Raw genomic sequence first — 57671 nt, 5'->3', positions numbered from 1 at the left:
ATATAAAGTAGTCTTAAACGATTATCATGGTTCAAGACCGTATAGTAACTTTAAAAATCATAAAGTAAAATATTATAAAGGATACAAAGGCAAACCACAAAAATCTATAGGTTCAAACCGTAATAACAACCAAAAAGCATATAAAAGCAATGGTAATAAAGGTAACGGACATAGTAATGGAAATGGCAACGGTAATAACGGAAAAGGAAATAATGGCCATGGAAATGGAAAACATTAATACGTATTGATCTAAATTTAAAGAGAGTCCAAAATTGGGCTCTTTTTTTTTGCAATAAACCCTTATAAAAATCATTTTTATAAGGGTTTCATACCTTCTAACTTTTACCCAATTTTTATACTCCTAATCTTTAAAACATAAAAAACAATAGAATTAAAAATACTTTTTAAAATAAAATAACATCCTGTTTACTAAGCGTATATAAAAAATTCTTCTTGATAATTTATAAAATTTTGTAAAAAATTATTCTTATTATTCTTATATTTACACTAACAATATTGTTAAACCAAAAAACCATAAACAAGATGAAAAAAATCACCTTTTATTTAATGATGATGGTATTATCATTAACTGTTCTTCCATCCACAATTATTATTGCTGCTGAAAAAAATCCAACTACAGCATCAAACAATCCTAAAGAAATACCTGCAGAAGTTAAAGTTTTACTTTCTCGTTTAGATGAAATAAAAACGATGGACAAATCTTCCATGAAATCTTCAGAGAAAAAAGCGCTTCGTAAAGAAGTTCGTGCTATTAAATCTGAGCTAGCATCAACTGGAAACGGTGTTTACTTATCTGTTGGCGCAATAATTATTGTTATTCTTTTATTGATCCTTTTGGTATAATTTAATTTAAATAATATAAAAAAGAGAAGCCCTAAAAGCTTCTCTTTTTTGTTGGAGCAAGGAAAGTAAATAGATATTTAAATGTTAATTATTTTATATTGGCACAGTTGTTGGATTTACAAAAAAAGTATTACCCTAAACAGTAAACATAAAATTATAAATCTATTAAATATTTAAACAATGAGAACATTAAAATTAATCGCCGTAGGAATTATCCTTTTTGCTTCTAGTGCAATACACGCACAAGTTTCAGTAAGTTTAAATATAGGTTCAGCTCCATCTTGGGGTCCTGTAGGATATGCAGAAGCAGAATACTATTATTTGCCAGATGTTGAAGCTTATTACGATGTAAGAGCAACACAATTTATTTATTTTGGTGGAGGAAGATGGGTACGATCTAGATATTTACCCCGACAATACAGAAATTATGATTTGTACAGCGGATACAAAGTAGTATTGAATGATTATCATGGTTCAAGACCTTATAATAACTTTAATCATCATAAAGTAAAATATTACAGAGGATACCATGGTAGAGAACAAAGATCTATAGGTCACAATAATAACCGCAGACAATATGACCATAGACAATACGATAACCGTAGACAATATGATAACCGTAGAGTAGTTGATAATCGTAGAGACGATGATAATCGCAGACAAAATGATAATCATAGAGACAATAGAGACCGTGATCATGGAAATAATGGAAACGGACGCGGAAATGGAAATGGTCATGGAAGAGACTAATACCTGTAATTAAATATCACAAAGAATAGAAATAGAGAGAGCCAAAATTGGTTCTCTCTTTTTTTATTAAATCAAATTTTTATTTTAAAGAAAACCCAAAACATTTCAGAAAAAATTATTTAATTCCTACATTTGAAGCTATTGCAAATTAAATTTAAAAAAATGCAAAAAAAACACCTACAAACTATTGCCGTATTTCTTTTTTGTTTTCAAATAACAATTGCGCAACAACATCAAAAACCAAATGCAGTTGAAATTTACAATCAAATCCAAAAACTTAATTTTTTAGGTTCTGTACTTTATATAGCTGCTCACCCGGATGATGAAAATACCCGTTTGATTTCTTATTTATCAAATGAGACTAAAGCAAGAACTGGCTATTTATCTTTGACCCGAGGCGACGGAGGCCAAAATTTAATTGGTCCTCAATTACGGGAATTACTGGGTGTGATTCGTACTCAAGAACTCATAGAAGCTAGAAAAATTGATGGTGGAGAACAATTTTTTTCCCGTGCCAATGATTTTGGATATTCCAAAAACCCAACTGAAACATTAGAGATTTGGGACAAACAAAAAGTGCTTTCCGATATTGTCTGGGCAATCAGAAAATTTCAGCCTGATGTAATTATCAATCGTTTTGACCATCGTTCAGCAGGAACAACACACGGTCATCATACGGCATCAGCAATGCTGAGTGTAGAAAGTTTTGATTTAGCCAATAACCCCGCTATTTTTCCTGAACAATTAAAATCAGTTCAGCCTTGGCAAACGAAACGCCAGTTTTTTAATACGTCATGGTGGTTTTATGGTAGCAAAGAAAAATTTGATGCCGCCGATAAATCAAATTTATCAGAGATGCAAATTGGTACTTATTTTCCATCTATAGGAAAATCAAACCAAGAAATTGCAGCTTTAAGCCGCAGTCGCCACCAATCTCAAGGTTTTGGTAGTACCGGAAGTCGCGGTGAGGAAACAGAATATTTAGAATTTATAAATGGTGAAGCCTTAAAAAACAAATCGTCTCTGTTTGAAGGGATCGATACAAGTTGGAACCGAGTAAAAGGAGGAAAACCTATTGGAGAATTAGTAGCAACAATTGCTTCTGAATTTGACCATACCAATCCATCGGCTAGTATTCCCAATTTGGTTAAAGCCTATACCATGATGCAAGCATTGGATGAAAAACATTGGGTAACATTAAAATCTACAGCCATTAAAGAAATTATTGCGGCATGTTCCGGATTGTATCTGGAAGCAGTTGCCCAAAACCAAGAAGCAACTCCAGGCAGTATAGTTAAACTAAAGCTCGAAGCCATCAACAGAAGTGCCATTCCGATGCAATTAATAAGCATAACCACGTTGCCGGAACAAAAAAACACTCCGCAAAACCTGCCATTAAACAATAATATTCTAAAAAATAGTACTCTCGATGTACAATTACCGACAACCATAGACTACACTCAACCGTATTGGTTAAAAGAAAAAGGAACGATAGGCATGTATGCGGTTGAAGAACAAAAAAATATTGGTATTCCTGATATTATTCGTGTTGCAAAAGTGATTTTTAATATCCAGATCAATGGAGTTGAAATCCCTTTTGAACGAACCGCTATCTATAAATATAATGATGACGTAAAAGGCGAAATGTATAATTATTTAGATATTGTTCCTGAGATAACAACAGGTATTCTTGATAAAGTCTCGCTTTTTAAGGATAATAAAAATAAAACTGTAGCCGTAAAAATAAAAGCTGGAAAAGATGCAGTGAAAGGGAATATACAACTGGAATTACCCAATAATTGGGTGGTTTCACCAAAATTGATTCCATTTAATTTAGAAAAAAAGGGAATAGAACAAATCGTTTATTTTGAGGTAACTCCTCCAAATCAACCCGATGAAGCTGTAGCCAAAAGCGTTGCCATCATTGACAATATTCGATATGATAAAGACCAAATCATCATCGATTACAATCATATTACAAAACAACAGGTATTAAAACCGGCCGAAGCAAAATTTATCAAGCTGAATTTAAAAACCAACGAGGAAAAAATTGGCTACATTATGGGAGCTGGAGATGAAGTTCCTGAAAGCTTGACACAAATGGGTTATAAAGTAACACTTTTGAAAGCAGAAGAAATAACACCCGAAAAACTAGCTAGTCTTGATGTGGTTATTACTGGGGTAAGAGCTTATAATACCGTACACGCATTAGCCAATAAACAAAGTATTTTATTGGAATTTGTAAAAGAAGGAAAAACAATGCTGGTACAATACAATACTCCCGATGACATTGTTCCGGTAAATATTGCTCCCTTTTCTCTCAAAATTTCACGTGACAGAGTTACAGAAGAAAATGCTGAAGTTCGATTTTTAGCGCCTGATCATCCCATTATGAATTCACCAAATAAAATCACATCAAAAGATTTTGAAGGATGGAAACAGGAACAAGGATTGTATTACCCTAAAGAATTTGATAAAGCCTTCACACCTATTCTATCATCAAATGATAAAGGGGAAACACCAAAAGATGGCGCCTTATTAGTCGCTCCATACGGAAAAGGGTATTATATTTATACCGGTTTAAGTTTTTTTAGAGAATTACCTGAAGGCGTTCCTGGTGCTTTTAGATTATTATCAAATATGATTTCGCTAAAATCAGCCGTAACCATTCCTGCCGAAAAAATTAAGCCTTAAAAAATCAAAAAAATGGAATCAAAAAAAACAAAAACCTGGAAGAAAAACTATACTTGGGTCCTTGTAGCCAATGCCATTTATATTTTGATTTTTTATCTAATAATGGAATTATACTCTTAAATTATGCAACTATTCGATTGGATTATACTTATAGTCACTCTACTATTTATTGTCATTTATGGAGCCTGGAAAACCAGAGGAAGTAAAAATGTTGAAGATTTTATTCTTGGTGGTAATGAAACACCATGGTATGTAGTTGGGCTATCGGTCATGGCTACACAAGCCAGTGCCATTACTTTTCTTTCTACTCCTGGTCAAGCCTATCATGACGGAATGGGGTTCGTACAATTCTACTTTGGATTACCCATTGCCATGGTAGTTATTTGTGTAACTTTTATCCCTTTGTACCACAAATACAAAGTGTATACCGCTTATGAATACCTCGAAAAAAGGTTTGACTTACAGACACGTTCGCTTGCCGCTATACTTTTCCTGTTTCAAAGAGGTTTAGGAACTGGTCTTACCATTTATGCTCCAGCTATTATTTTGTCGGCAATATTGGGTTGGAACCTTACTATTATGAATATTATAATAGGTGTTTTGGTAATTATTTATACATTTTCCGGCGGAACAAAAGCAGTAAATGTGACTCAAAAACAGCAAATGTTTGTAATCATGTCTGGAATGTTAATCACGTTTTTCCTCATATTACATTATTTGCCAAATGATATGACTTTTACTAATGCTTTGCACATTGCTGGGGCAAATGATAAAATGAGTATTGTTAGTTTTTCAACTGATCCAGAAGAAAAATACACTTTTTGGAGTGGCATCACGGGAGGGTTTTTCCTGGCATTGGCTTATTTTGGTACTGATCAATCGCAAGTAGGACGCTATTTATCTGGAAAATCTGTTCGGGAAAGCCAAATGGGATTAATTATGAACGGTCTTTTAAAAGTTCCCATGCAATTTTTTATTTTGCTGACCGGAGTTATGGTTTTTGTTTTTTTCCAATTCAATCCAGTTCCTTTAAATTTTAATCCCAACAATAAAATAGCCATTGAGAAATCACAATTCAAAGATGAATATCATGTTTTAGAAAAAAAACTAGGCGCTTTATCCGAAGATAAAAAAGTGATTAATCTATTATATATCGAGCAGCTCAATCAGGATTATGATAATCCAATTCTTCGAAAAGAATTAATTGCATTATCCAACAAAGAAAAAGATTTGAGAGATCGTGCTAAAGAAATTATCCTAAAAGCCGACAGTAACAGTGAAACCAATGATAAAGATTATGTTTTTTTCCATTTTATCCTGAATTATTTACCAAAAGGACTTATTGGTTTATTACTTGCTGTAATTATTTCTGCAGCCATGTCTTCAACGGCATCTGGACTTAATGCTTTGGCATCAACAACTGCGATTGATATTTACAAACGTAATCTGAAAGACGAAAAATCAGAAAAGCATTATCTCAATGCTACAAAGTTTTTCACGCTGGTTTGGGGAATTATCGCCATTCTTTTTGCTTGTATTGGTACGCTTTTCGAAAATTTAATACAATTGGTAAACATTATAGGATCTATTTTCTATGGAACTGTTTTGGGTATTTTCTTGGTTGGTTTTTATATCAAACAAGTTCATGGCAAAGCCATTTTTAGCAGCGCAATAATAAGCCAATTAACCATTTTCATAATCTATTATTTCGCCATTTATGTCTACCCAAGCGGAGAAGAAAAACTGGGTTATTTATGGCTCAATTTTATCGGGGCATTGCTAACGATTCTAATTTCGTTGTTGCTGCAATGGACTATTTTTAGAAAACAAAAGGCTAACTAATTTTAAGAAAAGGCATGCATAAAAAATCCCGTCTCGGTAAAGACGGGATTTTTTTGTGAAAAATAGTTCGAATAATTAATTCTTACTCCACTCTGCTATACTTTCTTTATTCATTTTTACGTAGTCTTGATTTTTAGCCGCCTCTGCTGCTGCAAGCGATAATTTGGCTGTTTCAATAGCGCCTTTTTTATCCCCAAGCTTAGCTTGTATTAATGATTTCAATCTGCTATACCAAAACGGTTTTTCTGTACTCATATCCAAAGCTTTGTTTGTATAAACTAATGCTTTTGCATTATCACCATTCGATTGATATAAAAATTGTGCTGCAGAAAAATAATCTCCGGCAGTTGGACCGGCTAATGCTTTCTCTATGTTAGCAGTTGCTTTTTTCTGTGTAGGTACTTCAAATTTTAAAGCTGCATAAGAATTCTCCCAATAAATTTCTAAAAAAGCAAAATTATTATCTAAACCACTTATTCCTATAGTAAATGTTTCCACATTTTTTGAAAGCGTTTCAGGTTTAACAGTAGCTCTAAGTGCTACATTTTCTTCTTTCCATTCTTCTGGATTACCCCAGTTATCAGTGGTAGAATAAAATATTATTTCCCAACTTTCAATTTTCGGAATTGTATACAAAGCATATTTTCCTTTTTTCAAGGTTTTACCATCAATAACTACATCATCACTAAATGATATTGTTGAGTTTTCATTAGCTCCTGTTCTCCATACTTTTCCAAAAGGAATCAAATTACCAAAAACAGCTCTTCCTCTTGCACTTGGTCTTGAATAATTAATTTCTACATCTGTCAAACCTACTGTTTGCATGATTGTAGATTTCGGACTTGACTGAGGTGTTTTTACTTGTGCCTCAATGGTAAAATTTGCTATAATAATGGCAAATACAATGATTATTTTTTTCATATTATAAGTTTTTATGTTTCCAAATTTACAAATTCAGTTATTCCTAAATGTTAATTATTCCTTAATTTAGAATCAATATTCTTAACCTCATCAAAACCTAATTCATTGAAATGATTGATTACCACATCAGCCTCCGATAAATCTTGCGCCTCAGAATGAATACTGTTATAACCCACGCACAAAATCCCGGCAGCTTTAGCCGCTTTTATTCCATTGGTGCTGTCTTCAATAACGATACAGCTTTCTTTTGGTGCAATTGACAAACTTGCTGCATGCTCAAAAATAGCAGGATGCGGTTTTGATTTAGGAAAATCTTCGCCACTCACCAGATGGGTGAAATATTGATGTAGTTTAAAGCGACGAAAAACACGCTCAATAGTAACTTTTGAAGCTGAGGAAGCTAAAATCAATTGGACTCCATTTTCGTGTAATTCTTTGATTAAATTTTCAACACCCTCTAATAATTCCAAATCTTCTTTGCTATCAAAAGCATCATTAAAAATGGATCTTTTTCTCAAAATTAAATCCTCTACATCTTGTTCAAGATTAAATTTTTCTTTTAATTTCTGAAATATATTTCGAGTGGAATTTCCTGTAAATGAAGTATACAATTCTTCGGTAACAGCAACGTTCATTTCCTCAAATTGTTTGAAATAGGCATAACGGTGTACTGGTTCTGTGTCGACAATTACACCGTCCATGTCGAAAATTACTGTTTGTATCATTTTTTTTTTAAGATTAATTAGACTATTTAGATTAATTAGATTTTTAGAACTGAATACTAAAGTAAGCTCACAATAGCTGTTGGAAACTGATTACTGAACACTATTTTTTAAGTAAATACCGAATTACGGTTTCTGCGGCATACAAACCAAATAATCCTGGCATATAGCTATTCGTTCCGTAAAATGATTTTTTAAAATTAGAACCGTCGGTCATTTTTAAACTTGATTCATCCTGAATTTCAGAAGAAAATACCACTTTCAATTTATCAATTTTCACTTCTTTTAATCGTCTTCTGATTGTTTTTGCAAAGAAACAATTCACGGTATTCGTAATATCCGTCACCTTTACTTTGGAAGCTTCCATTTTACCGCCAGCACCCATACTGCTTATGATTTTCACTCTTTTTCTTTTGGCTGCAATAATCAAATTCAGTTTTGGAGTCACACTGTCAATACAATCCAATACATAATCAAATTCCTCCGAAATAATTTCGAAAGCACGCTCCGGCGAAAGAAACTCCTGCACGCGAGTCAATTTCAATTCTGGATTAATATCCATTAATCGGTCGCCTACAACCGTAACTTTGGGTTGTCCCACGGTAGAATGCAAGGCAGGTAATTGTCGGTTTATATTGGTAATATCAACTACATCACCATCTACAATTGTCATTTTCCCCACTCCTGCTCTCGCCAAAAATTCAGCTGCAAATGAACCTACACCTCCTAGTCCTACGACTAACACATTTGCATTTTGTAATTTATTTAAACCTTCTTTTTTAAATAAAAGTTCGGCTCTTTCTGTCCACTCTGCCATAATAAAAATTTATTCGTTAATTTGGTTATCTGTTTATTTGTTTAAAAATAGTATCAAAATTACTATTCACTTGTTTCTGAATTTCTTCTACCGAAATTCCTTTGTATTTTGCTGCCAAAGCATAAACGGTTGCCAAACTTTCTTCTGCAGTATCCGTTTCCAAGAAAAATCGATCATTCGGCATGCTTTTAAAAACCGTTTCCAACTCTGCATTTAACAATAAATATTTTCCAAACGAAATATAAAATCCGTTTTCCAATAACTGTTTCGCTAACTGTTCACTTTTGGAAAATCCATGAATAAGTATTGGAACAGTAATATTTAATTTTTTTGTGATTTCAATCAATTCCTGAAAAGCGGCAACACAATGAATCACAACTGGTTTCTGATATTTCTGTGCCAAAAGCAACTGCTTTTCGAACACTAACTGTTGCAATTCCATTGGAACTTCTATTCGTTTGTCCAGTCCACATTCGCCCAAAGCAAGACAACTTGGTTCTTGCAATTTACTTTCGATTATCGCAAAATCAGATTCAAGACGCTCCTCAACAATAAACCAGGGATGAATTCCTATGGAATAAAATGGGATTCTAGCATCAAATTCCCATGGATATTGATTGACTAACTCCAACACATCAGGTTGATTCGTAAATTTATGTGTATGTAAATTAAAGAACTTCATTAGTCGTGATTTTTTTTAACTCCTGCCTTTATTTCGATATTCAAATCGTTTTCCAAAGGCACTTTTGGACAAGAATATTTATGATTATAAGCACAATATGGATTGTAAGAGGTATTAAAATCAATTACAATTGTATCATCTTTTGGGATTCTCAAATCGATATATTTTCCACCTATATAACTTTCATTACCCGAAGTCAAATCAGAAAACGGTAAAAACAAATAGTCTTTATAGCCTGGCTTTTTCGAAAGCTCAATGTTTTTGTACACATTCAATTTTAGTTCTTTTCCATCAATCATAAAGAGAACTTCTCCGTATTTTACATACAACGGTTTTCTGTCCGTAGAGGTTTTCATCGCAAATGGTTTTTCTTTTTTTGTTCTTACAAATTTAGCAATCACAAAAAACTGCTCATTGGCAGGATAAAAATCCAACGTTTTGAATACAGCTAAATCCTCGGTTGTCAGAGGACTGGTTTTCACATCTGCGTATTCAGTATTTAAATCCTTTTGAAATTTGGCAACAGCCGAAACATCAAATTTTTCTTGGCCAAAGCCTAAACTAAACTGCACTAAAAAAACTAAAGCGAAGAACATTCTCATTTTTATAATTTTAAGCAAAAATAGTTTAAAAGTTACAATGCTACAAAGACCCATCGCTACAAAGTTTTCTACCTTTGCTAAATTAGAACTTTATATATGATCCAAACCGCTTTCCAACGCTACATTAATAATTTTAAAGGATTCACAAGAGAAGTGTGGATTCTTACTTTGATTACTTTTATCAATCGCGCCGGTACGATGGTTTTGCCTTTTCTATCTAAATATTTGAAAGAAGATTTACATCTTTCCTATGCACAAGTGGGATGGATTATGGTTGCTTTTGGTTTTGGATCCATGCTGGGTTCCTGGATGGGTGGCAAATTATCTGATAAAATTGGGTTTTATAAAATCATGGTTTTCAGCTTATTTACCAGTGGAATCCTATTGTTCTTAGTGCAATACATTCGTACTTTTTGGGGATTGTGTATTGGAATGTTTGTTATCATGACAGTGGCCGATATGTTCCGTCCGGCTATGTTTGTTTCCCTTGGCACGTATGCCAAACCTGAAAATCGTACCAGAGCATTAACATTAGTGCGATTGGCGGTTAATCTAGGTTTTACTGCAGGACCTGCTTTGGGCGGTTTAATCATCATGAATTTAGGATATAGCGGGCTTTTTTGGGTAGATGGGAGTTCTTGTATTGTATCGATTTTAATTTTTACGTTATTGGTAAAAGAGCGTAAAAAACCTGCCGATTTAAATGTCGAACCTAGTATAGCAGAAATACCTGCTTCTGTTTTCAAAGACAAAATATTCTGGACTTTTCTATTTGTTTGTTTTATTACAGCAATGCTTTTCTTTCAGCTTTTCACCACTTTACCATTGTATCACAATGAAAAATTTGGACTTACGGAATTTCAAAGTGGACTTTTATTATCATTAAACGGATTGCTAATTTTCTTTCTGGAAATGCCAATTGTGAGCATCAGCCAAAGAAAAAATATTGATAAACTCAAAATTATCCTTTGGGGTTCATTGCTTATGGCCCTTAGTTTCTATGTTTTAATGATCAATACTTGGGCTGGAATCCTAATTATCAGCATCCTTTTTATCACTTTTGGTGAAATGTTTATCTTCCCGTTTTCGAATTCATTTGCCCTAAGCAGGGCGCCAAAAGGACATGAAGGCCGCTACATGGCTTTGTTTACCATGAGTTTCAGCTTAGCACATATTGCGAGTTCAAAAACCGGACTTGAAATCATTGCCCATTTTGGTTATCAAACTAATTGGTTTGTCATGGGTACTTTGGGTATTCTTTCCGTTTCAGGTTGTATTTGGCTGCAAAAACTAGTTCAAATAGAACAAAAATAATCTTGTTTTAATTCTTTGGGCGTGACCGCCTTGATAAAAGGGGCAAACTAACTAGCTGGTTATACTGCCCCTTTTATCAAGGCGGTCTGGCTATACGCGCTACTTCGGTAGCTTGCTCTTATCCTTCACGCAGCCTCATTTTCAGAATAACGCATCTGAAAATCAGGAGTTTTTATCTTTCCAAATTAACTTTATAAACAAGTCAAAAAGCATCTAAAAACTAAAAAATTAGTTAAATAACTATATTTATAGTTTTATAACTAAAAAAATAGTTATACATTTGATTCAAATAAAAAAATCATGCAAAAGTTAACCAATAAAGAAGAAGAAATCATGCACATTTTATGGAAGCTCAAAAAAGCTTTTGTAAAAGAAGTCATGACCGAAATTACCGAAGAACAACCTCATTACAACACGCTTTCCACTATTGTGCGCAATCTGGAAGAAAAAGGGTTTGTTTCTCACAATGCCTTTGGAAACACGCATCAATACTACCCTATCGTTAGTTTAGAAGAGTACAGAAAGCGTTTCATGAATACGGCAATCGACAATTACTTTAATAGTTCGTATAAAAACATGGTCTCCTTTTTTGCCAAAGAAGAAAAAATTTCTGCAGCCGAATTACGGGAGATTCTAACCATGATTGAAAATCAAGAAGAAAAGAAATAATTCTTTATAAAGAGTAGTTTTTAAAAGCGGAAAAAAAGTAATAAACTAATATATATAGCGTATGGAAGCACTGTTTATTTATCTCATCAAATCCAGTGGACTAATCGTCCTATTTTATTTAGCCTATTTTTTAATGCTGCGAAAAGAAACCTTTTTCAAAAGCAATCGTTGGTTTTTATTGGCTGGATTAATTACTTCCGTTCTTTTACCATTTGTTTTTATCACAAAAATAATCTGGGTAGAACCGGCTGCAACTCCTATTAATTGGTCAAATGTTTCCATGACGAATTATACAGAGGAAAAAACATTCGAAGATTATTTACCAATGCTTACAGCTCTTGCTTACGGAATTGGAATGCTGCTTTTACTGACAAAATTTGCCTTTGATTTTTATAGTTTGAATACTGTTCTAAAAGGAAAATCCATTCAGCAACAAGCCGATTTTAAATTTATAGATACTAACGAAAATGTAGCGCCATTTTCCTATTTCAATACCATCGTTTACAATTCGGCTTTATACACCGCTTCCGAATTAGAAAATATTTTGGAGCATGAAAAAGTACACAGCGAACAAAATCACACCATTGATGTGTTGATTTCGAGATTGTTTTGTATTGTATTTTGGTTCAATCCATTCATCTGGCTGTACAAAAAAGCAATGCTACAAAACCTTGAATTCATTGCAGACAACGAAGCCACAAAGAAAATATCCGACAAAAAAGCCTATCAAATCACGCTTTTAAAAATAACAACACACGAGAATTGTGTTGCCATCACCAATCCTTTTTATCAATCATTAATCAAAAAACGAATCGTTATGTTAAACAAAAATCAATCAAAAAAATGGAATTCCTGGAAGTATGCTTTAGTGCTTCCTGTATTAGTCGCGTTTGTATTCTTATTCCAAATCAAAACCATTGCGCAGGAAAAAACGAATGAGAATGTGTCAAAAAGTGTACCGGATGTCGTTACAACGATTAACAAGAATTTTTCAGATGAAGAATTAAAAAAGAAAGCCGAATTTTTCAAAAAAGAATTTAATTGCGATTTAGTATTTTCTGAAATAGAACGCAATTCAAGTAATGAAATCACAGGAATCACAGTCAATTACAATGGAAATTTATATGGCAATGGAACATATAAGCAACATAGCAATAGCACAATAAAAGATATTTACATCAAGCATGAAGGAGGTAAAATTAATATCAGTGATGCCGAAATCGATCCGAAAATTAAAAATGATAAAATAACCTCATTATCAGATAAAACACTTTCTATTGACAAAGAAATCTTTATTAATGGAGAGAAAGTAAGTCAAAAGGATTTGGATGCATTAAATCCAGATGAAATTGCAACTATGGATGTCAATAAGAATAAAGACAAACAAGAAATCCGAATAATTACAAATAAGCACGCCAAAACGTTTAATGAGAATGAGATTTATATCAATGGTCAAAAAGTAACTCAAAATGAATTAAACCTTTTAGATCAAAATACAATTGACAAAATGGATGTCAATAAAAAAGAAAAAACAATTAGAATAGTTACCAAAACCAGAACTCAAACTTTTAATGATAAAGATATTCCAACTCCTCCTGTTCCACCAAAATTTCCTGACGGACCAATACCAAACCTCCCTGAAATTGACATGTCAAAAATGCCAACTCCACCAGTTCATCCAGCTAATGCAAATAACAAAAAGGCGATAATACAGTTTAAAAAAGAGATGAAGGAATTTGAAGCTAAAATGGAAGCTTTTGAGCCAGATTCCAGTGCTCATGAAAAAGCAATTGAAGACGAAATGGCAAAACGAGCAGCTATATTCGAAAAACAAATGGACGAATATCAAGATGCTATGGAGCGATATAGAGAGAGTGCAGTAAAAAAATAACACTCCCATAAATAACCCAAAAAGACGGTTTCTCTCAAGACCGTCTTTTTTTATATCTTTGAAAAAACTTAACTATGTTTAAAATCTTAGCTCAAATCAACAAAGTCATTCTTCCAAGTTTCACCAAACAGAGATTGGATTTGGCTAAAGCCAAGAAATGGCAAATGGCAATAATTGGTTATAGATATTATGTAACAACCCGTGCTTTAATCAGTAAGTAATAGCTGCAAAAATCTCGTTCCCTTTAATTTTTGCTCTTCCGTTTAGGAAAGTCAGTTCCATCAGGAAATTACATTGTACAATTTTACCACCCAATCTTTCGACCAACTCACAAACCGCTTTTGCTGTTCCTCCAGTTGCCAAAACATCATCGTGAATCAGAATTCGGTCTCCTTTTTGAATCGCATCGATATGAATTTCTAAAGTATCCGTTCCATATTCTAAATCATAGGTCGCTGAAATGGTTTCATAAGGTAACTTATTAGGTTTTCGAACCGGAATAAAACCAACATTTAATTCTTGTGCGATAAGCATTCCAAAGAAAAAACCTCGACTCTCCACTCCTATTACCTTGTCTATTTTTTTATCTTTAAGTGATGAAACCAATATTTCAAGGCATTTATTCCTCGCTTGTGGGTCAATTAGTAAAGGGGTAATGTCTTTAAACAAAATTCCTTCTTTTGGAAAACCCTGAATATCACGGATGTAATTCTTAAGAGGCATATTTTTTTATTTTTTTATAAATTTAGACTTGCAAATTACACAATTATAACTATATTTGCACCCGCAATAAGGCGCTTTAATAAGCTCTTACAATAGCAAAAAGGCCTTGTGGCGCAACTGAATAGCGCACTTGATTACGGCTCAAGAGGTTACTGGTTTGAATCCAGTCAAGGTCACAAAAGTTGTTTTTTTTCAACTTTAAAAATTACTAAAGCCCCAGTTCTACTGGGGTTTTTTCTTTTTATATCCTATCATTACATACCATCTTTTACCAAAATAATTACCCCTAATCTTACCCCCCTTTATTATTATAAAATTTATTTCACAAATTCTATCTAAAAAAATCGTTTTTTCAAATTTAGATAAAACTTTCTCTACGATTGGGTAACAAATTCATAATGTCTAAAATTCATAACTAATTGATAATTAAACAAGTCAGTTTTCGCCGGAATCGTGGTAACCTGTGAAGCGGAAGATCCATTAATTAACAAATGTAAAATATCAATATTGTTTGTTCCAATTAGAGTAAATAGTTGGAACATTTTTATTTAATGTCTTGTCATGTCTTGTCGCTATGCGTTCATATTATTGCATTTAAAACAATTAATATGGATAAGACAAATCACAAAATCAGCAAAAAGCTATTCGAAAAACCATTATATGCCTCGGTAAATACCTTTATTTACCAAGGTTTGATGGTAAATTCTTCAAAACTATTCTATAGTTATTTGGGTCAAATTCCAAATATCTATGATGTAGACAAAATCGACGATAAAAAACTTAGATGTGATGTAATAATAGGCGTTTTTGGAAAGGTAATACATCAAATTACACAAGAAGAATTTGATGCAGTAACACAATTGGATACACTAAATAGTCACATTTTTTTTTTGGAATCTGATATTTTGATAAATGTTTCAAATGAAAGCACGATGCTTTATTTTACGGAACAAAACAGAAACGAAGCACTTCGCATTTTCGAGGAACTCAAAAAATACAAGATTAAACGAAAAAAAACGACCGAAATTAGCTTAATCATAATGGGAAACTCTGGATTGGTAACCCAAGCAATTGCAATTAAAAAACCGAAAATTGACTTCAGTCTGCATTATAATGAAGACTTTTCTACTATTCATAGAGGAATAGTAAATAACATAAACAAATCGAATACAAACGGACTGTACCTTTTTCATGGGCATCCTGGAACAGGAAAAACTACTTATATCAAATATTTAATACACCAAATCCACAAAAAAGTAATCTTCCTTTCCACAAAAATGGCAGGAGAACTTGACAATGTAGCAATGACACCTTTTTTACTGCAAAACAGAAATGCAGTTATTGTTATTGAAGATGCTGAAGAGTTGATTACTTCTCGGGATGAGGTGCGAAATTCAAATCTCTCTATGCTGCTTAATCTAACGGATGGTTTGTTGGGCGAAAGTTTAGGGATCCAAATCATAGCTACCTTTAATACAGATGTCAAAAATATTGACAAAGCACTTTTACGTAAAGGAAGACTTTCCACTATTTACGAATTCAAACCTCTTGCTCTTGATAGAACTAACGCATTATTGAACAAATTGAACCATCAGATTAAAGTGACTCATCCATTACCCGTTGCCGATATTTTTAATTTTGATAGTAGTAATAATTATAAACCTAAACTGAAAAAAGCAGTTGGTTTCGGAAACTAAAAATAATAAAATGAAAATAGACAAAGAACTCGAAATAGGTTTCATCAGAGCTATTCAGAAACATTCTAATGAAAGAACTGAAAAAGAAGAAAAAGCAATAGACAATCGAAATGAATACATAAATAGTCAGTTCAAATGGTCAACAAAACTTGATGAAAAATTAGTACTCATAAACGATACACTTCGAGAAGAAGAAAAAAAGGTATTCAATCAATATCGAAAAATTGAAGAGCAATGCAAATTGATGGTTGCCAATAAAGAAATTGAAGATTTAAATATTAAGGTTGAATCGGAATATTGGAATAACAAACATTATAAAAAATACGATCCGAAAGTTTACGGCAATCCTTTCTATATAAATACATGGGATGACTTTGTGGGTTTCCGACAGTTGGAAGAAGAATATGATAACTCTTGTTCAAATACGGTTAGTGAAATGCTCTTTATTCCTCAAGATTCACTCATCGCAAAAGCAAATCATTGTTATTCATTCCATCATTTGTACGATCATACTAATTTGACTTGGTTTGACATCTACAATATTGACGAAGTCTGGATGGAGATTAAGGTTGATTATCAGTTTTTTTCTAAAATAAAAAGAATCAAGACATAGTTTGACACTATCTGAAAATACTTTTACAAAAATATAAATTGACGAATATGAAAAAGAAAATTCTTTATATCGATATGGATGGGGTAATTGCCGATTTTGATGAAAGCATATTGCTTTATTGCAAGGATTTAAATACTTCGGAGGAATACCAAGATGTTAAAAAAAGAGATGCCAAAATTGATTATATCTGTGAAACTATTCCTGACTTCTTTCACAATTTACTTCCTTATAATGGTGCAATTGAGGATGTTCACAAATTGTTTGAGTTATACGAAGTCTATTTTTTATCTACGCCCATGTGGGATGTGCCTCACTCATTTACAGGAAAAAGAATTTGGATTGAAAAACATTTTGGCAAATTGGGTAAAAAGAAATTGATACTTACCCATCGAAAAGATTTGAATATTGGCGATTATCTTGTATATGACAGAATCCGAAATGGAGCGGGAGAATTTAAAGGAGTGCACATTCATTTTGGAACTGATGAATTTCCAAATTGGGAGGTAACATTAAAATATTTGCAAAATAATGCAGAAGACTCAAACCAAGCCCCGCAATATTGCAAAAATATTGTAAGCGGTAGGTTTCTTTTTTTGGATGACATTCGTCATCCGAATGATGCTTATGAGTACACGCAACAAATTATGTTTTTACAAAAAAAATGGGAAATTGTAAAAAACTATAATGAGTTTGTTGAATGGATTACCACAAATGGTTTGCCTGCTTTTATTTCTTTTGACCACGATTTGGCAGATATACATTACACATCATCTCATTTATCTACTGATGATGAAAAATCAAAAGAATGGCAAGATGCACAGATGTATACTGAAAAAACAGGTTATGAATGTGCTAAATGGTTAGTTGATTATTGTTTAGACAACAATTTTGATTGCCCTAAATTCTATTGTCACTCTATGAACCCAGTAGGTAAGGATAAGATAAATAGTCTTTTGGATCAGTTCTCAACTTTCCGCTAACATTTTGTAAAGGATGAATTTCCAAATTGTGAGGTAATTTTAAATTATTTAGAAAAAGTCGCACAATGCAAATAGTAACGACATTCTTTGGCGTTATGGATTTATATCTTTGACTACTTTAAAAAAAACTACTTATGACATTAGCCCAATTTACAGCCCAATTTAATTCAAAAAATACTATTATTCTTCTTGAAGGTAAGCGAAACGTTTTAGAATCGGATAAAGAAAAATTAATTCTATTGGGAAACCTTTTAGCAACCCACTTGCCTTTGGCGACTTTTAGAAGTGGCAATGCCGATGGTGCCGATTTTTACTTTTCACAAGGTGTATTACAAGTCGCGCCGGAACAATTGCAAGTGATTACGCCCTATGACAAACATCGTGAAAAGCAAAACAATGCTTACGAAACCATTTCATTAGATCAAATTGATTTGGTAAACGAACCCGAAGTCGTGTATCAATCCAAAAGCAACAAAAAAACGAAATCGCTGATAGACAAATATGTTGGCGGTGTAAAAGATAGATTTTCTATCAAAGCAGCTTATATCATCCGCGACACGGTCAAAGTTACGGGGACCAATTCGGGTGTTCCTCCCGCAAATTTTGCTTTCTTTTATGATGATTTAGTCAATCCAAAAACGGGTGGAACTGGGCATACAATGGATGTTTGCGACATGAATAAAGTTCCTTATCTCACCCAAGAAGATTGGGCAAACTGGATTTAAAAAAATAAACAAAAAATTATAGTATAAAAAATGAAAAAAACAATCCTATTTCTCGCAGCATTATTAAGCCTTTCCGGGTATTCACAACAAAAATTAATTAGTTTAAGCGCTGAAGATGTATTAAGCAACAAGCTAACCAACTCCCTTAAAATAATAGAAGAAAAAAGCATAGATATTCCAATTTACAAAGATACATTGATTGAAACTGGAGAATACAAAGAGTTAGTCCGGGAGATGAATCGATATAAAAGAGATTATGATCAATGGCTAAAAGTCAAGAAAGTAAATGAGAAATTCAATGCTGATATTACAACAATTATAAATAACCTGGAATCATATAGTAAGTCGAAAGAGAATTATGAAACAACAAAACCACTGATTGATGAAGCACAGAATTTAATCTTGAAAAATAAAATTTATTATCACGATCGCTATGGGAGAACGAATAATGAGCTCATAATACTTTCTCCTAATGGTAAAAAACCACAAAAAACAAGATCCTTCTTAGACGAAACAAATTATGAAACTCCAATTGAAAGATGCTTGTGGTATTGCAAAGCAATTAATAAGTTAGAAGAGCCTACAAAAGCATGGGAGGTTGATAGATATCTAGACTATGAAAGAAAAGTATTAAGTGTAAATCAATTTGAAAAGAAAAGACTGCCAAGTAGCAATACAATAGTGAAGAAATGTTTACTATTGAATGAAACTACAATAGTACAAGATTCAGAACTTGTTGGTGATTTTGAGGTTTCGGATTCGAAATATGCTATTTTATACGATTCGGAAGGTCATACAAATAATGAAATAATAGAGGTTTCCTTAATAAAACCAGACTTTGATAAGCCAAAAGCCTTAGGTTCCGAAATATTTACAAATGTTACTACTGGTAAAAAGTACTTTTCGGATAATCCGGAATTACTATCCAATATTGAATCCCAAAAGAAATTGATGTCAGAAAAACAAGAATCAAGGAAAGAACTAAGTAAATACGGTACCGTATATTATGATAAAGAGCGGGAATCTTATATGCTGAAAATTAAAACCGGAGCTATCAAACTTTCCAGTTACAATCTGCAGGACATTCCAGAATTCATAACAATATACAATTCTTTATATACTAAATATGGAAGCATCATAAATCAAATGCCTGCGCATATAGCCATACTTAAAAAGTATTATACTTTACATAGGATGCAAGGTAGAAACATGTCACAAACTAATATAAATGCTTGGATTAAAGCGGTTAAATCGGCAGCACCTATAAGAACATCAATGCGAGGAATTATTATGAATGAGCATTATGGTGATTTTGGTTTTTATCCAAATTTTAAAAATGAAGAAAGGCATGAAGATTTTGACTTATACTACAATGCGTCATTAAGTATATTGGGACTTTAAATGCTACGATTGTTAGAATTAATCAACATAATTGATAAAAAACTCATTTGAATTAATGTATTTTTATAAACTCACATTCAAATTAGTCCAAATTGGTTTCGCTGTGAGAATTGAAATCAATATAAATAATATATAATTTTAAAAATGAATACGGAAAAGGCTAAAAATTTATTAACCCAAGTTGGTGGTTTATTAAAAAGCTATGAAAAGCTTGCAAAATCAACTGGTGAAAACTTCAATATTTTCTCAGTAATGGGAATGGAAAGTGACGAAGTAAAAACACATTCCCGAATTATAGCAGAATTACTAAACCCAAAAGGGTCTCATTCTCAAGGAAGTGTTTTTTTGAAATATTTTTTTGAAGAAATTGAAGAATTGAAAAGTATAGAAAATTTTGATTTTGATAATGCAAAAGTAATTGTTGAAGAACATATTGGGATAATAAATAAAGATTATACCATAGGCGGATACATTGATATTGTGATTAAAGATGAAAAAAATGAGATAGAAGTAGTTATCGAAAATAAAATTTATGCACCGGATCAAAAAGGGCAATTATTGCGATACAAAAATCATTATAAAAACTGTAAACTTATTTATTTGACTTTAGACGGAAAAAAACCATCTAAAGAAAGTTATTGTCATTTAGATACAGAAATCAATATTAATATCGAAGATATAATACTGATTTGTTATAAAGATAAAATTCTAAGTTGGATCGATAAATGTCATAAAGAAGCTATTCAGCAGCCAATGCTTCGTGAAATGTTGAAGCAATATAGTAATCTTTTGAAGAAACTAACTCATCAAACAATAAACAACGAATTAAAGATGGAAATATCAGATTTAATAAAAAATAACTTTTTAGAAGCTTCACAAATTGCAAACAATTTTGATTCTACAAAGAAAGAAATAGTAGACACTTTCTTACGAGATGTTTTTAAAAAGATTGGAGAGAATCCAATTAACGTAGGAATTAAAATTAATTTTGAGGGTGAGCAAATGCATGGCAAAAAATTTAATTTTCTAATTTCTAAAAGTGAAACCAGTCAAGTATATATCTATCTAAGAATAGATAATAATCAAATTTTTTACGGAATAACTGCTAAGGATTTAAGCATCAATGGCGCGACAATTCAAAGTTTAGAAAACTCGTCTTTGAAAAATTTCAAACCCGGTAGAACATCAATAATTTATGCAGATGATTTTCCTTTAAAAATAAATGATGTAAAAGATGTAAAAGAAATCCTTGATAAAAGAGAAATAAAACTAATTGAAGTTTCTAAATTTATTCAAGGACTACTCCAAGATCTTATTTTATATTGTGAAAACATTGAAGAAACTTTAATTACCATCAAATAAATTAGAAATTATGCCAGAAATCAAAGACAAAAAATACGGAAAAGTAGCATTCTATTTAGATGGAAACGAAATTAAAGATAAAAAATACGGAAACACTCTATTTTATATCGATGGGAATGAAGTGCGTGAAAAAAGTAGGAATGGACATGTGAAATTTTATTTTAATAATTCAGACATCACCAGAGATAGTAAACATGGGAAAATACATTATCATGTTGAAAACAATGAAGTGCGAGATAAAAAACACGGCACTTTAATCTATTACATTGATGGGAGCGAAATAAAAGACAAAAAATACGGAAGTGTGAAATATTATATTGATGGTAATTTAACAAAAGACCAATTGATGGGACTTCTTTCAATTATCTAAAAACAGAACGCAATGAAAAAAATAAAATACCAGGAACTAGAACCCGAAGAACAACATGATTTGTTCAATAAAATTTGTGATGACATTATTGAAATCACAAAGGAATACAAAAAGATGGCTAATGAAAGTCGTTATAAAGGAACTAAGGACTTAACTGACATTGGCGATTTTATCGGAAAAGCAATTGGACAAAACACTTGTAAAGACGAAAAAGATCTAAATATTTGGGCTTATGATAAAGAATCATTTGTAGCAGGATTTTATCATGGCTATTCCATTCATGACGGAACGCACTAATTTGTAAATAAAGTTACTATGAACATACTTTTCCTCCACGGACTTGAAAGTAAATTAAGTCCCGAAAAAAGAGTAATTCTCGAAAAATACGGTAATGTTATTGCGCCGGAATTAGATTATAAATCGAATCCCAATATGATACAGCATTTATATGATGCGTATCAAACGCAGGATATCAATGCCATAATAGGCAGCAGCATGGGCGGTTTTGCAGGCTATCATTTAGCCAATAGTTTAAGCATTTGTGCCTTACTATTCAATCCAGCATTACCTTATAGGAATACTATCGAACAAATAGTACCAGTAAGCATCCCAATAAATCAATCCTTATATATGCGAATTGTATTAGGCGGTCAGGATACTGTTATTAAAGCAAAAGACAACATGGATTTTTTTGCACAAAATGTTGCTGCTAAAACAGATTATGCGATTACGATAAAAAGTGATCTAGGACATCAAATACCAGTTGATGTTTTTGAAGAGGAAACAAAAGCATTTTTTAAAGCACTTTGTTATTAAATAGTTCAATTTTAAAAAATGAATTTAAAAAATTGCAATTTCAAGAACAACATCCGATGCCATTCTGGTGGTGCAGAGGGTGCTGACACTTATTTTGAAGAAATCAGTACCCTCTATAACATTCAAACAATTGCTTATAGTTATCAAACAGCTTATCATACTAGTGTAAACAAATATGAATTAAGCGAAAAGGAATATCTTGAAGGTGTCGCCCACGTAAACACAGCCAACAAGACCTTAAGAAAATATCGATTAAACCCATATTTAAAACTCTATGCTCGTTGCTGGTTCCAGGTAAAAAATGCAGAGCAAATATTTGCAATAAGTACTTTTATCCAAATAGAAAACAAACAATTCGTTAAAGGAGGCACAGGGGTTACTGTCCAAATGGCGATAGATAACCATAAGGAAGTCTTTGTGTTTGAACAGGAATTAAACCAATGGTTCTGCTGGGATTATTCAGATAAAAAATTCAGTTTGTTGTCTGAAATCCCTAAAATAACAACTGTCAATTTTGCTGGTATAGGGTCTCGAAGTATTAATGAAAAAGGGATCAAGGCCATTGAGAGTTTATTTAGAAAAACGTTTGAATAAATCAAAATATCGAATCACGAAATCATCCGATTTCTTTTAAAATCACACCCAATGTCAAAAAAACAATTCATCAAACGGCATCATTTAATTATCAATAAGTTACGATCCAATCCGTGCTCCTTTAAAGATTTACAAGATTATTTGGAAAAACATTCCATAGATGAAGAGGAAAATTATGTGATTTCAAAGCGTACTTATGAACGTGATGTGAATGAAATTCGAGACATCTATAAAATAGAAATAGAATACAATCGTTCTCAAAATGTTTATGAAATAGTATCTGATGCCGATGAAGTAAAAACCGATAGAATTATTGAATCATTTCAGATATTCAATGCTTTAAGTATTTCGGACTCTGTTTCCAATCATATAATTATTGAAAAGAGAAAAGTGCTTGGAACCGAAAACATGCACGGTTTATTGCACGCCATAAAAAATAAATTTGAAATACAATTTACCCACGAGAAATTTTGGAAAGCGAATAATGAAAAGAAAACACGTACTGTTTATCCTTTAGCTTTAAAGGAAGCTCGAAACCGTTGGTATTTAATAGCTCAAGATTCAAAAGAGGGTGTTTTCAAGACATTTGGACTAGACCGAATCTCTAACTTAGATATAAGCCGGAAAAAATTTGAGCATCCAAAAAATTTCAATCCAGCAGAAAAATTCAAATATTCTTTTGGAATCATCACTGACGGAACAAAACCGGAGAAAATTAAGCTTTGGTTATCACACGATCAAGCCGATTACATAAAATCTCTACCATTACACCATTCTCAAAAAATAGTGTCTGAAAACGAAAAAGAATGCGTCATTGAATTATTTATGAGTCCAACCTACGATTTTATTATGGAATTACTTTCCATTGGTCAGGAAGTAAAAGTCCTGGAACCGGAAAGTCTAAAAAACAAAATGATTGAAATGCTGGAAGCAACATTAAAACGGTATAAATAAAGTGATTTACAACAATGACGGAAACAAAATCAGGCAAGGAAATGGAACTTACTCCTCCAATAATAATTGATGGTGGTTTGTCCGTCATAGAATAGCGTAACTACTAGGTTCAGTTTTAAAAAGCCTTTTTATCTCAAAATATATTTTCAATGCAAAACCTCAAAATCAATCTTCACGGGGAAAGTTGGACACTAAAAAAATTCGAGTGCAGTGAGGATGTTTTAAACGAATGCTTAAAAGTAGCGGCTAGAATGAAAGTTCCATTAATTAAAGCCTTATTGGATCCATTTTTCTATTACAATCTTAAAATACCTTCCATTCCATCAGTTGAGCATTTACCGGGTAACAAAATTACTGGATTGCTTAACTCTTCTAAAAATCAAATCGAAATATTAGTAGATGGCAAAAAAATCAAAAAACTTCACATCAAAGATTTAGTCCAAGAGCTATTGCTTTTTCCATTGTATAATATTCATAAAACTGAAATTATAGAAGATTACAGTCCCGGAATTTATGTAGAACAAAAAGCTATTGGGTTTGTTGCTAGCTATGAAATAAAACTGGATAAATTTAATATTGATAATTTACAATTCAATTTGTTGCAATTCAATTTGTTGCAATTCAACGATAAACAATTATTACAACAACCTACGTATCAAAATAAAATCTTCCGCTTTAGAAAAAAGGAAACTTTGCTTATTTACCAAAATAGTTTTGAAATCCTATAAACAACAAAACATCATTACGTAAACCATCACGGACAATATATCAAAAGCATATTCGCTAGCTTTTTACACGTTCTACTTTTTGTATGGCAACAGACACGACACAGCCACAATACCGGTATCGCTATTAATAAATAGTGGTCAATAAGGTATTCGAATTATAATAATTTAAAGTCTAACATTCCTAATTCAATAATTCACTCTACTCAATTTTCTCAAATCATCTAAAAAATGGTTCGAAAATTGTCCCGTCAAGGTCACAAAACTAAAATCCCATTTCTTACGAAATGGGATTTTTTTATGTCTTTTTCAGTATATTCAACAGCCTTTTGTTGGATCAGGTGCAAAAGCGGATCAGTCCTAAAAAAGCTCAATTGTACGGATGCAATAACGAACTTATTTTATCAGTACTCTTTTATATTTAGGTATATCTTTTAAGACAATACCTGTACCTCTAACCACGGCTTTTAAAGGATCTTCTGCAATATAAACCGGCAAATCCGTCTTCTGCGAAATCCTTTTATCAAGACCGCGCAACATTGCCCCTCCCCCTGCGAGATACAAGCCCGTATTATAAATGTCAGCAGCCAGTTCTGGTGGTGTCAGTGAAAGCGTTACCATAATAGCGTCTTCAATTCTCTGTATTGATTTATCTAAAGCTCTTGCAATTTCCCTAAAGGTAACCCTGATCTCCTTAGGTTTTCCGGTAAGCAAATCCCTTCCACGAACCGTTATATCATCAGGAGCATCCTCAAGTTCTTCCATGGCAGCGCCAACATCAATTTTTATTCTCTCAGCAGAAGCGTCTCCAACATACAAATTATGCTGCGTTCTCATATAAAACAATATATCATTGGTAAAAACATCCCCAGCAATTTTTATGGATTTGTCACAAACTATTCCTCCGAGGGCAATAACCGCAATTTCCGTAGTCCCTCCTCCAATATCAACGATGATAATTCCCTTGGGCTCCATCACATCTAAACCCATTCCAATAGCAGCAGCCATAGGCTCATGAATTAAATACACTTCTTTCCCGTTTACCCGCTCGCAGGACTCCTTTACGGCTCTCATTTCTACCTCGGTAATACCACTGGGAATACATACAACCATTCGCAGTGCGGGAGTGAAAAAATTTTTCTTTAATTCAGGTATATTTTTTATAAACCAGCTGATCATTTTCTCTGAGGCATCAAAATCTGCAATAACCCCATCTTTAAGTGGCCGGATTGTTTTAATATTCTCGTGTGTCTTACCCTGCATTAAACTGGCCTCTTTACCCACAGCAATAATTTTCCCATTTCTAATATCCCTGGCTACCATAGAAGGACTATCCACCACTATTTTTCCGTCATAAATTATTAAAGTATTTGCTGTTCCTAAATCCATAGCTATTTCCACTATCATAAAATCAAATAAGCCCATAATATAGTTTTGTTTTTAAAAACGTTATTGTTGCTGTTTTATTCTCTATAAAGATGAAAATTCCCCGAAGAAGATGGATGAAACCTCAGGCAAAAGCCCAAAGTAGTGTACTATTCAAGTATGCTCAGTCCGTAAAAATTGCACTCTGAAGGATGTCTGACAGATGAAGCACTTTTCAACTTGCTCTTCCTTGTCAGATATAACCTATTTGTACAGAGATGACGTAAAAACCGAAACCATTATTCAGTTCTCATTAGAGTCTCCGAAATATATTCATTCCATATGCTTTAGAGATTCGAATCATAATAAATTACAAGCCTCACATTCCTAAATTCAATAGTCCGTTCCACTCAATTTTATCAAATCAGCTAAAAAAAGGTTCGAAAATTGTCCCGGCAGGGTCACAAATTAAAAACGGTAAATAACTATTAAATAAGCGTTTACCATTTTTTTTATGAAATTATTTCCCCACATATTCTCCACAAACACAAGTAATACAAACAAATAAATCAGAATTTTGAGTACTATTTTCTTACATGATTAAATTACAAAACACGTATTGCTTTTACGAATCTACGAGTATAGCCCGGCTTTTTTAAACTTGTAATAATCACTTTCATTTCACGACCTGAAGAGGAGTGGATAAAATCACTTTCCATTCCTTTTGGATTTGTCACTATACCCAAATGGCCAATAACATTTCTGGTAGGACTCAAAAACAACAGAATATCTCCCTTTTTCACACTGGCAATCGGGATTTCTTTGCCAAAATTCTTAAACTGTGAAGAACTGCGTGGAACCTGAATTTTAAAATGATTGAAAACAAAGGAAACAAATCCCGAACAGTCAAACCCATCCTTGCCAGAACCGGCTACAACATAAGGTGTTCCTAACAATCCCATTCCAAAACTCACAATCTTTTCGCCCAAGGAAATATTACTTTCAATTTGATGTATCCGTGTGTCTTTGACAATAGTTTCATTCCTTTGAGGCAAAAACGTACCTGCTCTCGATGAACCATACGCAACGCTGCATAAAACAAGTAGCGATAAACCAATGAATGTTGAAAATTTTAAGATATATATCTTTTTAGATGTCATATTAAAAAAATTAAATTAGCACACTTTAATCTTATATAATGGGTATGGCTATATTCTGTATTTCATAATTGAATAAGTAAGATTAAGGAATGCCATCTAACTTAAAATTTACAAAACTAACTAAATTATATGATTTGAAGTGAAATCGAGCAAAAATACCAGATACTCAAATACATACAATAAACATACCAACAAACCGATAGTGTAGAAATCTTTGCCGTGTCCTTTAGCACAAGCAATACAAATTACATCCCGCAAAAAAGCCCCAATCCGGGGCTTTTCATATTTTAATCTTCTTCTTCCTCCGTACTATGGGATTTTGAATATCCTCTCCATTTCTCGATACAATCCTGAAAATCCTGCGGGAGTTCCGTATCAAAACGCATCATCTCTCCTGTTGTAGGATGTACAAAGCCCAAAGTCTTGGCATGTAAAGCCTGCCTTGGCAATGCTTTGAAACAGTTTTCTATAAATTGCTTGTATTTGGTAAACGTAGTTCCTTTCAGAATCAAATGACCACCATAACGCTCGTCATTAAATAAAGGATGTCCTATGTGTTTTAAATGCGCTCTAATCTGGTGCGTTCTTCCTGTTTCCAGTTGGCACGAAATCAACGTCACGTAACCAAAACGCTCTAAAACTTTATAATGCGTCACGGCAGGTTTCCCTATTTCCGGATCAGCAAAAACTGCCATTTGCATACGGTCTTTCAGATGACGCGCTAAGTTTCCTTCAATCGTTCCTTGCTCTTCAACCACATTTCCCCAAACCAAAGCAACATATTCTCTTTCGGAAGTTTTGGCTTCAAATTGCTTGGCAAGATGCGTCATAGCCGCTTCAGTTTTGGCAATAACCAATAAACCCGAAGTATCTTTATCAATTCTATGCACCAATCCTGGACGTTCGCTGCTGTTCATAGGCAAATTATCAAAATGATACGCCAAAGCATGCACCAAAGTCCCCGTATAATTCCCGTGACCGGGATGCACCACCATTCCTGGCAATTTGTTTATCAATAACAACGCATCATCTTCGTAAACGATGTCAAGCGGAATATTCTCCGGATTAATATGGTTTTCATAAGGAGGATGGGTAAGCATAACGCGAACCACATCATTGGCTTTCACTTTGTAATTCGACTTCACAGTGGCGTCGTTTACAAAAATATTCCCTTCAGTTGCAGCGGTTTGTATTTTATTCCGAGTTGCATTTTGAATCAAACCCATCAAATATTTATCAATTCGCAAAGGCGCTTGCCCTTTAGGAACTTCAAATCTGAAATGTTCAAATAACTCCTCTTCTAAATCTATTGTATCAATATTATTGTTCATCAACTGGTATTTCTTCTATTGGTGTTACCAGACTATCTGTAGCACTTTCCTCTTCTTCATAACTCATTTTTCCGTCTCCTAAAACCAAATCAATTTTGGATGATTTCAAGACTCTGTCCCCTACTTTCAGGTTTCTTCCTTTGAAACGCATTTCCAGAACCATGTCTTTTCCAAGATTTGGAACATAAGTAACAGTTCCTTCTTCAAGCCCTAACGCTTTCAATGTAGGCACCGCTTCACGATACGTTTTTTCAATCAAATCAGGAATTCGCACAGACGAAAATCCCGAAGCATTTATTTTTATATATACTTTTCTACCCACTTTTACTTTTGTTCCCGGCGATGGATCTTGCTCCACCACACTAAATTGAGGAAAATCACTTCTATAATCCACGCTATCCAAAAGCACGTAATCTAAATCCAACTCATCCAGCTTTTCTTCCACTTGCTCTTCAGTCAATTTACTCAAATTTGGAACAGCAATTTCATGGCCATGATCTGTTGTAAAAGTCAACCAATGCATAAACAAATAGCCCAAAGCGGCAATAATGGCAATCGCAATTAATACTTGTACTAAAAAAACACGACTAGTAAGATACTTACGCAAACTCATAAATTTTTTTTTATATGTGGCAAAGATAAAGCTATTTCGTTTCAAAAAAAATGATAATTTTGTTTAATAGTATTTGTCCTTCCGAGCATTGTTTAATGAAGGAGCTATTTCCCGCTATTCGTTGCAATCTTTTTATTTTTAAAGGAAAAATAAAAAGGATTTCCACTGCTATCGGGGCTAGGGAATTCGTTTTCAAAAGAAACCTTTCCCATTACAACACCTGAAAAACCACCCCGCCCGATGGGCACCCCTCCAAAAGAGGGGAATATGAATGCGTACGACTTCCCCTCCTCTGGAGGGGTGCCTGAAAGGCGGGGTGGATTTTCTATAATAGAATATGACAGTAATCAAACAAACAAAAAATGAAAAACATTGCCATCATCATGGGCGGATATTCCAGCGAGTACAAAATCTCATTGATTAGCGGAAACGTCGTATATCAATTTCTGGACAAAACGAAATACAACGGATTCCGAATCCATATTTTGAAAGAAAAATGGGTCTATGTTGATGCTAATGACGCCGAATTCCCTATCGATAAAAATGATTTTTCAGTAACTGTTGATGGTAACAAAATCACTTTCGACTGCGTTTTCAATGCCATTCACGGAACTCCCGGCGAAGACGGATTAATGCAGGCGTATTTCGAATTATTACATATTCCGCAAACTTCCTGCGATTATTACCAAGCAGCATTAACGTTCAACAAACGCGATTTATTATCTGTTTTAAAACCATACGGAATAAAAACCGCCACTTCCTATTATCTAAACAAAGGTGATGCTATAAATACTGACGAAATTGTAGCTAAAGTTGGTCTGCCTTGTTTTGTAAAACCAAATAAAGCAGGTTCCAGTTTTGGAATTTCCAAAGTAAAAACCATCGATGAATTGCCAATCGCAATAGAAGTCGCTTACAAAGAAGACAATGAAATCATCATTGAAAGTTTTCTTGACGGCACCGAAGTTTCTGTAGGAGTCATCAATTACAAAGGAAAAGTAACCGTTTTACCAATTACTGAAATTGTTTCTGACAATGATTTCTTCGATTATGAAGCTAAATATTTGGGGAAATCACAGGAAATCACACCCGCAAGAATCTCAGATGAAATGACCCAAAAAGTGAGCGAAATAGCCAAACGCGCATACGAAGTCCTCAAAATGAAAGGTTTCTCCAGAAGCGAATTTATATTGGTAAACGGAGAACCGCACATGTTGGAAATGAACACTATTCCTGGATTAACAACGGAAAGTTTGATTCCGCAACAAGCGAAAGCCGCCGGAATTTCATTGGAAGATTTGTTTACAAATGCAATAGAATTGGCTTTAAATAACTAACTTCCCATTATGACCGAAATCTTTGAATGGAACCGATTATTATACAATGATTTACCAGAATCCTTTCTTTTAGAAGTCATTTTCCGTTCTACCATAATGTTTACAGTTTTATTGTTGACATTAAAAGTAGCTGGAAAACGTGGCGTGAAGCAATTATCTGTTTTTGAAACAGTCATCATTATTGCTTTAGGATCAGCAGCGGGAGATCCCATGTTTTATGAAGAAGTTGGAATAATCCCACCCATAACCGTATTTCTGGTCATTATCCTTTTATACCGATTAGTAACTTGGCTGACTGGAAAAAGTAAACGTTTTGAAGAGTTTATAGAAGGCAAAACCGAATGTATTATCAGCGAAGGGAAATTTTCAATTGCTACTTTCAAAAAGGAAAGTTTGGCACAAGATGAATTTTTTTCGGAACTCCGATTGAAATCGGTAGAGCATTTAGGACAGGTGAAAAATGCCTTTATGGAAACCAGTGGCGAAATTAGTGTTTTCTATTATGAAGACCATGAAGTTCAACCAGGATTGCCAATTCTGCCTTTTTTATTTAAACAAAAAAATAAAACGATTCCAACAGAAGGTATCTATTCCTGTACCTTTTGCGGAAATACTGAAAGCCACAAACAAGGAAATGCGGAGTGCAGAGTTTGTGAAAAATCCGAATGGGTCGAAGCTATAAAAACACTTCGAAAAACATAATTGAACAAAACATAAGTTCAATTTAATTATATCTTATAAAATGAGAAAAGCCATATTCCCGGGTTCTTTTGATCCCATCACATTAGGCCATGAAGATATTATCAAAAGAAGTATTCCTCTATTTGATGAAATTGTAATTGCTATTGGTGTGAATGCCGAAAAAAAATACATGTTTTCACTTGAAGAAAGAAAACGATTTATCGAAGAAACATTCAAAAACGAACCTAAAGTTTCAGTAATAACCTATGAAGGTTTGACGATTGATTTGTGTCATAAAATAAAAGCTGATTTTATCCTCCGTGGTTTACGCAATCCTGCAGATTTCGAATTTGAAAAAGCAATTGCACACACCAATCGCCGTTTATCAAAAATAGAAACTGTCTTTTTATTGACTGCGGCAAGAACTTCATATATCAGTTCAAGCATTGTGAGAGATGTAATCCGCAATGGGGGACAATATGAAATGTTGGTTCCGGATGCAGTTCGAGTTAAATAGTACTTACGGAAACAAAAGATATAAATTTGTAAAAAGCGCTATTTAGCCGTATTTTTGCCAAAAATAAAAGCCATTAGACATGAGTATAGAAAGAGAATTAAATAAACGCAGCGGATCTAAATGTGAACTTTGTGGTGCCACTGAAAACTTAAAAGTATATCAAGTATTGCCTACCAAAAAAGGTGGAATTGACGAAAGTATTTTAGCTTGTAGTACCTGTATTGATCAAATTGAAAACCCGGATAATGTAGATTTAAACCATTGGAGATGTTTAAATGATAGCATGTGGAGTGAACATATTCCAGTACAAGTGGTTGCATGGAGAATGTTAAGTCGTCTTCGTTCGGCAGGTTGGCCTCAAGAATTATTGGACCAAATGTATTTAGACGAAGATACTTTGGCTTGGGCTCAAGCTACAGGTGAAGGTGAAGATGATGAAAATAAAGTGATTCACCGTGATAGCAACGGAGTAATCTTAGAACATGGCGATTCAGTTGTTTTAATCAAAGATTTGAAAGTAAAAGGTTCTAGTATGGTTGCTAAACAAGGAACTGCAGTTCGTAACATTCGACTAGACCACGAAAATGCGGAATATATTGAAGGAAAAGTTGATGGTCAACAGATTGTAATCATTACACAATACGTTAAGAAAATATAGTATTCAGTGGTCAGTACCTGAAGTTGATAAAAAGTATTCAGTGGTCAGAGAAAAGAGTGATCAGTGACTTCATTATAGCAAAAAATCGTTAACAGTAAATTTGATTTACTATTAACGATTTTTTTATTGTTAAACTTTTTTACTGCTCACTAAAAACTGAACACTGAACACTTTTTTAAACTGAACACTAATTACTCTTCTTCTTTCTTAATCACTTTTCTGGCTACTTCAATTTTAAACTTTTTGCCTTTCATTTTTTCATCTTTAATGGCGTGCAGTAAATCTTTTACTTTATTGAATTTCACCGCTGCAAACGAGATAAAATCTTTCACTTCGATTAATCCTAAATCGCCTTTTTCTAATTTCCCTTTTTGGGAAAAGAACCCTACAATATCAATTTTATTCAGTTTATTTTTCTTTCCACCACTGATGTAAATCGTTTGAAATTCAGGTGGTTTTGGCAATGAAGTCGAATTTTCGATTTTCAAAGCTTCCATACCATAATCGATGTAATCCATCTTTTTCTCACTTTCATGAGCAATGATATATGCCGTTCCAGAAGCCAACATACGTGCTGTACGACCGTTCCTATGGGTGAATTCATCTTCTTTGGATGGCAAATGATAATGAATTACGTGATTCATTTCGGGGATATCAAGTCCACGAGCAGCTAAATCAGTTGTGATTAAATAACTCACACTTCCGTTACGAAATTGGATTAGCGCGCGTTCTCTCTCATCCTGATCCATTCCACCATGATAATACGTGGCGTAAATTCCTTTTTCGTTCAACGTGTCGCTAATGCGTTCGGCTGCATCACGATGGTTACAAAAAACAATTGCCGATTGCGATTTCAACGAACAAATCAAATTAAACAAACTTCCTATTTTATCTTTCTCCTTAGAAACAACCATTTTCATGGAAAGATTCGTTTCTTCTACGTTTTCTGGAATGAAATCCAAAATTGTTGGATTTACGACTCTTGTATATCTTGGAATCTCAATATCGGAAGTTGCAGATACCAAAACACGTTTATTCAATTTGGTTAATTTTCCAATGATAAATGACATTTGCTCATGGAAACCCAATTGCAATGATTTGTCAAATTCATCCAGAATCAAGGTTTGGATTTTATCCACTCGAAAAGTTCCTCTGTCGATATGATCTGCAATTCTTCCCGGCGTTCCTATCAAAACCGCTGGTGGATTGCTTAAATTCTTAATTTCGATATCAATGGAATGTCCGCCGTAGCACACATTTACTTTATAATCGGTTCCCATTTTTTTCCAAACTTGTTCAATTTGCAAACCTAATTCACGAGATGGAACCAAGATTAAACATTGAACCGACTGGATTTCAGACTGTAACATTTCTAAAATCGGCAACAAAAAAGCCAGTGTTTTTCCTGAACCTGTTGGTGAAAGCAATAAAACATTATTATCATTCAGGATAGCATCTTGCGCTACTTCCTGCATTTTATTCAGGCTTTCGATGCCTAAATTTAAAAGTATATTGTTGGAATGGTGTTTCTTATTCATTTTGCAAAAGTACTTAAAAAAAGTGGTCAGTGTTCAGTTTTTAGCATTCAGTCGTCGGTGATTAGTTTAATAGAGAAGAATCCAAAAATTTAAAACATACTTCAAAAGACAAATTCTTACATTTGGATCACAAGTATAATTGAACACTAAAAACTGAATACTGAACACTGCTACCGCGTGAAGGATAAAAGCTAAGCACCATGTGCTGCGGATAGCCTGACAGCAGTAATAAAAAGGGGCTAATCACTATAAAAATGTTGACTAGCCCCTTTTTATTACTGTTGGCACGCCCACAATAGCACTGATTTATGAATGAATACTCTTTTCTTCTTCAAACAATAATTTTATGTTCTCATACGAATTTTTTAAAGCTTCCTTAATTTGTTCCGGATTCATCCAGGCCACTTTTTCGATTCCTTCTTCTAATTGTCCTTGAGGTGTACCTTCAAAATCAGATTGCATTTCGAACCAATGCGTGATTTTCAGTTTATATTTTCCATTGCGTCTAAAAATATGATAGGTTTTTTGAAGTTTATGGGAAATTGTCAGACCATTTACACCAGTCTCTTCCTCTACTTCTCGCATGGCTGTGGCTTCAATTTCTTCTCCTTTTTCGATTCCGCCTTTAGGTAAATCCCATTTTCCGTTTCTGAAAATGAATAAAACCTCTCTTTTTTTATTGTATACTAAGCCTCCTCCCGCTTTGTTTACAGCGATTTTTGCTTTCAAAGTCTTCATAATCTCCTTTTCATCAGGATGATACAAGTAGGCTTTTTGAATTTTATTTTGAAATATTTTTACTATAAGTTGCTCTATGTCAATACTTTCTAATAAAAAAAGTTGAAAATCAGTCTCCTTGGAGATGTGATTTGTCAAAAAAAGTGGTTTGTCGTTAACAAAAACTTTATACATTTGTACTATGATTTTTAATAAAGATACAGCCGAAAAAACAGCCGAATTGCTTTTGCAAATAAATGCAATTAAATTGAATCCAGGAAATCCTTTTACATGGGCTTCTGGATGGAAATCTCCTATTTACTGTGATAACCGATTAATACTCTCATTTCCAGCCATAAGAAATTATGTTCGGGATGAGTTTGCCAAAAATATTGAAAAACAATTTGGCAAACCTGATGTTATTGCCGGAGTTGCCACAGGAGCAATAGGAATTGGAATGCTTGTTGCCGAAAGTTTAGGGTTACCATTTGTGTATGTTCGCCCAGAAGCAAAAAAACACGGAAGATTAAACCAAGTAGAAGGTTTTTTACAAAAAGGACAAAATGTTGTCGTTGTAGAAGACTTAATTAGTACTGGAAACAGTAGTTTACTTGCTGTTGAAGCTTTGCGTGCAGCAGGAGCTAACATAAAAGGAATGGCAGCCATTTTTACCTATGGTTTTGATGTTGCTGACCAGAATTTTAAAAATGCAAATATTGATTTGTTTACTCTTAGTAATTATACGAATTTATTGAATTTGGCTGTTGCCAAAAAATACATTACTGAGGAAGAAGAGCAAACCTTGAGAGAGTGGAACGTGAGTCCATCAACTTGGAATATTGAAGTTTAAAAAATTTAAAAACACAATCCGCTAAACTATGAACTTACAAAGTCCAAAAGTTACTGTTCCTAAATCTGCTCAAGAATTATTTGATTTATTGAGCGATGTAAAAAATTTCGAAAAATTAATGCCGGAAACTATTGCTAAATTTGAAGTTATTGGGGACGATGCATTCATTTTTGGATTGAAAGGTATGCCGGAAATAAAATTGAAAATGAAAGAAAAAGTAGCACCAAACAAAATTGTTCTGGGTGCTGCCAGTGATAAACTTCCATTTACTTTAATAGCCAATATTGGTTCTGTTTCTGATAATTCAAGTGATGTACAACTTGATTTTGAAGGAGATTTTAATCCTATGATGGCCATGATGATAAAAGGTCCTATTGGAAAATTTATCGAAACATTAGCTGCTAATATGGTAAAATTGTAAAACACAACATAATTAATTAAAAAAGATGTTTAGAGTATGAATTCATTTCAACTTTAAACATCTTTTTTTTAATACAACATCTGAATTTCCTTAATATCAAATTCAGAAACACTATCATCTTCCAAAAGAACTTGAAGCTTTCCAACAGGGGAAACACCTTGGATAATTCCCATAAAATTTTGATTATTCTGGTCTGAAAAAGGCATGGGCACGCTTTTTTTAAATAATTTATTGGTGTAATCAGACCATAACATTTCAGCGTTTTGTCCCCATAATTCTATATTGGATTCTATTTTATCCATTATCGAAAAAAGTAGCTCCTCTTTATCAAATAGTTTATTACAAATAGCCGCTAATGATGATGCTTTGGGCAAAGTTTCAAAATCAGTTTGATTCACATTTAGACCTAAACCGACTATAGAAATAATAGTACCGTCACTTTTGATGCTGTTTTCTATCAAAATGCCACCTATTTTTTTATTATATGACATTATGTCGTTTGGCCATTTTATACTAAGATCAGGAATCTTATGGGTTTCCAAAACTTCGATTACCGCAAGTGAGACTACGATATTCAGATTGTATATCTGACAAATATCCGATAAAAAATCCTTAACCAAAACACTCATTATTAAGTTTTTACTAGGCTCAGAAGTCCAAATAGCTCCCATTTGCCCCTTCCCTTTCGTTTGGCTTTCAGCAGTAACAACAGTAAAGTTTTCCTGTTCCTGTTTGTTCGATAACCCTTTTAGGAATTCATTTGTAGAATCTATGGCATCGAGTTTGATAACTTTCATATACGTTTTTTTGTGAAACAGAATTTAATATTATGTTAAGGTTCAAAAATAATCACAAAAAATGGTAACTTTACAAACTTATATAAAATAATTCATGGCGAAAAAGACTATAAATAATGATGTGCTATTGGCGAACATCATTAAGGGAATAGAAGAAGTAAAAGGAAATGATATCGATATTCTTGATTTAAGAGAAATAGACACCGCAGTTTGCGACTATTTTATCATCTGCAACGGAAATTCAAACACTCAAGTTAACGCTATTGTTAACTCCATACAAAAAACAGTTTCAAAAGAATTAAAAGACAAACCTTGGCATGTTGAAGGAACTGATAATGCAGAATGGGTTCTTATGGATTATGTTAATATTGTAGTTCATGTTTTCCAAAAACACATACGAGAATATTACAATATTGAGAGTCTTTGGGGTGATGCAAAAATCACTACAATCGAAAACAAATACTAAAGAAACAAACTTCTAATGGCTAAAGATAATAATCCAAATTCGAATAAATTTAAAATAAGTCCTTGGTTAATTTATACAGCAATTTTATTAATTTTTTTGTTTATAAGTTTTATAACTGGGGGTTCAAGCATTCAAGAGCCAGCGCAATTAACTTCTTCTAAATTTAATAATTTTTTAGAAAAAGGTCAAATTGAAAAGGTTATTGTTTACAATAAAACAGAAGCAGAAGTATATTTAAATGCTGCGGCATTAAAAGATGCAACTCACAAAAAAGTTGCAAAAGATATTTTTGACAGACCTAATAAAGGTCCACATTATTCTTTTGATATTGGTAATGATCAAATATTCCAAACTAAGCTTGAAAAAGCAGTTAGTGAGGGTAAATTGAAAGATTTCAACTTCTTACCAAAAAATAATTGGTCGGACATTCTAATTAGTTTATTGCCTATCATCATCATCATTGGTGTTTGGATTTTTATAATGAGAAAAATGTCTGGTGGCGGCGGTGGCGGTAGCGGACAAATTTTCAACATTGGAAAATCAAAAGCGAAGCTTTTTGATGAAAAAACGGATATCAAAACTACATTCAAAGATGTTGCCGGTCTTGAAGGAGCAAAAGAAGAAATACAAGAAATTGTAGAATTCCTTAAAAACCCTGAAAAATATACTAATTTAGGAGGTAAAATTCCAAAAGGAGCTTTACTTGTAGGTCCTCCGGGAACAGGGAAAACTTTGTTGGCGAAAGCTGTAGCAGGCGAAGCACAAGTACCATTTTTCTCTTTATCAGGTTCTGATTTCGTAGAAATGTTTGTAGGTGTGGGTGCTTCTCGTGTTCGTGATTTATTCAAACAAGCTAAAGAAAAATCTCCAGCGATTATTTTTATTGATGAGATTGATGCAGTGGGTAGAGCGAGAGGAAAAAGCAATATGTCTGGTGGAAATGACGAACGTGAGAATACGTTAAACCAATTACTGACAGAAATGGACGGTTTTGGTACTAATTCTAATGTAATTGTTTTAGCGGCAACAAACAGAGCCGATGTTCTTGACAAAGCCTTGATGCGTGCCGGTCGTTTTGACAGACAAATTTTTGTTGACCTACCAGATATTCGGGAGCGTGCTGAAATTTTCAAAGTACATCTTGCTCCTTTGAAAAAAGTAGAAGGATTGGATACTGACTTTTTAGCAAAACAAACTCCTGGTTTTTCTGGTGCTGATATTGCCAACGTATGTAACGAAGCGGCTTTGATTGCTGCAAGACATAACAAAACTGCAGTTGACAAACAGGATTTCCTTGATGCAGTTGATAGAATTGTTGGTGGTCTTGAAAAGAAAAATAAAATTGTAACTCCAGAAGAGAAGAAAGCAATTGCTATTCACGAAGCGGGTCACGCAACGGTAAGTTGGATGCTAGAACATGCAGCACCGCTAATTAAAGTAACCATTGTTCCTAGAGGACAAAGTCTAGGTGCAGCATGGTATTTACCGGAGGAACGATTAATTGTTCGTCCTGACCAAATGCTAGACGAAATGTGTGCTACTATGGGCGGAAGAGCTGCTGAAAAAGTAACATTTAACAGAATTTCTACTGGTGCACTAAGCGATTTAGAAAAAGTAACTAAACAAGCTCGTGCAATGGTCACTATTTATGGTTTGAATGAAAAAATAGGCAATGTTACCTATTATGACTCAACCGGACAAAGTGAATACAGTTTTTCAAAACCATATTCTGAAGAAACGGCTAAAATTATTGATGAAGAAATCTCATTACTTATTGAAAGTCAATACCAAAGAGCTATTGATATTTTAGAGGAGAATAAAGACAAACTAAATCAACTGGCAAATATTTTAATCGAAAAAGAAGTTATTTTCAAAGACGATTTGGAAGCTATTTTTGGAAAAAGAACATTTGATAAAAATCTAGAGGAAGTAGTCTCTTAGAAAATACATATTATTATTTAATTATTTTTAAAATCTTAATTCAAAAACCTCTTTTGAATTAAGATTTTTTTATCTTTGAACGTTTTCAAATAATAAATAAAAGTAGTTTAACAGAATATGAGTCTTTTTAGAAAAATTTTTGGTTCTAGCAATCCCGCTTCTGAGGAAGATAAAGAAAGTGAATTTAGCAAATCCTTTGCTGACAACACTACCTCTATAGATGAAAAATTTATCTATAACTTCAAAAAAAATGGTGGTAAATTTTTATACTGTGAAAATACTGAAGAAGTAAAAGAACAATTTGAAAACATACTAGAAGAAAACGACTGGTTTGAAAGTGAAGTTTTATGCTATGATGCTAAACTTTTCACTATGCTTGATGACAATAAACTTATCTATGACAAGCCTGCTAATCCCAAGTTTCTTCTTGCAAGTTGTGAAAATTTAATTGCTGAAGAAGGTTCCATCTTATTCTCATCCAAGCAAATTAAACAACACAAACCAAACGAATTGCCTGCAAACATAATTGTTCTTGCAACAACTAGCCAAATTCTAGGAACGAAAAGCGACGGACTAAGTGCTATAAAAAAGAAGTACGAGAGAGATTATCCTACCAATATTACTACTATAAAATATTTCGAGAAAGCCAAAGAAGAAGATTTCACACAATACGGAAGTTCAGCCAAAAATCTATATTTATTGCTTTTAGAAGATCTTTAAAATGAATGAAACTCTAAAACGAGGTATATCAGGAGCCATTTATATCATATTATTACTCGCTTCTATTTTATATTCAACGGAAAGCTTCTTTATTCTTTTTGGTATCTTTCTTATTATAGCAGTTTATGAATTTTGCAATTTAATTCAAATACATAAAGTATTTCCAATTGCTTTCGGAATAGTTTTATATACTATAGTAACTTTACTTAGCCATTACAATAAAATCACTACAGATACTATCAATCAGGTATTCAATACTGATTTAGAGATTTCAATAAATACACAACAATTAGACGTCGTTTTATTGGTTATAGCATTGGTCGTATCGATAAAATGTATCCTTTTCTTGTTTTATGATAATATTCAAAAAATAAGTACTTCCTCAAAATACTTATATTTATTAGGGTATATTATACTGCCATTTGTATTTATCACTAAAATTTCATTTGGAATAAATGACTATAATCCTAAAATCATAATTGGATTATTCATCTTAATATGGACTAACGATACCTTTGCTTATATTGTTGGAAAATCTATTGGCAGAACCAAATTATTCGAAAAAATATCACCTAAAAAAACAATAGAAGGGTTCTTAGGTGGAATCGTTTTTGCTGTTTTAGCTGGTTATTTAATATCAAAATACTACATCAGAGCAAATCCTGAATTTAGTGACAGATCCATCTTAATTTGGACTACTATCGCTGTTATTGTAGGGATTGTAGGCACTATAGGAGATCTAATTGAATCCAAATTCAAGCGCATTGCTGGTGTAAAAGATAGCGGAAGTATAATGCCAGGCCATGGAGGCATTCTAGATCGATTAGATAGTGTTATATTTGTAGCACCAATTATTTTTTTATTTTATCAAATTTTAAATTATGTTTCATAAAGAAGGAACCCAATCTATTTTATTAGCAACAATTTTTACAGCTGTTGTTCTTTTATTGTCGGACTATTTCATTGACGCCAACTGGATCAAAATGGCAATACAAATAGCTGCTTTATTGCTTTTAATAATCATCCTGCAATTTTTCAGAAACCCGAAAAGGACCGTAATCTTAAATGAGAATCACATCCTTGCTCCTGTTGATGGAAAAGTTGTGGTTATTGAAGAAGTGTTTGAAAGCGAGTATTTCAAAGATAAACGTTTACAAATTTCAATTTTCATGTCACCAATCAATGTTCATGTGACACGTTATGGCCTAAGTGGAATTGTAAAATTCAGCAAATATCATCCTGGAAAATTTTTAGTTGCTTGGCATCCAAAAGCAAGCGAAGAAAACGAAAGAACTACAGTAGTCATTGAAAACAGAACATTTGGTGCCATTCTATACAGACAAATTGCAGGCGCTTTAGCCCGAAGAATTGTAAATTATGCCGAAGAAGGAATGCAAGTCATTCAGGGAACTGATGCCGGATTCATAAAATTTGGTTCAAGAGTAGATATATTTTTACCTTTAGGAACACCCATAAATGTAGTTCTTAATCAAAAAGCAATTGGAGGAAAAACAATTATTGCTACAAAAGGATAATGATTGAAAAAGATTTAGATTCCAGATTTCAGGAAGCAGTTGAAATAGCTTCTGAAATGACCCAAGCCTCTTTACCACAAGATGTTCAGCTAAGGCTTTATGCTTTTTATAAACAGGCAACTTTGGGAACTTTAGATCTAAAACAAACCTCAAATTACCATTTAAGAGATGCTTTCAAAATAAATGCTTGGATGCAAGTAAGTCATCTTACTGCAGATGAAGCAAAAGAACAGTATATCGAAATCATCAATTCTATTGTAAAAAAATAATGTTACTCATGAAAAAGTTTAATTTTTGTATCCCTTGTTTAGTATTAGTAACCCTTTTACTCTCATGCAACAACAAAAAACTCACAGAAGTTGTAGAAGTTCCCCTTCCAACAGCTCAAGAAAAAATATCTTTAGGAATTCCAGATGATGTAAAGGCAAATGAAGGTTCTTTTCAACTGGAAAAATTACCTTATTCTTACGATGCATTAGCGCCAAATATTTCGGCCACTACGATGGAAATGCATTATTCAAAACATTATCTGACATACACTAATAATTTGAATAGAGCCTTAGCTGGTACAGTATTGGAAAACTTAACTATTGAAGAAATATTGTCAAAACTAGATGTAAATGATGCTAACATTAGAAACAATGCAGGCGGTTATTACAACCACACTTTATACTGGCAATGTATGGCTCCTAAAGCTGGTGGACTACCTCAAAATATTTTAGCTGAAACTATTACAACAGATTTTGGCTCATTTGAAAACTTTGCAACATTATTCAAAAATGAAGCTACAAAACAATTTGGTTCTGGCTGGATATGGCTTGTGGTAGATAAAGCCGGAAAACTCCAGGTGACCAGTACTCAAAATCAAGATAATCCTTTGATGCGAAATGCACTTATTCCCGGAACTCCAATATTGGCTTTAGATGTTTGGGAACATGCTTATTATCTAGATTACCAATACCGAAGAAAAAATTACATAGATGCCTTTTTTAGCGTAATCAATTGGAAAAAAGTAGCTGAAAATTATGATGCTGCGATAAAAAAATAATTTTATATTTTTCAATTCTAAAAACAAAAAAAATTCGGATATGATTATATCCGAATTTTTTTTTGTTTAATATCCTACCCTTTTCAAAATCACAATAAAACTCTAATAATGATATTGTAAATTATACGATAAGATGGCAGCTTCTTTTTTTATAACTGATAAATAAACGATTCGGATGGAGCAATTGTAATATGCGCTTTTCCTTCCCCATTTAAAACCTGCAATTGAATGGAGCTCTTATTATACAACTGATCAGTTAATGTATAATTTCCATCTTTCAAATTCCATTTTTGGATAATATCCGAAGGAATTTTTAATTTGAAATTGCTGGTGGTAAGCCAAGAAAAATTAGTGACAACTATTAATTTTTGAGTATCAGACCAACGTGTGAATGCATAAATCCCAGAATCATAACCTTGAGTTTTTTGGCGATTCACCGTTTGAATTTCTTGGTATTTCCCCATTAAAGCCGAACTATTCAAAGAAAAATTCAATACTCTTTTATAAAAATCACGCAACTCTTTTTCATCCTGCGTCAATTGACCGCCATCAAATTTTCCTCCGTTCATCCAACGTTGATGGTTAGGAACTCCAATATAATCAAAGATTGAAGTTCTGGAATGAGTTCCAAATCCTGCCTTTTCATTCCCAGCCTCACCTACTTCCTGACCAAAATAAACCATCGTAGGCGAAGTGCTTATGGTAGTGGAAACCACCATCAAAGGCTTTCCTTTTTGTGGCGTTCCTGCAAATTCTGGACTAGCCAAACGCTGTTCATCATGATTATCAAGAAAATGTAACATATGATGCTCAATATCTGCCATTCCGTTTTGTATGTCTGATAATCCATCAGGCAATGACCTTCCTTGAATGATATCTTTTAATTTATCATAGGTTTCTACTTTATCATACAAATAATCCATTTTACCTAAATGAATGTAATTTCTATATTCTTTAGGATTGTAGACTTCGGCTAATAAAAAAGCATCCGGATTTTTTACTTTAATTGCTGAATTCATATAACTCCAAAATTCATACGGCACCATTTCGGCCATATCAAATCTAAAACCATCAACTCCTTTAGCAGTCCAATACAAAGCAATATCTTTGAATTTATCCCAAGAATCCGGAACGTCTTTTCCTTTCCAAAAATCGAAATGCTCCTTATATGATTTGGTATCAGAACCAGCTGGAAGTTCCGGAAAATCTTTGGAGCCATCCGGACGAATCCCGTAATTCACTTTTATGGTTTCATACCAATCATTACGATCTGGTTTTGCCATACGAGAACCATTACCGGTCCATTTTGCTGGACTTTCTTCAAATTTACCATCGAGTAACGGATTCTTTTCTCCATTTAATGGTTTATCTGTATCCGGTACTTCAAAATGAGTATTTGGAATATAATAGAAATTATTATCTCTTTTGTATTCAACAGTTGTATCATCATCAGCTCCAAAATCTCTAACACCTACCGGATTATTCTTTCCTTCATATTTGCGCGCAATATGATTGGGAACAATATCAATTATCACCTTTAATCCAGCTTTGTGTGTTCGCGCAATCAAAGCTTCAAATTCCTGTAAACGATTCGCAGGATTTACAGCCAAATCTGGATTTACATTGTAATAATCTTTTACGGCATAAGGAGAACCTGCTCGCCCTTTAACAACTTCCGGGTCATCATTGGAAATACCAATAGCTGAATAATCCCGTATCAAAGCATGATGTGGAACTCCGGTATACCAAACATAAGTAACTCCCAAATCCTTTATTTCCTGTAATGCAGTATCCGTAAAATCGTTGAACTTCCCTACTCCATTTTCCTCAATAGTACCCCAAGGCTTATTGGTGGTATTTTTATTTCCGAATAATCGGGTAAAAACCTGATATACAACTTCTTTTTTATTTGAGACTGACTCTTTCTGTTCTGCGTTCATTTTTAAATCTTTCGTTTTACAAGCCGTTGCTAAAAGCACAACGCTTATCCCTGCAACAATAGTTATTTTTTTCATCATATAAAATTATTTATGCTGATTTCAATACTTTTTATAGTAAAATGAATATCAATTTTTAAATTTAATATTTTTTAAATAAAAGAAGTCTATATCGTTTGAAATTAAATAATTCTGTTTTCAAAAACAGACACTACAACGAAGGAGTTATACCATTTGTTGATAACTTTAAAAGTAATATCTAATGTTTATTGGTTCCCTTTTAACTAATTATAAATATATCCTAATATAGATTATGGTTGTTTCCTTTTTCATAAATTTGACAAAAATTAAATCCATTGAAGAAATTGCTATTTTTCCTTCGTTATTGTTTCATACTGCTCGCTACTAATTTGGTTTTGGCGCAAGCCCCAAAAAAAATTATTGTTGAACATTCTGATTTCGCTGATGTAAACCAGATAGAAATGCCTGATGCTTTTTTACTCACTGGAAACGTTCGTGTGAATCATGATGGTGTGGTAATGACATGCAACAAAGCGTATTATTTCCAAAAGGAAAACTACATCAAGGCTTTTGGAAATGTCCAAATGGTACAAGGCGATACTTTATTTTTAAACAGTAAATATGCTGAATACAATGGAAATGTAAAGAAAGCACTTGCTTCCGGAGATGCAGTAATGAGTTCCCCAGATGCCACTTTGGTAACAGATGTTATTAATTTTGACCGAAACATTCAAGAAGTATTTTACGACACACCAGGGACAATTACCAATAAAGACAATACGCTAAAAAGTAATTCAGGAAGATATTATGTAAAACAAAAGAAATTCCAATTCCTGACTGCGGTTACCATCACAAATCCAACGTATGTAATTAAATCAAATCATTTGGATTATTTCAGTAATTCCGGGCATTCGTATCTTTTTGGACCTTCAACAATTACCAGTAAAGCCAATTATATTTATACCGAAAAAGGGTTTTATGATACCAAAAAAAATCTGGCGCATTTCCTGAATAAATCTTATATCAGATACGATGATCGGGTAATTAAAGGCGACAGTTTGTATTATGACCGAAACAGAGAATTTGCATCGGCAACACGAAATGTAAAAATAACGGATTCCATCAATCGCGGAATCGTAAAAGGACATTATGCCGAAGTGTATAAAAAACTGGATTCTATGTATGTGACCAAAAGAGCTGTTGCCGTAAATTTTGTCGAAAATGACTCGGTTTACATCCACGGAAAAAAATTAATGGTAACAGGAAAAGAAGGAAACCGAATTATCAGAGCGTTCAATAATGTCCGATTTTTCAAAACAGATATGAGCGGAAAATGTGATTCGATTCATTCGAGTTCCAAAACAGCTTTGACGAAAATGATTGGCAATCCGATACTTTGGAACGCAGAAAATCAAATCACTGGCGATGTAATGCACCTTATAGGAAACAACAACACCCAAAAACTAGATTCGCTCAAAGTGCTCAATAATACATTCATAGTCTCCAAAGACACGATAGGAACCGGCTATAATCAAGTCAAGGGACAAAATCTCTACGGTAAATTTGAGGAAGGAAAACTACATGATGTCGATATTGTAAAAAATGCCGAAGTCATCTATTACATGCGGAACGAAGCTCATGAGCTCATTGGTATCAATAAGAATGTGAGCAGTAAAATCAATCTTATTTTAGAAAAAAATGAGATAGAAACCATCACCTTTTTTCAGCAAGTAGATGGCGATATTTATCCCGAACAAGATTTACCGGAAAATGCCCGTAAACTGCGAGGATTAGTCTGGCGTGGCGATGAACGAATAAAATCCAAGGACGATATTTTTCCTCCTGAAGAAAATGAAGACAATGATAAAATTGCCAAAGCAACCAAATCAGCTGAAGCGAAAGAGGATATCCCTATGAAAATCCGAAAAGAAACCCTGAATTACGATAAGAAGAAAGGCAAAAAATAGTGTTCAGTCGCAGTATTCAGTTTTTCTAAAAACGAATAAACGATCAAACTAATAAACGATTAAACAAATAACCGTGAATACCGATTTCATAAAATACCAAGCACAAACTTCTCCTTATCCATTGGGTATGGAAGTATCGCATGCAGTAGGTTCATACATTTACGATTCCAATAATAAAAAATACTTGGATTTTGTGGCGGGAGTTTCCGCTTGCGCATTGGGACATCAACACCCGAGAGTCAATCAAGCCATCAAAGATCAGTTAGACAAATATTCACACGTCATGGTCTATGGGGAATATTCCCAAAGTCCGGCAGTTCAGTATTGCAAACTATTAGCCTCACTCCTGCCCGCTCCTTTAGACAAAACCTATTTGGTCAATTCAGGAACGGAAGCCATTGAAGGCGCTTTAAAACTCGCCAGACGAACCACAGGAAGAAGCCAATTGATTTCATGTCACAATGCCTATCATGGCAATACGATGGGTTCTATGAGCGTCATGGGATTTGAAGAACGTAAAAGAATTTTTCGCCCGTTGATTCCTGATGTTGATTTCATCACCTTCAACAACGAAACCGATTTACAAAAAATAACCACCAAAACCGCAGGAATTATTCTGGAAACCATTCAAGGTGGTGCCGGATTTATTCAGCCACACAATGATTTTCTTAAAAAAGTGCGCCAACGTTGCACCGAAGTGGGCGCGATGATGATTCTCGACGAAATCCAGCCGGGTTTTGGAAGAACAGGAAAACTATTTGGATTCCAAAATTACGATGTCGTTCCTGATATTGTGGTAATGGGAAAAGGAATGGGGGGCGGCATGCCTGTAGGTGCTTTTACGGCTTCATCTGCCATGATGGATTTGTTGAGCGATAATCCTAAACTAGGACATATCACGACTTTTGGAGGTCACCCTGTCATTGCGTCAGCCTGTTTGGCGACTTTGCAGGAAATTACTGAAACCAATCTCATGGCCGAAGCTATGGAGAAAGAAAAGCTATTCAGAACACTTTTGGTACATCCTTTGATAGTAGAAATAAGAGGAAAAGGATTAATGCTGGCTGCAATGACAGAAAGTGCCGATATAACAAACGAAGTGATTCTCAAATGTCAAGACAAAGGACTCATTTTATTTTGGTTGTTATTTGAAGGATGTGCCATTAGAATAACACCACCTCTAACTATTTCTGAAGAAGAAATACGAGAAGGTTGTAGCATCATGCTTGAAGTAATGGATGAAATTTTGAACAAGAATTAATTATTTTAAAACATCGCAATGGGGAGCTATTTCCCGCTATACGTTGCAATCTTTCCTGACCTGAACTTGTTTTCAGGTTCCTGAAACTCGTTCAGGTCAGGAAAGGATTTCCACTTCTATCGGGGCTAGGGCATCAGTTTAAACCAAAGCTTTTTTTGTTAATTAAATTGTTCACAACAATTCTAACTTTCCCTCACAGTACACGCACGATTCCCTAAATTTATTTAGGCCAAATTAAAAACACACAGTATGCAATTAAGCAACGAAGAAGAAGACTATAACTTATCATTGTCTAAATTTGAGTCCATGTTGAAAACCAACAAAGTTCTCTTTTTTGACTCCGAAGAATTTGAAGAAATTATTCTTCATTATCTCGATATGGGTAAGGCCGCTTTGGCAAAAAAAGCACTGAAACTGGCATTGGAACAACATCCAAAATCTACCGGACTAAAATTAGTCCAAGTGGAAATGCTTGTGTATGATGACAAACTCGAATTAGCCGAAAAGCTATTGAACGAGTTGTACGCCATTGAACCAACCAATGAAGAAATTTACATTCAAAAAGCCAATATCTGTTCTAAAAGAGACCAGCATGAGAAAGCCGTTGAAATGTTGAAAATAGCATTACAATACACTGATGATTATGCCGATGTCTATAATTTAATAGGCATGGAATATCTTTTTATGGACAATCTTGAAATGGCAAAAGAAAGCTTTATCAAGTGTCTGGAAGAAGATCTGGAAGACCAATCAGCGTTGTATAACGTTGTGTATTGTTTTGAGTTTTTAGATCAAAATCAAGAAGCGATTACCTATTTGAATAAATACATTGACAAAAATCCATACAGCGAAATCGCCTGGCATCAATTAGGACGTTTGCATTATGGCGTAAAAGAATATGAAAATGCAATTCGCGCCTTTGATTATGCCACTTTAATCGATGATGAATTCCTTGGTGCTTTCATGGAAAAAGCCAAAGCTTACGAACGTTTAAAAAAATACGCAGAAGCCATAGAAAGCTACAGCAGAACCATAGAATTAGATGACGCGACTTCCTATGCTTTACTCCGTATGGGTAAATGCTACGAAAAACTGGGAAACAAAGTTTTAGCATTAAAATATTTCAATCAAACCGTGCATGAAGATCCGCTTTTAGATAAAGGATGGATTGCCATAACTGACTTTTATGTACGTCAAAAAAACTACCAAAAAGCGTTATTTTATGTCAACAAAGCATTAGCCATTGACAACCAAAATCGTTTGTATTGGAAACGTTTTGCTACTATTAATAAACAAATGAACTTCTTTGAAGAAGCTGAATTTGGATACAGAAAAGCAGTAGAGTTTGGTGATTACGGTTTAGACACCTGGTTATTCTGGGTGGACATCCTTCAGTTTTTAGGCGAATTTGAAAGTGCCATTCAAACGTTATTACAAGCCTCTGAATATTTTCCGGAAGAAAATGAAGTAGAATACCGTTTGGCAGGATTGTATTTTATGATTGGACAAAACACTAAAGCAAAATTCCATTTGAGTAATGCTTTGCGATTAAATTTTGACAACTATATTCTTTTAGAAGATTTATTCCCTGTAGTTTGGACAAAGAAAATGGTACAAAATTACATAGCAAAACATAAAAAATAATGGTTGACATAGTTAGAAAACGCTTTGGTTTATTAGGACGTAACATTAATTATTCATTCTCAAAAGGATATTTTACCGATAAATTTAATAACGAAAACTTCACAGGTTGTACCTATGAAAATTTTGACATTCCTGAAATATCCTCTTTTCCGGAGATAATTAAAAACACTTCAGATTTAAAAGGATTAAATGTTACTATTCCGTACAAGGAAACAGTAATTCCGTTTCTCGATAAATTATCTAAAAACGCAGCACAAATTGGCGCTGTGAATACGATTAAAATTACCAAAAAAGGAAAATTAAAAGGATACAATACAGACTATTATGGTTTCAAGAAATCATTAGAACCTTTATTGCAACCACACCATAAAAAAGCCTTGATTTTAGGAACAGGAGGCGCTTCTAAAGGAGTTGCTTTTGCTTTGGATGAACTAGATATTCCATATACTTTTGTTTCCAGAGAAGCCAAAGAAAATGCTATCGATTATGACCGAATCAATGCAACGACATTCGATAATTATCAAATCATAATAAATTCCACTCCGGTAGGAACAAGCCCTAACGTGGATGCTTTTCCATTAATTCCGTATGAGTTTTTCACGGATAAGCATATTGCCTATGATTTGATTTATAATCCTGCCGAAACTCAATTTCTTAAAAAAGCCAAACAACAAGGAGCCCAAATAAAAAACGGACTGGATATGCTTATTTTTCAAGCAGAGAAAGCCTGGAAGATTTGGAATAAATAGTTAAGAAGTTTATTTCTTGTCAAATCGAGCGCAGTCGAGATTTTTGTTTTACAGGTATAATTATTTTAACTCTCGCTTAAACTAATTAATTCCATTAATTAGCATTGAATTTTTATAGATCGTCTTGTTTTAAAATTAGCATAATGCTGATTTAAAACAAGACGATTTTTTTATATAAAAAAAGCGACAACCGTAAGGATGCCGCTTTGAATGTTTTCACAACGGAATAATCCTTATTGTGAATTGCTTCAAAATTGTACTGCAAGTATACAACAAAAGTTTTACTATTCGATTGAGGTTTCCCGTAAAAATTGTAATTTTTTTATTATTAAATTTAGAGCTTAATTTTAGATAACGAGAAAAATCATTATAAAAATGAAAAAAATATTAGGATTGGATTTGGGGACGAATAGTATTGGGTGGGCGTTAACAAACAATGACTTCAATAATAAAGTTGGAAATATTGAAGGATTAGGAAGTCGAATAATTCCTATGAGTCAAGATGTTCTTGGTAAGTTTGACAGCGGAGTTTCTATTTCTCAAACTGCCGAAAGAACAAAATATCGTGGAACAAGAAGATTAGTACAACGCTTTTTATTAAGAAGAGAGCGACTTCATAGAGTCCTAAACATTCTTGATTTTCTACCTAAACATTACTCCGAAGCAATCGATTTTGACAAACGTTTTGGGCAATTTAAACCTGAAAGAGAAGAAAAATTATCTTTTTATAAAAATGAAAGTGGTAAAAACCAATTTTTATTTTTAGAGAGCCATCAAGAAATGCTTTCTGAATTCAAATTGATATATCCTGATTTAAAAAAAGTTCCTTATGATTGGACAATTTATTATTTGAGAAAAAAAGCACTAACCGAAAAGATAAGTAAAGAAGAACTTGCCTGGATATTGCTAAACTTTAATCAAAAAAGAGGATATTATCAATTGCGTGGAGAGGAACAAGAAGAGAACAAAAATAAATTAGAGGAGTTTCATACTCTTACAGTTGTTAATGTAATTGAAAGAGAAAAAGGAAAATCTGGTATATGGTATAACGTGATTCTTGAAAACGGTTGGATTTATAAACGAGAAAGTAAAATCGCATTATTTGACTGGGTTGGAAAACCAAAGAATTTTATTGTGACTACCGAATTAAATGATGACGGAACTGTAAAACTAAACAAAGACAACGAAGAAAAGAGAAGTTTTAGGTCTCCAAAAGAAGACGATTGGGGATTAAGAAAAATCAGAACTGAACAAACGATAAATCAAAGTGAAAAATCGGTTGGTTCTTTTATTTATGATGAACTTTTAAAGAATCCTAGTCAAAAAATAAAAGGTGAATTAGTTCGGACAATTGAAAGAAAGTTTTATAAGGATGAACTATCAAAAATTCTTAAAACTCAAATAGAATTTCATTCCGCTATTTTAACTGATAGAAATCTATACAAAAAATGTATTGATGAATTGTATAAACATAATGATTCTCATAAAAACAACATCAAAGACAGAAGTTTTGACTACTTGTTTTTGGATGATATTATCTTTTATCAACGACCACTTAAAAGCAAAACTTCATTAATCAGTGATTGTAGTTTGGAATTTAACCCCATTAAAGATAAAAAAGGTGTTTTATTAAAAGATAGTAATGGAAAACAAATTTTAAAACCTTTGAAATGTATTGCAAAATCAAATCCTATTTTTCAAGAATTCAGATTATTACAATTTGTCAAAAACCTTAAAATTTACAAAAAAGAAATCGTAAATGAAATTGATGTTACAAATGATTATTTAAAATCAGAAGACGATGTGGTAGAATTATTTAATTGGCTAAATGATAAAGCAGAAATCAGTCAAAAACAATTTTTAGCTTACCCAAAATTCAAATTAAAAGAAGATAAATACAGATGGAATTTTGTGGAAGACAAGATCTATCCTTGTAACGAAACAAGAAATCAGTTTTTGAATGCAATCGCAAAAATTGATATGGATAAATCTTTTTTTGACTCCAAAAACACTCAAGATTTATGGCATATTTTATATTCTGTTACTGATAAAATCGAAATTACAAAAGCAATTACAACTTTTGCCAAACGACATAATTTACCTGATGAATTCATAACAAATTTTTCGAAATTAAAACCTTATAAAAAAGATTATGGTTCTTATTCTGAAAAAGCAATAAAGAAATTATTGACGTTAATGAGAAGAGATAAAACATGGAATCAAGATGCTATTTCTAACAAAGTTACTGCTAAAATAAGTGCCATTAAAGAAAGATTGGAATTTATAAATTATGATGCCTCAATTCTTGAAGAAGTATCTGACAGCGACATTCCAAAACAAGTTTTAAAAAGTTTTATAAAATGTACTGAATTCAATAGAGGTTTAAATACCTATCAGGCATCGTATTTAATATATGACAGACACAGTGAAGCTAGTGACATTTCAAAATGGAAAACTCCAGAAGATATTGAACACTTTTTAAAGTACGATTTCAAACAACATTCACTCCGAAATCCAATTGTAGAGCAAGTCATTACAGAAACTTTACGCGTTGTAAAAGATATTTGGCAACATTATGGAGAAGGTCGAGAAAACTTCTTTAATGAAATTCATATTGAGTTAGGCCGTGAGATGAAGAACGACAAAGCAACTCGTGAAAGAATGACAAAACAGATTTCTCAAAACGAAAACACAAACTTGCGAATCAAAGCCATTTTAACGGAATTAAAAAATGATGGTGTTAATGATGTTCGTCCCTATTCGCCAAGTCAGCAAGAAATTTTAAAAATATATGAAGAAGGTATTTATAGTAGTGAAAACAGAAAAGAAAAGTTAGAAGAAGTTGATAAAATCAGGAAAAATGCGAAACCAACAACTTCTGAAATTAACAAATACAAACTTTGGCTGGAACAAGGTTATATTTCTCCATATACAGGAAAGTTAATACCATTAAGTGATCTTTTTACAACAAAATACCAAATCGAACACATTATTCCACAATCAAGGTTATTTGATGATTCCTTATCAAATAAAGTCATTTGTGAATCCGAAGTCAATGAACTTAAAAGTAATATGACCGCTCTAGAATTCATCTTAAAAAATGAAGATAGAATTGTAACCTTAACTGGTGGAAAAACAGTTAAAATATTTACTAAAGAAGCTTATAATCAACATATAAATAGTTACTATAGCAAAAATAAAAACAAGCAAAAACGATTATTGAGTGAAGAAATTCCAGAAAAATTTATTGAACGGCAATTAAATGACACTAAATACATCAGCAAAATTGTAAAAAATCTTTTGAGTAAAATAGTTCGAGAAGATGATGAACAAGAAGTAACCTCAAAACATATTGTTTCCTTGAACGGTTCAATCACTTCAAAAATGAAGCAAGATTGGGGATTAAATGATGTTTGGAATCAAATTGTTACGCCTCGTTTTGAAAGACTAAATACTTTAACCGACAGTAATAAGTTTGGAAATTGGGAAAACAAATTTGGAAAAAACGTTTTTCAAACAACAGTTCCAGATGAAATTGCCAAGGGGTTTTCTAAAAAAAGAATTGACCATCGCCATCACGCTCTCGATGCATTGGTTATAGCTTGTGTAACAAAAGACCACGTAAATTACTTGAATTCAATAAATTCAGAGAGAAAAAACTATTCATTGGTTTCTAAATTAAGAATTCAACAGGAACAAATTATAACAAAAGACAATCACGACGGAACACTTTGTGAAGAAAAGAAACTAATAGCGAAAGAATTTCATAAACCTTGGACTAATTTCACTAAAGATGCAAAAGACATACTTAACCAAACCATCATCAGTTTCAAACAAAACACTAGAGTTATCAATAAAACGGTAAACAAATATCAAATTTGGAAAGAAGAAGATGGTGTAATGAAAAAAATCACAACTAAACAGGTAAAAGGAGATAACTGGGCGATTAGAAAACCAATGCACGCTGAAACCGTGAGTGGAAAAGTATTTTTAAAGCGAATTAAACAAAGTCATATTACTATTGCAAATGCTATTGCGCAAATAGAATTGATTGTTGATGCAGCCATTAAAAAACAACTAAAAGAAAAAATCAAGTTATATCCAAACAATAGTGAGGGTCTAAAAAAACACCTCAAAGCTTTTCCTGTAACGATAGATGGAAAAGCTATCGATAAAGTACAGATTTATGAAAAAATTGAAGCCACAGCAACTCGAAAAACACTTGATATTACTTTTGATGAAAAAAGAATTGAAAAGATAACAGATACAGGAATTCAAAAAATTCTATCGAATCATCTTAAACAAGAAATCTATCAAAATGCTATTGATGAAAATGGAAAAAAAATCCCAGCTAACGAAGTTGCTTTTTCTGAAAATGGTTTAGATGAATTGAATAAAAATATTACAGCATTAAATAATGGCAAAAAACATCAACCAATAAAAAAAGTTCGTGTTTTCGAGGAAAGCGGAAGGTTCTTTCTTGGAGATGCAGGAAATAAAAAAGACAAATTTGTAGAAACTGCATCAGGAACTAATCTATTCTTTGCAATTTATAAAGACAATAGTGGAAAAAGAAACTACAAAACTATTCCATTAAATGAAGTCATTGAAAGTCAAAAATTTGGTGCATTAGAAAAACTAAAGCCAAATGAATGTTCTGTTCCAAATATGTATATAGATGAAAAAACTCAAGAATTATCTACTCTTCTCTTTTATCTAAACCCTAATGATTTAGTATTTGTACCTACAATTGAAGAAATTGAGAACTCTAATAACATTAATATTGAAAACTTTACAAAAGAACAAACAGAAAGAATCTATAAATTCACAGATAGCAGTGACACAACGTGTAATTTCATACCTGCAAGTTCATCAAGTTTAATATTTAGTATAACAAAGAAAGATCAACAAAAAATAGGTTTAAACTTTCCTATACAAAATGAATATGGATTAGGTAGTCCTCAATCAAAAAATCAAAACTCTATAACTGGTGTTCAAATTAAATCCATATGTTGGAAGCTAGAAATTGATCGACTTGGAAAAATTAAAAGAATCATCCGATGATAAAACGAACCCTTTTCTTTGGCAATCCAGCTTATTTGAGCACCAAAAAAGAGCAAATTGTAATCTCTTATCCCGACTCTAAATTCAATAGGATTGGGCTTTAGCCCATTCGAAAAAATAAGGATAAATAAAAAAGGCTTTAGCCAAAAACATTTCGGCTAAAGCCTAATAGAGATAAATTTTATATCCCCTCCATTTGAAAATGGAGGCAATTCATAAAATAGAGACAATTGATAAACAGATAAAATTCAAAAATCATAAGCAATTTAAACAATAAATTATGCCTTATATCAAAACCTATATTCATTTTGTTTGGAGTACAAAAAATAGAATTCCTTTTTTGGACAGTAAAGAATTAAGACAAAAAGTTTGGCAACATATCAAAGAAAATGCCAAAGAGAAAGGAATTTTTGTTGATTTTGTTAATGGATATTCAGATCATTGTCATTGTTTGGTTTCTTTAGGAGCTGATCAAAGTATTCAAAAAATAATGCAACTCATAAAAGGGGAATCTTCGTTTTGGATTAACAAAAACAAATTGTGTTTAGAAAAATTTGAATGGCAAGATGAATATTTTGCTGTTTCTGTTTCGGAATCTATGCTCGACAAAGTTCGAAATTATATTAGAAACCAAGAAGAACATCATAGCAAACAAACATTTCAAGAAGAATACAACGAATTTATTGCTAAATACAAATTTCAAAAAGAATAGAATTTGGCTAAAGCCATTTACATTATTATCATTTTTTCCCCTCCAGCTAAAGCTGGAGGCAATTCAAAAGTTGCAGCATTCAATAGAATTAGACTATAGCACATTCAATATATAATAATTCCAAAATCAATAGGATTGGGCTTTAGTCCATTCAACAAAAAAATTGAGTTAAAAAGGCTTTAGCCAAAAAAAATTGTTGAGCATTTTTTAAAGAAATTGATCATGAATTTGTAAATCCAAAAAAAATGATAAAACGCACCCTTTTCTTCGCTAATCCCGCTTATTTAAGCACCAAAAACGAACAAATTGTAATCTCTTATCCTGATAAGGAACAAGAGACAAAAACCGTGGCTATTGAAGACATTGGCGTTATCGTTCTGGAAAACCAACAAATCACAATTACTAATGGTTTGCTAGAAAAACTAATTCATAACAATGTAGCATTAATCAATTGTGACCAATACCATTTGCCTATTGGCTTATTGATGCCTTTGAACGGTCATACAGAACAATCTGAACGGTTCAAAAACCAAATTAATGCATCAGCCCCGCTCAAAAAGAATTTGTGGCAACAAACCATTAGTTCCAAAATTATGAATCAAGCGGGAATATTGAAAGAAAAAGGAATCCCAATGCGTAAAATGGAGCTTTGGGCAAAGGAAGTAACTTCCGGTGATGCACTCAATCACGAATCAAGAGCGGCAGTATATTATTGGCAGAACCTCATTCAAATAGAAAATTTTACTCGGGGACAAAAAGGAATTCCACCCAATAATTTGTTGAATTATGGCTACGCCATTCTACGGGCTATTACGGCACGAGCTATTGTTAGTTCCGGAATGCTGCCCACTTTAGGTATTTTTCATCGCAACAAATACAATGCCTATTGTCTTGCCGATGATATTATGGAACCGTATCGCCCGTATGTAGATGTGATTGTATGTCACATCATGGAAACTGAAGATACTTTTGAAGAATTGACCATTGACATTAAAAAACAATTATTGAGTATTGCCAGTATAGATGTTTTTATTGACGGAAAAAATAGTCCGTTGATGGTTGCCATGAGTAGAACAACACATTCCTTACACGAATGTTTTGAAGGAACGACAAGGAAAATTTTATACCCTGTTTATGTATGATGAACATTACACCCGTTTAAACCAATATAGAAGTTTGTGGATATTAGTATTTTTTGATCTGCCCACCGAAACACGCAAAGAGCGCAAAATAGCCAGTACATTTCGTAAGAAATTATTAGACGATGGCTTTTCCATGTTTCAATTTTCGATCTATATGCGCTTTTGTGCCAGTAGAGAAAATGCTGAAGTACACACCAAAAGAATAAAAAACAACTTACCCGAACACGGCAAAATTGGCGTCATGCAGATAACCGATAAACAATTTGGGATGATGGAACTTTTTTATGGAAAAAAATTGGTAGAAACAGACAAACCTTCACAACAATTAGAATTATTTTAGTCTTACAGGATTAGAAAAAAGACTAGCGTCCTCAATCACAACATATAAACACCCCCTTTTTTCAATTTCAAAATAAGCTCATAACTACCAACATATCAAACGATTGAATCGCGGTATGTTGGGAATTATAAGCTAAAATACAATTTTGAAAGCAATTCACAACAAAAAGGTACTAAACGATACATGAGTTGTGGTTGGGAATTATAAGCTAAAATACAATTTTGAAAGCAATTCACAACGATTGGTCAGTAAATAGTAGAAATAACGTTGTTGGGAATTATAAGCTAAAATACAATTTTGAAAGCAATTCACAACCTAAAAGCACTTGCTTTAACACTATAATTAGTTGGGAATTATAAGCTAAAATACAATTTTGAAAGCAATTCACAACATGTTATTGTATTAGAAAAA

General features: G+C 33.1%; 56 protein-coding genes, 1 tRNA gene and 1 CRISPR repeat array (2 of these 58 only partly in view). Of the genes, 43 read left to right on the top strand and 14 right to left on the bottom strand.

Annotated elements, in window-relative coordinates; all coding sequences use genetic code 11:
• From ACM55F_RS05015 to ACM55F_RS04995, 5 genes are all read left to right on the top strand, one after another.
• Positions 1 to 238: the final stretch of a hypothetical protein gene (locus ACM55F_RS05015; RefSeq protein ID WP_416852643.1), read on the top strand. 263 nt of this gene lie to the left of the window's left edge; only the last 238 of its 501 coding nucleotides appear in the window; the start codon falls outside the window, past its left edge; it ends in the stop codon at positions 236 to 238.
• 305 nt (positions 239 to 543) lie between these two features.
• Positions 544 to 864, top strand: coding sequence for a hypothetical protein (locus ACM55F_RS05010; RefSeq protein ID WP_416852642.1), 321 nt, complete (start codon positions 544 to 546; stop codon positions 862 to 864).
• A 180-nt stretch (positions 865 to 1044) separates the two neighbouring features.
• The gene (locus ACM55F_RS05005) at positions 1045 to 1614 is read left to right on the top strand and encodes a hypothetical protein (RefSeq protein ID WP_416852641.1); all 570 of its coding nucleotides are present in this window, start codon (positions 1045 to 1047) and stop codon (positions 1612 to 1614) included.
• 162 nt (positions 1615 to 1776) lie between these two features.
• Positions 1777 to 4308 carry a PIG-L family deacetylase gene (locus ACM55F_RS05000; RefSeq protein WP_416852639.1) on the top strand — a complete coding sequence of 844 codons (2532 nt, stop codon included), beginning with the start codon at positions 1777 to 1779 and terminating at the stop codon, positions 4306 to 4308.
• A 123-nt stretch (positions 4309 to 4431) separates the two neighbouring features.
• A complete protein-coding gene (locus ACM55F_RS04995) occupies positions 4432 to 6150 on the top strand; it encodes a sodium:solute symporter family protein (protein ID WP_416852638.1) in 1719 nt (572 codons plus the stop codon).
• Between the two features lie 75 nt (positions 6151 to 6225).
• On the opposite strand, the gene ACM55F_RS04990 is transcribed toward ACM55F_RS04995, so the two are convergent.
• The 5 genes from ACM55F_RS04990 to ACM55F_RS04970 all read right to left on the bottom strand — a co-directional run bounded on the left by ACM55F_RS04990 (position 6226) and on the right by ACM55F_RS04970 (position 9894).
• Positions 6226 to 7071 carry a DUF2911 domain-containing protein gene (locus ACM55F_RS04990; protein WP_416852637.1) on the bottom strand — a complete coding sequence of 282 codons (846 nt, stop codon included), beginning with the start codon at positions 7069 to 7071 and terminating at the stop codon, positions 6226 to 6228.
• A gap of 50 nt (positions 7072 to 7121) precedes the next feature.
• A complete protein-coding gene (locus tag ACM55F_RS04985) occupies positions 7122 to 7796 on the bottom strand; it encodes an HAD family hydrolase (protein WP_416852636.1) in 675 nt (224 codons plus the stop codon).
• Positions 7797 to 7896: 100 nt separating this feature from the next.
• Entirely contained in the window at positions 7897 to 8610 is a 714-nt protein-coding gene (locus ACM55F_RS04980) for a tRNA threonylcarbamoyladenosine dehydratase (RefSeq protein ID WP_416845126.1), read from the bottom strand.
• 25 nt (positions 8611 to 8635) lie between these two features.
• Complete coding sequence (locus tag ACM55F_RS04975; protein WP_416852635.1) at positions 8636 to 9292, bottom strand: TatD family hydrolase; 657 nt, start codon at positions 9290 to 9292, stop codon at positions 8636 to 8638.
• Positions 9292 to 9894, bottom strand: a complete 603-nt coding sequence (locus tag ACM55F_RS04970) for a DUF1684 domain-containing protein (protein ID WP_416852634.1) — start codon at positions 9892 to 9894, stop codon at positions 9292 to 9294. The genes ACM55F_RS04975 and ACM55F_RS04970 overlap by 1 nt, the downstream gene beginning before the upstream one ends.
• A gap of 96 nt (positions 9895 to 9990) precedes the next feature.
• On the opposite strand from ACM55F_RS04970, the gene ACM55F_RS04965 reads away from it, so the two are divergent.
• The 4 genes from ACM55F_RS04965 (at position 9991) to ACM55F_RS04950 (ending at position 13989) form a co-directional block, all read left to right on the top strand.
• A complete protein-coding gene (locus tag ACM55F_RS04965; RefSeq protein ID WP_416852633.1) occupies positions 9991 to 11208 on the top strand; it encodes an MDR family MFS transporter in 1218 nt (405 codons plus the stop codon).
• A 300-nt stretch (positions 11209 to 11508) separates the two neighbouring features.
• Positions 11509 to 11877: a BlaI/MecI/CopY family transcriptional regulator gene (locus tag ACM55F_RS04960; protein WP_416852632.1), complete on the top strand. Its 369-nt coding sequence runs from the start codon at positions 11509 to 11511 to the stop codon at positions 11875 to 11877.
• A gap of 61 nt (positions 11878 to 11938) precedes the next feature.
• Entirely contained in the window at positions 11939 to 13768 is a 1830-nt protein-coding gene (locus tag ACM55F_RS04955; protein WP_416852631.1) for a M56 family metallopeptidase, read from the top strand.
• Between the two features lie 74 nt (positions 13769 to 13842).
• The gene (locus tag ACM55F_RS04950) at positions 13843 to 13989 is read left to right on the top strand and encodes an SsrA-binding protein (RefSeq protein WP_416852630.1); all 147 of its coding nucleotides are present in this window, start codon (positions 13843 to 13845) and stop codon (positions 13987 to 13989) included.
• Here ACM55F_RS04950 and ACM55F_RS04945 read toward each other — a convergent pair.
• The gene (locus ACM55F_RS04945; protein ID WP_416852628.1) at positions 13979 to 14491 is read right to left on the bottom strand and encodes an adenine phosphoribosyltransferase; all 513 of its coding nucleotides are present in this window, start codon (positions 14489 to 14491) and stop codon (positions 13979 to 13981) included. The genes ACM55F_RS04950 and ACM55F_RS04945 overlap by 11 nt on opposite strands.
• 102 nt (positions 14492 to 14593) lie before the next feature.
• Between ACM55F_RS04945 and ACM55F_RS04940 the strand changes: the two genes are divergently transcribed.
• The 13 genes from ACM55F_RS04940 to ACM55F_RS04880 all read left to right on the top strand — a co-directional run bounded on the left by ACM55F_RS04940 (position 14594) and on the right by ACM55F_RS04880 (position 24731).
• Positions 14594 to 14667: transfer RNA gene (locus ACM55F_RS04940), tRNA-Arg, on the top strand.
• Positions 14668 to 15099: 432 nt separating this feature from the next.
• A complete protein-coding gene (locus tag ACM55F_RS04935; RefSeq protein ID WP_416852627.1) occupies positions 15100 to 16188 on the top strand; it encodes an AAA family ATPase in 1089 nt (362 codons plus the stop codon).
• Between the two features lie 10 nt (positions 16189 to 16198).
• Positions 16199 to 16801, top strand: a complete 603-nt coding sequence (locus ACM55F_RS04930) for a hypothetical protein (RefSeq protein ID WP_416852625.1) — start codon at positions 16199 to 16201, stop codon at positions 16799 to 16801.
• Positions 16802 to 16848: 47 nt separating this feature from the next.
• Positions 16849 to 17781 (top strand): 5' nucleotidase, NT5C type, encoded by a 933-nt coding sequence (locus ACM55F_RS04925; RefSeq protein ID WP_416852624.1) that lies wholly within the window; start codon positions 16849 to 16851, stop codon positions 17779 to 17781.
• A gap of 134 nt (positions 17782 to 17915) precedes the next feature.
• The gene (locus ACM55F_RS04920; protein ID WP_416852623.1) at positions 17916 to 18506 is read left to right on the top strand and encodes a hypothetical protein; all 591 of its coding nucleotides are present in this window, start codon (positions 17916 to 17918) and stop codon (positions 18504 to 18506) included.
• Positions 18507 to 18536: 30 nt separating this feature from the next.
• The gene (locus ACM55F_RS04915; protein ID WP_416852622.1) at positions 18537 to 19907 is read left to right on the top strand and encodes a hypothetical protein; all 1371 of its coding nucleotides are present in this window, start codon (positions 18537 to 18539) and stop codon (positions 19905 to 19907) included.
• Positions 19908 to 20051: 144 nt separating this feature from the next.
• The gene (locus tag ACM55F_RS04910; protein ID WP_416852621.1) at positions 20052 to 21269 is read left to right on the top strand and encodes a PDDEXK-like family protein; all 1218 of its coding nucleotides are present in this window, start codon (positions 20052 to 20054) and stop codon (positions 21267 to 21269) included.
• A 10-nt stretch (positions 21270 to 21279) separates the two neighbouring features.
• Positions 21280 to 21639, top strand: a complete 360-nt coding sequence (locus ACM55F_RS04905; RefSeq protein ID WP_416852620.1) for a hypothetical protein — start codon at positions 21280 to 21282, stop codon at positions 21637 to 21639.
• Positions 21640 to 21651: 12 nt separating this feature from the next.
• Positions 21652 to 21936 carry a hypothetical protein gene (locus ACM55F_RS04900; RefSeq protein WP_416852619.1) on the top strand — a complete coding sequence of 95 codons (285 nt, stop codon included), beginning with the start codon at positions 21652 to 21654 and terminating at the stop codon, positions 21934 to 21936.
• Between the two features lie 18 nt (positions 21937 to 21954).
• Positions 21955 to 22455 carry a YqiA/YcfP family alpha/beta fold hydrolase gene (locus tag ACM55F_RS04895; RefSeq protein ID WP_416852618.1) on the top strand — a complete coding sequence of 167 codons (501 nt, stop codon included), beginning with the start codon at positions 21955 to 21957 and terminating at the stop codon, positions 22453 to 22455.
• An 18-nt stretch (positions 22456 to 22473) separates the two neighbouring features.
• A complete protein-coding gene (locus ACM55F_RS04890) occupies positions 22474 to 23049 on the top strand; it encodes a hypothetical protein (protein WP_416852617.1) in 576 nt (191 codons plus the stop codon).
• Positions 23050 to 23100: 51 nt separating this feature from the next.
• Positions 23101 to 24003 carry a helix-turn-helix transcriptional regulator gene (locus tag ACM55F_RS04885; RefSeq protein WP_416852616.1) on the top strand — a complete coding sequence of 301 codons (903 nt, stop codon included), beginning with the start codon at positions 23101 to 23103 and terminating at the stop codon, positions 24001 to 24003.
• Positions 24004 to 24152: 149 nt separating this feature from the next.
• Complete coding sequence (locus ACM55F_RS04880; protein ID WP_416852615.1) at positions 24153 to 24731, top strand: hypothetical protein; 579 nt, start codon at positions 24153 to 24155, stop codon at positions 24729 to 24731.
• Positions 24732 to 25124: 393 nt separating this feature from the next.
• Here ACM55F_RS04880 and ACM55F_RS04875 read toward each other — a convergent pair whose 3' ends face one another.
• From ACM55F_RS04875 to ACM55F_RS04860, 4 genes are all read right to left on the bottom strand, one after another.
• Positions 25125 to 26153 (bottom strand): rod shape-determining protein, encoded by a 1029-nt coding sequence (locus ACM55F_RS04875; RefSeq protein WP_416852614.1) that lies wholly within the window; start codon positions 26151 to 26153, stop codon positions 25125 to 25127.
• Positions 26154 to 26698: 545 nt separating this feature from the next.
• Positions 26699 to 27253 (bottom strand): C40 family peptidase, encoded by a 555-nt coding sequence (locus tag ACM55F_RS04870; RefSeq protein ID WP_416852613.1) that lies wholly within the window; start codon positions 27251 to 27253, stop codon positions 26699 to 26701.
• Positions 27254 to 27540: 287 nt separating this feature from the next.
• Positions 27541 to 28584: an RluA family pseudouridine synthase gene (locus tag ACM55F_RS04865; protein ID WP_416852612.1), complete on the bottom strand. Its 1044-nt coding sequence runs from the start codon at positions 28582 to 28584 to the stop codon at positions 27541 to 27543.
• Positions 28574 to 29197 (bottom strand): PASTA domain-containing protein, encoded by a 624-nt coding sequence (locus ACM55F_RS04860; RefSeq protein ID WP_416852611.1) that lies wholly within the window; start codon positions 29195 to 29197, stop codon positions 28574 to 28576. Before ACM55F_RS04860 ends, ACM55F_RS04865 begins: the two co-directional genes overlap by 11 nt.
• A gap of 362 nt (positions 29198 to 29559) precedes the next feature.
• Between ACM55F_RS04860 and ACM55F_RS04855 the strand changes: the two genes are divergently transcribed.
• The 4 genes from ACM55F_RS04855 to ACM55F_RS04840 all read left to right on the top strand — a co-directional run bounded on the left by ACM55F_RS04855 (position 29560) and on the right by ACM55F_RS04840 (position 32390).
• A complete protein-coding gene (locus ACM55F_RS04855; RefSeq protein WP_416852610.1) occupies positions 29560 to 30534 on the top strand; it encodes a D-alanine--D-alanine ligase in 975 nt (324 codons plus the stop codon).
• 9 nt (positions 30535 to 30543) lie between these two features.
• Positions 30544 to 31236 (top strand): DUF421 domain-containing protein, encoded by a 693-nt coding sequence (locus tag ACM55F_RS04850; protein ID WP_416852609.1) that lies wholly within the window; start codon positions 30544 to 30546, stop codon positions 31234 to 31236.
• Positions 31237 to 31276: 40 nt separating this feature from the next.
• Positions 31277 to 31732, top strand: a complete 456-nt coding sequence (gene coaD / locus ACM55F_RS04845) for a pantetheine-phosphate adenylyltransferase (protein WP_416852608.1) — start codon at positions 31277 to 31279, stop codon at positions 31730 to 31732.
• Positions 31733 to 31811: 79 nt separating this feature from the next.
• Positions 31812 to 32390 (top strand): PhnA domain-containing protein, encoded by a 579-nt coding sequence (locus ACM55F_RS04840; protein WP_039109651.1) that lies wholly within the window; start codon positions 31812 to 31814, stop codon positions 32388 to 32390.
• A 191-nt stretch (positions 32391 to 32581) separates the two neighbouring features.
• Here ACM55F_RS04840 and ACM55F_RS04835 read toward each other — a convergent pair whose 3' ends face one another.
• Both ACM55F_RS04835 and ACM55F_RS04830 read right to left on the bottom strand, forming a co-directional pair.
• Positions 32582 to 33928, bottom strand: coding sequence for a DEAD/DEAH box helicase (locus ACM55F_RS04835; RefSeq protein WP_416852607.1), 1347 nt, complete (start codon positions 33926 to 33928; stop codon positions 32582 to 32584).
• Between the two features lie 306 nt (positions 33929 to 34234).
• On the bottom strand, positions 34235 to 34840 hold the full coding sequence (locus tag ACM55F_RS04830; protein WP_416852606.1) for an NUDIX hydrolase: 606 nt from the start codon (positions 34838 to 34840) through the stop codon (positions 34235 to 34237).
• A 7-nt stretch (positions 34841 to 34847) separates the two neighbouring features.
• Here ACM55F_RS04830 and pyrE point away from each other — a divergent pair, with 7 nt between their 5' ends.
• Both pyrE and ACM55F_RS04820 read left to right on the top strand, forming a co-directional pair.
• Positions 34848 to 35495 carry an orotate phosphoribosyltransferase gene (pyrE, locus tag ACM55F_RS04825; RefSeq protein ID WP_416852605.1) on the top strand — a complete coding sequence of 216 codons (648 nt, stop codon included), beginning with the start codon at positions 34848 to 34850 and terminating at the stop codon, positions 35493 to 35495.
• A 28-nt stretch (positions 35496 to 35523) separates the two neighbouring features.
• Positions 35524 to 35916 carry an SRPBCC family protein gene (locus ACM55F_RS04820; protein WP_416852604.1) on the top strand — a complete coding sequence of 131 codons (393 nt, stop codon included), beginning with the start codon at positions 35524 to 35526 and terminating at the stop codon, positions 35914 to 35916.
• Between the two features lie 68 nt (positions 35917 to 35984).
• Here the strand turns inward: ACM55F_RS04820 and ACM55F_RS04815 are convergent, their stop codons facing one another.
• Entirely contained in the window at positions 35985 to 36713 is a 729-nt protein-coding gene (locus ACM55F_RS04815; protein ID WP_416852603.1) for a biotin--[acetyl-CoA-carboxylase] ligase, read from the bottom strand.
• Positions 36714 to 36807: 94 nt separating this feature from the next.
• On the opposite strand from ACM55F_RS04815, the gene rsfS reads away from it, so the two are divergent.
• From rsfS to ACM55F_RS04780, 7 genes are all read left to right on the top strand, one after another.
• Entirely contained in the window at positions 36808 to 37179 is a 372-nt protein-coding gene (gene rsfS, locus ACM55F_RS04810; protein ID WP_039109645.1) for a ribosome silencing factor, read from the top strand.
• Between the two features lie 15 nt (positions 37180 to 37194).
• Positions 37195 to 39120 (top strand): ATP-dependent zinc metalloprotease FtsH, encoded by a 1926-nt coding sequence (ftsH, locus tag ACM55F_RS04805; RefSeq protein ID WP_416852602.1) that lies wholly within the window; start codon positions 37195 to 37197, stop codon positions 39118 to 39120.
• Between the two features lie 117 nt (positions 39121 to 39237).
• Entirely contained in the window at positions 39238 to 39840 is a 603-nt protein-coding gene (locus ACM55F_RS04800) for an LUD domain-containing protein (RefSeq protein WP_416852601.1), read from the top strand.
• Position 39841: 1 nt separating this feature from the next.
• Positions 39842 to 40732 (top strand): phosphatidate cytidylyltransferase, encoded by an 891-nt coding sequence (locus ACM55F_RS04795; RefSeq protein ID WP_416852599.1) that lies wholly within the window; start codon positions 39842 to 39844, stop codon positions 40730 to 40732.
• Positions 40722 to 41375, top strand: coding sequence for a phosphatidylserine decarboxylase family protein (locus tag ACM55F_RS04790; RefSeq protein WP_416852598.1), 654 nt, complete (start codon positions 40722 to 40724; stop codon positions 41373 to 41375). The genes ACM55F_RS04795 and ACM55F_RS04790 overlap by 11 nt, the downstream gene beginning before the upstream one ends.
• Positions 41375 to 41644: an acyl-CoA-binding protein gene (locus ACM55F_RS04785; RefSeq protein ID WP_416852596.1), complete on the top strand. Its 270-nt coding sequence runs from the start codon at positions 41375 to 41377 to the stop codon at positions 41642 to 41644. The genes ACM55F_RS04790 and ACM55F_RS04785 overlap by 1 nt, the downstream gene beginning before the upstream one ends.
• An 8-nt stretch (positions 41645 to 41652) precedes the next feature.
• Positions 41653 to 42423, top strand: coding sequence for a superoxide dismutase (locus tag ACM55F_RS04780; protein ID WP_416852595.1), 771 nt, complete (start codon positions 41653 to 41655; stop codon positions 42421 to 42423).
• 149 nt (positions 42424 to 42572) lie between these two features.
• On the opposite strand, the gene ACM55F_RS04775 is transcribed toward ACM55F_RS04780, so the two are convergent.
• Positions 42573 to 44441: an alpha-amylase family protein gene (locus tag ACM55F_RS04775; RefSeq protein WP_416852594.1), complete on the bottom strand. Its 1869-nt coding sequence runs from the start codon at positions 44439 to 44441 to the stop codon at positions 42573 to 42575.
• A 275-nt stretch (positions 44442 to 44716) separates the two neighbouring features.
• On the opposite strand from ACM55F_RS04775, the gene ACM55F_RS04770 reads away from it, so the two are divergent.
• From ACM55F_RS04770 to cas2, 8 genes are all read left to right on the top strand, one after another.
• A complete protein-coding gene (locus tag ACM55F_RS04770) occupies positions 44717 to 46348 on the top strand; it encodes an OstA-like protein (protein WP_416852593.1) in 1632 nt (543 codons plus the stop codon).
• A gap of 73 nt (positions 46349 to 46421) precedes the next feature.
• Positions 46422 to 47609 (top strand): aspartate aminotransferase family protein, encoded by a 1188-nt coding sequence (locus ACM55F_RS04765; RefSeq protein WP_416852592.1) that lies wholly within the window; start codon positions 46422 to 46424, stop codon positions 47607 to 47609.
• Positions 47610 to 47858: 249 nt separating this feature from the next.
• Positions 47859 to 49253 (top strand): tetratricopeptide repeat protein, encoded by a 1395-nt coding sequence (locus ACM55F_RS04760; protein ID WP_416852591.1) that lies wholly within the window; start codon positions 47859 to 47861, stop codon positions 49251 to 49253.
• A complete protein-coding gene (locus ACM55F_RS04755) occupies positions 49253 to 50002 on the top strand; it encodes a shikimate dehydrogenase family protein (RefSeq protein ID WP_416852590.1) in 750 nt (249 codons plus the stop codon). The genes ACM55F_RS04760 and ACM55F_RS04755 overlap by 1 nt, the downstream gene beginning before the upstream one ends.
• A 375-nt stretch (positions 50003 to 50377) precedes the next feature.
• On the top strand, positions 50378 to 55066 hold the full coding sequence (cas9, locus tag ACM55F_RS04750; RefSeq protein WP_416852589.1) for a type II CRISPR RNA-guided endonuclease Cas9: 4689 nt from the start codon (positions 50378 to 50380) through the stop codon (positions 55064 to 55066).
• A 280-nt stretch (positions 55067 to 55346) separates the two neighbouring features.
• Positions 55347 to 55778 carry an IS200/IS605 family transposase gene (gene tnpA, locus ACM55F_RS04745; protein ID WP_416852588.1) on the top strand — a complete coding sequence of 144 codons (432 nt, stop codon included), beginning with the start codon at positions 55347 to 55349 and terminating at the stop codon, positions 55776 to 55778.
• 245 nt (positions 55779 to 56023) lie between these two features.
• Complete coding sequence (gene cas1, locus ACM55F_RS04740; RefSeq protein ID WP_416852586.1) at positions 56024 to 56920, top strand: type II CRISPR-associated endonuclease Cas1; 897 nt, start codon at positions 56024 to 56026, stop codon at positions 56918 to 56920.
• Positions 56913 to 57260, top strand: a complete 348-nt coding sequence (gene cas2, locus ACM55F_RS04735; RefSeq protein ID WP_132066196.1) for a CRISPR-associated endonuclease Cas2 — start codon at positions 56913 to 56915, stop codon at positions 57258 to 57260. The genes cas1 and cas2 overlap by 8 nt, the downstream gene beginning before the upstream one ends.
• 117 nt (positions 57261 to 57377) lie before the next feature.
• A CRISPR array of direct repeats spans positions 57378 to 57671; the repeat unit is 46 nt; unit sequence GTTGGGAATTATAAGCTAAAATACAATTTTGAAAGCAATTCACAAC (it continues 4535 nt past the right edge of the window).

This window comes from Flavobacterium melibiosi (assembly GCF_048158545.1).
GTDB lineage: Bacteria > Bacteroidota > Bacteroidia > Flavobacteriales > Flavobacteriaceae > Flavobacterium > Flavobacterium melibiosi.
The sequence above is the reverse complement of the archived record's forward strand: the minus strand, read 5'-3'. Positions and strand labels throughout refer to the sequence as shown.

Excerpts from the sequence above, each read along its gene's own strand:
- coaD (WP_416852608.1), top strand. The coding sequence starts at position 31,277 with ATGAGAAAAGCCATATTCCCGGGTTCTTTTGATCCCATCACATTAGGC.
- ACM55F_RS04925 (WP_416852624.1), top strand. The coding sequence starts at position 16,849 with ATGAAAAAGAAAATTCTTTATATCGATATGGATGGGGTAATTGCCGAT.
- ACM55F_RS04885 (WP_416852616.1), top strand. The coding sequence starts at position 23,101 with ATGTCAAAAAAACAATTCATCAAACGGCATCATTTAATTATCAATAAG.
- ACM55F_RS04785 (WP_416852596.1), top strand. The coding sequence starts at position 41,375 with ATGATTGAAAAAGATTTAGATTCCAGATTTCAGGAAGCAGTTGAAATA.
- ACM55F_RS04980 (WP_416845126.1), bottom strand. The coding sequence starts at position 8,610 with ATGGCAGAGTGGACAGAAAGAGCCGAACTTTTATTTAAAAAAGAAGGT.
- ACM55F_RS04820 (WP_416852604.1), top strand. The coding sequence starts at position 35,524 with ATGAACTTACAAAGTCCAAAAGTTACTGTTCCTAAATCTGCTCAAGAA.
- ACM55F_RS04775 (WP_416852594.1), bottom strand. The coding sequence starts at position 44,441 with ATGATGAAAAAAATAACTATTGTTGCAGGGATAAGCGTTGTGCTTTTA.
- ACM55F_RS04895 (WP_416852618.1), top strand. The coding sequence starts at position 21,955 with ATGAACATACTTTTCCTCCACGGACTTGAAAGTAAATTAAGTCCCGAA.
- pyrE (WP_416852605.1), top strand. The coding sequence starts at position 34,848 with ATGATTTTTAATAAAGATACAGCCGAAAAAACAGCCGAATTGCTTTTG.
- ACM55F_RS04960 (WP_416852632.1), top strand. The coding sequence starts at position 11,509 with ATGCAAAAGTTAACCAATAAAGAAGAAGAAATCATGCACATTTTATGG.
- ACM55F_RS04760 (WP_416852591.1), top strand. The coding sequence starts at position 47,859 with ATGCAATTAAGCAACGAAGAAGAAGACTATAACTTATCATTGTCTAAA.
- ACM55F_RS04990 (WP_416852637.1), bottom strand. The coding sequence starts at position 7,071 with ATGAAAAAAATAATCATTGTATTTGCCATTATTATAGCAAATTTTACC.
- ACM55F_RS04850 (WP_416852609.1), top strand. The coding sequence starts at position 30,544 with ATGACCGAAATCTTTGAATGGAACCGATTATTATACAATGATTTACCA.
- ACM55F_RS05010 (WP_416852642.1), top strand. The coding sequence starts at position 544 with ATGAAAAAAATCACCTTTTATTTAATGATGATGGTATTATCATTAACT.
- ACM55F_RS04880 (WP_416852615.1), top strand. The coding sequence starts at position 24,153 with ATGCAAAACCTCAAAATCAATCTTCACGGGGAAAGTTGGACACTAAAA.
- ACM55F_RS05000 (WP_416852639.1), top strand. The coding sequence starts at position 1,777 with ATGCAAAAAAAACACCTACAAACTATTGCCGTATTTCTTTTTTGTTTT.
- ACM55F_RS04865 (WP_416852612.1), bottom strand. The coding sequence starts at position 28,584 with ATGAACAATAATATTGATACAATAGATTTAGAAGAGGAGTTATTTGAA.
- ACM55F_RS04800 (WP_416852601.1), top strand. The coding sequence starts at position 39,238 with ATGAGTCTTTTTAGAAAAATTTTTGGTTCTAGCAATCCCGCTTCTGAG.
- ftsH (WP_416852602.1), top strand. The coding sequence starts at position 37,195 with ATGGCTAAAGATAATAATCCAAATTCGAATAAATTTAAAATAAGTCCT.
- ACM55F_RS04920 (WP_416852623.1), top strand. The coding sequence starts at position 17,916 with ATGACATTAGCCCAATTTACAGCCCAATTTAATTCAAAAAATACTATT.
- ACM55F_RS04965 (WP_416852633.1), top strand. The coding sequence starts at position 9,991 with ATGATCCAAACCGCTTTCCAACGCTACATTAATAATTTTAAAGGATTC.
- cas1 (WP_416852586.1), top strand. The coding sequence starts at position 56,024 with ATGATAAAACGCACCCTTTTCTTCGCTAATCCCGCTTATTTAAGCACC.
- ACM55F_RS04860 (WP_416852611.1), bottom strand. The coding sequence starts at position 29,197 with ATGAGTTTGCGTAAGTATCTTACTAGTCGTGTTTTTTTAGTACAAGTA.
- ACM55F_RS04870 (WP_416852613.1), bottom strand. The coding sequence starts at position 27,253 with ATGACATCTAAAAAGATATATATCTTAAAATTTTCAACATTCATTGGT.
- ACM55F_RS04935 (WP_416852627.1), top strand. The coding sequence starts at position 15,100 with ATGGATAAGACAAATCACAAAATCAGCAAAAAGCTATTCGAAAAACCA.
- ACM55F_RS04835 (WP_416852607.1), bottom strand. The coding sequence starts at position 33,928 with ATGAATAAGAAACACCATTCCAACAATATACTTTTAAATTTAGGCATC.
- ACM55F_RS04950 (WP_416852630.1), top strand. The coding sequence starts at position 13,843 with ATGTTTAAAATCTTAGCTCAAATCAACAAAGTCATTCTTCCAAGTTTC.
- ACM55F_RS04975 (WP_416852635.1), bottom strand. The coding sequence starts at position 9,292 with ATGAAGTTCTTTAATTTACATACACATAAATTTACGAATCAACCTGAT.
- ACM55F_RS04875 (WP_416852614.1), bottom strand. The coding sequence starts at position 26,153 with ATGGGCTTATTTGATTTTATGATAGTGGAAATAGCTATGGATTTAGGA.
- ACM55F_RS04915 (WP_416852622.1), top strand. The coding sequence starts at position 18,537 with ATGAAAAAAACAATCCTATTTCTCGCAGCATTATTAAGCCTTTCCGGG.
- ACM55F_RS04840 (WP_039109651.1), top strand. The coding sequence starts at position 31,812 with ATGAGTATAGAAAGAGAATTAAATAAACGCAGCGGATCTAAATGTGAA.
- ACM55F_RS04945 (WP_416852628.1), bottom strand. The coding sequence starts at position 14,491 with ATGCCTCTTAAGAATTACATCCGTGATATTCAGGGTTTTCCAAAAGAA.
- ACM55F_RS04985 (WP_416852636.1), bottom strand. The coding sequence starts at position 7,796 with ATGATACAAACAGTAATTTTCGACATGGACGGTGTAATTGTCGACACA.
- ACM55F_RS04955 (WP_416852631.1), top strand. The coding sequence starts at position 11,939 with ATGGAAGCACTGTTTATTTATCTCATCAAATCCAGTGGACTAATCGTC.
- ACM55F_RS04755 (WP_416852590.1), top strand. The coding sequence starts at position 49,253 with ATGGTTGACATAGTTAGAAAACGCTTTGGTTTATTAGGACGTAACATT.
- ACM55F_RS04815 (WP_416852603.1), bottom strand. The coding sequence starts at position 36,713 with ATGAAAGTTATCAAACTCGATGCCATAGATTCTACAAATGAATTCCTA.
- ACM55F_RS04890 (WP_416852617.1), top strand. The coding sequence starts at position 22,474 with ATGAATTTAAAAAATTGCAATTTCAAGAACAACATCCGATGCCATTCT.
- tnpA (WP_416852588.1), top strand. The coding sequence starts at position 55,347 with ATGCCTTATATCAAAACCTATATTCATTTTGTTTGGAGTACAAAAAAT.
- ACM55F_RS04855 (WP_416852610.1), top strand. The coding sequence starts at position 29,560 with ATGAAAAACATTGCCATCATCATGGGCGGATATTCCAGCGAGTACAAA.
- ACM55F_RS04900 (WP_416852619.1), top strand. The coding sequence starts at position 21,652 with ATGAAAAAAATAAAATACCAGGAACTAGAACCCGAAGAACAACATGAT.
- ACM55F_RS05005 (WP_416852641.1), top strand. The coding sequence starts at position 1,045 with ATGAGAACATTAAAATTAATCGCCGTAGGAATTATCCTTTTTGCTTCT.
- cas2 (WP_132066196.1), top strand. The coding sequence starts at position 56,913 with ATGTATGATGAACATTACACCCGTTTAAACCAATATAGAAGTTTGTGG.
- ACM55F_RS04780 (WP_416852595.1), top strand. The coding sequence starts at position 41,653 with ATGAAAAAGTTTAATTTTTGTATCCCTTGTTTAGTATTAGTAACCCTT.
- ACM55F_RS04790 (WP_416852598.1), top strand. The coding sequence starts at position 40,722 with ATGTTTCATAAAGAAGGAACCCAATCTATTTTATTAGCAACAATTTTT.
- ACM55F_RS04910 (WP_416852621.1), top strand. The coding sequence starts at position 20,052 with ATGAATACGGAAAAGGCTAAAAATTTATTAACCCAAGTTGGTGGTTTA.
- ACM55F_RS04930 (WP_416852625.1), top strand. The coding sequence starts at position 16,199 with ATGAAAATAGACAAAGAACTCGAAATAGGTTTCATCAGAGCTATTCAG.
- ACM55F_RS04970 (WP_416852634.1), bottom strand. The coding sequence starts at position 9,894 with ATGAGAATGTTCTTCGCTTTAGTTTTTTTAGTGCAGTTTAGTTTAGGC.
- ACM55F_RS04830 (WP_416852606.1), bottom strand. The coding sequence starts at position 34,840 with ATGTATAAAGTTTTTGTTAACGACAAACCACTTTTTTTGACAAATCAC.
- rsfS (WP_039109645.1), top strand. The coding sequence starts at position 36,808 with ATGGCGAAAAAGACTATAAATAATGATGTGCTATTGGCGAACATCATT.
- cas9 (WP_416852589.1), top strand. The coding sequence starts at position 50,378 with ATGAAAAAAATATTAGGATTGGATTTGGGGACGAATAGTATTGGGTGG.
- ACM55F_RS04905 (WP_416852620.1), top strand. The coding sequence starts at position 21,280 with ATGCCAGAAATCAAAGACAAAAAATACGGAAAAGTAGCATTCTATTTA.
- ACM55F_RS04995 (WP_416852638.1), top strand. The coding sequence starts at position 4,432 with ATGCAACTATTCGATTGGATTATACTTATAGTCACTCTACTATTTATT.
- ACM55F_RS04795 (WP_416852599.1), top strand. The coding sequence starts at position 39,842 with ATGAATGAAACTCTAAAACGAGGTATATCAGGAGCCATTTATATCATA.